The organism is Paenibacillus daejeonensis DSM 15491 (assembly GCF_000378385.1).
GTDB lineage: Bacteria > Bacillota > Bacilli > Paenibacillales > Paenibacillaceae > Paenibacillus_D > Paenibacillus_D daejeonensis.
This window is the reverse complement of record NZ_KB899668.1, coordinates 112,370-170,040: the sequence shown is the minus strand read 5'-3', so window position 1 is coordinate 170,040 and position 57,671 is coordinate 112,370. Positions and strand designations below refer to the sequence as shown.

Below are 57,671 nucleotides of genomic sequence, written 5' to 3'. Positions count from 1 at the left end.
CAGATGACGGACGGATGGCGTAAGATTGGCATAAAAGTACGCTTCCCGCAATCTCCGCGCAGGACCACTGTTCTGCTGATATCCGGCGCTGCCCTGAAAAAGCATCGCGGCCTGCGCAGCCTGCAGCGTTAGATGTACGGTCTGCAGTCTCAGCTTCAGCACCTCGCTCCAAGAAGCCGATAGCGACGGAGAGACGGCGAGCATATACGTCCGCTCCCTCAGTTGTATCAGCGCCTCCTCCAGATGCTCAGGCTGTACAGCCAGATACTGGCTGCAGCCACCTTGAATGGCGGCACTCTTGCGCATCGTCTCGATACACGCATTGACCAGTCCCAGTCCGAGCGGAATCTGGTACAGAATGAATATACTACGCACCTGTCTGATCCAGCTGTCGGCGTCTTGTGACAGCACCCATTGCTCTCCTGCCTCGACCTGATTGAAGACGCAGGCATAGGTGGCGCTGCCGTTCAGCCCCAGATAGCCAACCCTTTCTGTCCGATGCAGTCCTTGGGCCGTACAGGGCAAGAAGAAGACGATCCGCTCATGGTCAGCCGTTTCTGCAACTGCGGCGAACCAATGGTCCTCGCCCAGATTGGATACCATCGGCAATGTCCCTTGCAGCCGATACCCTCCTTCCCCGTCCGGCTCCGCCTTCAAATACAATTGGTCCAGCCCGGCGTAGTACTTCATCGGATTGGACAGTCCAGTGCCGCCGCGCAAACGACCGTCCAGCAGTCCTGGCAGCACCTCTTGCTTCAGCCGCTCATTGTCGCTCGTACCGACATAGGTGACAGCGGCTAGATGGCACCAGATGTTGAAGGCAGATGTCAGGCAAGTCTGTGCCGTCATCTCGATTAACCGGACACGATCCCTGATGCTCCTGCCAGGCTCCGACCCGTCAGCATCGTACAGGCCTGCTTCCCCCAACGCTTGTAGATAACCAAGCGGGTATTGCCCCTCGGCATCAATCTGCCGAACATGCGGCCTCAGCTTCTCCTTGATGATGTCATGCAGCTGCTGCTGACGAGCCGTATTGCTCATTGGCTTGCTCCGCCGTCCAATCCGGTACTGCGGGCGGGCGCTGCGATTTCGGTAATTGCGTCGATCGGCGCGCTGACAGCTTCTCTCGCCCGTTTGACCGCCTCCTCGTCAGGCGCCTCATAGAAACACAGACATTTGGTCATATCCTCGCAGACATAGGTTCTTGAGAAAGTCACCTCCGGCACCTCGGCATAATGAACGGACTTCTCCCGCTTACGCGCCAGGTACTGCTCCATCTTCAGATCAGACGGCAGATTCCATTCGACCAGATAATTCGTATTTACTCGTTCCTCGGCTTCTTCCGCAGTCTGCCCGATCAGGCGCACCTGTTTGATAAGCGCCGCCGGTGTCAAGGCTGCTTCCAGCGCCTCCTGTACCGTGTGCTCATTCTCTCCCTCAAAGATGAAGTAAGCCTTGCTGTAATCCGCAGCCACTTGCACCTCCAACAACCGCGCGCTCCGCGCCTCCGCCTCCCGGCGGATGACGATCAGCCGCTGCTCCAATTGTCCGCGATCCCCCTTGCCACTCTCCAATACCGATTCAGCCAAATAAAGCGCCATATTGAACTCTCCTTTTTACATAGTGTAAAATAGTAACTAAATATCAGAAAGAAACCTAGAAGACATGCGTGTACATCCAGGAGGCCAAAACGATGAAAGACAGATACGATTTACCATGCAATATTGCCCAGTCCCTGAACATTATCGGCGATCGCTGGACCTTACTGATTATTCATGAGGTGCTCATCGGCCGTACCACGTTTAATGAGATCAAGAAGGCGCTCGAAGGGCTCTCCTCGAAGCTGCTCTCCGAGCGGCTCAAATATTTGGAAGCCCAGGGTTTACTGACAGCTACCTTGTACTCGGAGCATCCTCCCCGGTACCGCTACCAGTTAACCGAGAGCGGCCGAGATCTCGAGGATGTCTTCCATGCCCTCGTCTTGTGGGGGCGGCGCAATCTTCAGAAATGTTACAAGAAGCTGGTGCACCGCTCCTGCGGCCATGAAGTCAACATCGCCTACCATTGTGACCACTGCCAGCGGGACGTAGAGGATTTAGCTGTAATCGAACTGGCAACCGAATCCTCTCAGCCGCCTACCCTATAATCTACAATTGGCCGGTAGGTGGTCCCTCAGGGCCATCCCTTGCGCAGCCCACAGCAAAGACGACCCGTTACCTACCGGCACTCCCCCGCCCCCAGTGGCTTCCTACCCAATGCTCGAACAGTCGGACTGCCCGGTCCAGCAGCAGACCGCAGATGCCGATGAATACAATTCCTGCCATCACCAGATCCATGCGCAGCGTATTGCGGCTATCGATGATTAAAAAGCCAAGTCCCGATTGAGCCCCAACCATCTCGCCGGAGACAAGAAAAATCCAAGCCGTGCCGATAGCCAGATGCAGACCGCCTGCAATGGTAGGGAAAGCTGCCGGTAGAATAATCCGGCGTATCAGTTGGACGCGGGTAAGTTCCATATTCTGAGCAACCTTTAGATAGATCGGGGCCACGCTTCTGACCCCGGTCACAGTGGCGATAAGCACCGGGAAAAATGCCGCGATGAAAATGATGACGATTGCCGGTGCGTTGCCAATTCCGAACCACAGCACGATAAAAGGTGCCCAAGCGATCGGCGAGACAGGACGGAGCAGCTGCACTACAGGATCAATGAGTGCCCAGAGCCGCTCGACCCGTCCAAGGACGAGGCCAAGGAGGACAGCGACCAAACAGGCAGAAAAATAGCCTGCGGCAAATCGTCCCAGGCTCACCTGAACATGCGTCAGCAGGACGCCGTTCTCCACGAGCTCTACAATTCCCCTAGCAACACCAAGAGGTGAAGGAAACAGGGCCTCGCCGACACCTCGCACCAGTACCAGTGTTTGCCAAAGCACCAGGAGAAGGAGTATGCCCACCGCTCCATAAATTAGCCTGGCCCTGCGCGTCATCGGCTCTCCAGTACCTTCTCAATAAAGCGGTTATCCACAAATTCCTCGAAGGCAGGCGGGTTTTCTGACAGCCCCATCTCCACCAGGTAATCACTCAAGGTCCGGTAGGACGCTTCATCCAGCTTCAACTCATCATAGTGGATCCACTCCAGCGACAGATCGAGGACATCCTCCTGCACATTCAGGAATGATCCCAGCGCCTCCTTGGCGTGCGCGTCCTTATGCTCAGCAAGCTGGCCTGCTTCCACATACTTCTCTACAACATTCCCGGTCAGTTCCTCATTCTCCCGAATCCAGTCTGAGCGCAGCACCATTACGCAGCAAATGGATTCCGGCCATAGCTCGTCGGATTGGAACAACACCTTGCCATGACCGGCGACAACCGAAGCCGCGCCGAACGGCTCGGCAACAACATAACCGGCGATTCGTCCTTCAGCTAGTGCGACCGGCATCTCCGGCGGTGGCAGCTCTACCACATTCACATCGGTATACGCGAGGCCTTCGCGTTTGAGCATCTCGTAGAGCAGAATATTATGACTCGAGAACCGGCTGGGGATAGCAAAGCTCTGTCCCTGCAAATCGGCTACCGCCTCGACATCTTGAGAAGAGACAACAACATTGCCGTCCTTGTGCCCCAGCGCCACCGTCTTCAGATCGATACCCTGCTCCTTGGCCCGCATCGCCAGCTGTACCAGTACCGAAGCGCCATCTATATGTCCGGTATTGAGCGCATCCATCAGATCGGGCCATGAACCGAATTTCACCAGCTCGATTTCATAGCCCTCTTTGTCGAGCCCCTGCTCCAGATAGAGAGGCGCTGCGTGGGTAATTGGCAGATAACCGATCCGGATTGTCTTACTCTCCTGGCTGCCCGGGGCGGGCGCGGTTGTCTCTGTCCCACAGGCTGCCAAGAGCAGCAGCGATACGGCTGTTAGTCCTGCGGCCATTCGCTTTGACCTTCTAACCTTCATCCTTCCATCCTCCCTTATATCGTGAATTCTTCGGAGGGCAATGCCCCCGTCAACCGGAATGTCTCCAGAATAACCTTGCGATAGTGCTGAAAATGTCCATCCCCACGATCCCGAGGCTTCATCATCTGCAAACGGACTTCTCTGCGAATCGTACCCGGCCTGGCATCCATAATCAGGACGGCATCCGACAGGTAGACCGCCTCGTCGATATCATGTGTTACCAATATGACGGTTGTCCCTTCTTGCCGCTGGATCCGCAGCAGCTCATCCTGAAGATAGTATCTGTTGAATGTGTCCAACGCGGCAAACGGCTCATCCATCAAGAGCAAGGTTGGCTGTACTGCCAATGCCCTCGCTAACGCCACCCGCTGCTTCATTCCTCCCGATAGCTGGTGGGGGAACCATTCCGCTTTGTCCTCCAGTCCGACCAGGGCGAGATAGTGTCCCACGCGATCGCTCCGCTCTTTTTTGTGCAGGTTCAAGTTAAGTAGTCCTAGCTCCACATTGGCCTCTACCGAACGCCAAGGCAGCAAGCCGTAATCCTGGAACAACATCTGGCAGTCGAGCTGAGGACGCACCATATCCCGTCCCGAGATGCGGATCGTTCCGTCGTCCGCCTTGTCGAATCCGCCAATCAGATTCAGTAAAGTACTCTTGCCGCACCCGCTCTGGCCTAGCAGGGACAGAATCTCCCCCTCATGAACAGTCAGAGAGATACTGCTCAACACCAGCTCCTTGTGCCCTTTGTGGGCAAAGCCCTTGCTCACGTTCTTCACTTCCACAATCGGTGCCGCTTGCATAGTTATCGCCCCTCTAGCCTAACTTCTACCGGGTGTCCAGTTTTCCTGTACTCCCTCCTTTGCGCCAGTTGGCTTCAAGTGGTCTTGTCAGCCGCTCATTCATTAACCTCTAATTCCCATGAGATTAATTGGATTAAAGTTATTTTATTATACTTTGTTAAATAATGCAACCTACTTTGAAGTCCTTCATGCTTGAATTACGCACACAAAAAAAGCGGCCCTTCGGCCGCTCCTTGGTTCGGTATCCCCTCTATCCCCGTACGCTACTGCTTCCAGGACCAGGGCCGCCAAGCATCAGCTTCACTCCGCCCACCAGCAGCAGCAACGTAATGAGCCCGATCTGGACATAACGTTGCAGCTGCTGCACCCACATCTGATGACCAAACATCTGAATCAGCCATTCTTGTAGGAACTGGTTGAACAAAATATAGCCCGCGAGCAGGATCATCCCTGCCCCCAGCCAGCGACGGCTAGGCGAGAAGCCAGAGACGATCGGCACATCCTCAATGAAGCCCTCCATCCGTTCGTAACGGGCACCTAGCTGCAGTGCATCAAAGAAAGCGAAGCACCAGATGACCGGGATCAGGAACATGAAGAAGGTCAGGTACAAGACGTCCAGAAGATAAAAGGATAACAGGAAACCGCCCATTAACTGCAATCCGCGCTGCTGTGCTCCCAGATACATATGACCAGCTCCCGGAAATACAGAGAGCAGCGTAGCCAGCAGCCGGCTCCGTCTGCCACCAGCCCGCTGGGCGTCCCAATCCTCCAGGATCGACCGGTCCTGCAGCGGCTCTCCCAACTGCTTACGCTCAAGCTGCCGCAGCGCATCGAACAGCCCGTACAACCAAATAATCGGCAGCACCATCAAGAAGAGAATGAACTGTTCGCTAGCCATGACACTTACAAACAGAATAACAGCCGCCATCCCGAAAAATCCGAGCAGCAAGGTTAGTCCTCGCTGCATGAGCCCGAGTTGAAAGTGAGCCAGCCCCGGAACGGCAGACAACAAGATGGTATAAAACCGTTCGCCGGCGTTGCGCCTATGCGGGTCGTGGCCGGGTCCGTAAGCAGCGTCGCCGGGATAGGGCGGCATTGGATAAGGAACTCCCGGACCGTATCCGCCCTGCATTCCCTGATGCATATCGTGTGACGGGAAGGGTGCTCTCGCTTCCTGTGACGGTCGCACCAGTAGATGAATCATCATGTCGAGGATGTTGATTCCCCAGACCACCATGGCTAGAAAGCCCATGAACAGGAAAGGCTCATCATGCCCCATTAAAAAGCCCATGGTAATTCCTATTCCAAGAAATCCAAACACGAGCAACGGATAGACAAAAGCTCGGACCCGTCGCTGAATCATATAATGCCCCAATCCCGGGATAAGGGACATCAGTAGCAATGTTATCCCACCAAACCGCATAGCTTCACTCTCCATCTTGCGTTGACTGCCTGCTGCAGTCTCGCATTTCTATTGTTTAATACCGATCTGCCTCATCTGCCGAGGGCTTCCATGCTCGCAGCAGGTCTGTCGTCCGCTCCATCAGACGCGACGTAATCGTCTGTTCGTTCTCGACTTGCTCCGTTCCCTGTATCAGATTGGCAGGCTGCACCGTATGATCCAGATAATCCTGCAAGAGCCCACTAGAGAGGAAGACGAGAGTCAGGCTTGCCGCAATCACATAATGAACCAGCGCACGACGACGTTCCCGGCCGGTTGGTCGGCGGCGCCTGCGGTCTCCTGTTTTTTGCACATCCCGATGTCCACGCAGTGCAGCCGTCAAAGCTACCTCGCCTTCTTTGCTCAGCTGCGGCGTGTCTTCGGCTTCCTCCAGTAATCTTATGTATAACGCCAGGCATGTCTCACATTGATACAGATGCTCCTCCGCCGTCGCTCGCTCTGCATGCGTCAACTCATCCGTGAGCGCGTATTGCCGCCAGAATATTTCTGTTGGATGGTTCATCCCTACTCCTCCCCCCGCTTCCAGCGTTCTCTTATCCATTGCCTGGCCCGATACAGGCGGGACTCGATGGTCTTCGGCGCTACCTTCTCGCCTTGCGCAATCTCCTGCTGACTCTTGCCTTGCCAGTAAAAAGCTTCTACGACCCGCCGATATCCTTCCGGCATGCCACCGACCACTTGACTAACTTGAGCCCGACTCTCTTCCTCCAGCAGCCGCTCGGCCACCCGGCCATCGAATTCTTCATAGACTGGAGGCGGATGCTCCCGTTCAGGTACATCCGTCAGAAGCGACCTTTTTCGCAGACGTTCCAGCTTCCGCTTATGATCAATCGCTTTGTTGACTGCGATCCGGGTTATCCAGGTTTTCAGGCCTTGCTGGCGGTAACCCGGGAGGCCGAGATAAATCGCGACGAACGCTTCCTGCAATGCATCCTCTGCATCCTTTGCATGCCGCAGCACTGCATAAATTACCTGATACAACTCACCTCGGTACCGGCTTACCAATCGCTCAAAGGCCGCTTCATCGCCTTCCAGCATTCGTTTGACCCACTCTTCGTCGCTGATCCTCTCGCCTCCCTTCCGACTTATTTTCGCTCCTACTCTATTAGACGAGCCTCAGCCCGCTAACCCCTGCACTTTTTTAATTATTTTTAGGAGGCGAACGAGAACTCGCACTTGCTAAAGACAAAAGTGCAACTACTAACCAAGATGTCTCCGTTTTAGAGGTCCATAACGTCAAAAATACAACTAATCAAGCTTAAATTCCCATAATTAAGAAATAAACAAGAAATTAACTGCGCTTTTGTCTTTAGAGCAGCTTTATTGTCGTTTTCTGCTGTTATTAGTTGTATTTTTGTCTTTACGCAGCGCACTTCCTTACATTTTCGTCGCTACGAAAGCCTCCACAATCATGCTCAATCCGCCGCTTCCCATCAAAAAAAGCTCCACATCAAAAAGCTCCAGAGCATAATCCGCCCTGGAGCTTTCCTGTTCCCTATATTGCCTATGCTTACAACGTCACCCAACCGTTTTTGATCGAGTTGATGACCGCTTGGGTGCGGTCGTCGACCTCCATCTTTTGGAGGATACTGCTGACATGGTTTTTAACTGTTTTTTCACTAATGTACAGGAACTCGCCGATGTTTTTGTTGCTTTTGCCCTCGGCCATCAGTCGCAGGACTTCGGCCTCCCGGCGGGTCAGCGGGTTGTTCTCTCCGGCTACGAATTTGACGCCTGTCTCTTCGGAAGCCGCGGCTCCAGAGTTCGCGCCTATCTCGTCCAGATAGGTCATGCGACGCAGCTGGTTGATCAGCTTGCCCGTCACCTTGGGGTGAATGTAGGCATGGCCATTGACGACCGAGCGAATCGCATTGACGAGCGCCTCCGCCTCCATATCCTTCAGCAGATAGCCGGTTGCGCCTTTGCGCAGCGTTTCAAACACATAACTCTCATCATCGTGGATCGAGAGAATTATAACCTTCACATCCGGGAAAATGTCACGCAGCCGCTCCGTAGCGACTACCCCATTCTCAATCGGCATATTAATATCCATCAATACGACCTCGGGCTTTTGCCGGTTGCAAAACTCCAGGACCTGAATCCCGTTCCCGCATTCGCCGATCACTTCCAGATCGTCTTCCATGTTCAAGATGCGCTTCAGTCCCTCACGAAACAGCTGGTGATCATCGGCTATCAGCACTTTAATCGTCCGGTTCCCCGGTGATTTCACGTCCATCGTCAGTTACTCCTTTCTAGGCTCCGCATTTATGGGAATATGAATCGTTATCTTCGTTCCCTGATTTATCGCTGACTCGATTTCCATCCTCCCCTCGAGCAGCTCGACTCTCTCGCGCATACCGATCAATCCAAAACTTGAATTGTCCTTGGCTCTTGCCTCGGTCAGGTCCACATGAAATCCTGTTCCATTGTCTTGGATGACGATCTTCACAATCTGCGCTTGATAGGTGATGCCGAGAGAGACGATCGATGGGCTGGCATGCTTCAACGCATTCGTATAGGCTTCTTGAACCAAACGATAAATCGCCGCTTCCATCGCTGATGGCAGTCTGACCTCTCGTCCTACCGTTTCAAAAGTCGTCCTGATTCGCGCTTTTTCTTCAAAATCCTGCACGTATTTTCGTAAGGTAGGTACTAAGCCCAGGTCATCGAGAGCCATCGGCCGCAAATTAAAAATAATTTTGCGAATTTCTTCAATACCTAGTCGTACCTGGCCCTTCAAATCTACTAATTCGTCCTGTACTAATCCAAATTCCTTCTTTTGCAGCATTCTTTCTGCAATTTCCGTCCTAAGAACTAGATGCGCCAGGGACTGAGCGGGACCGTCATGGATTTCTCTGGCAATCCGCTTACGCTCTTCCTCCTGGGCGACGATAATTTTCAGACCAATGGCCTGCCTATTCTTGGCTGATTCGAGAATCCGCGTCACTTGGTTCAGGTCCCCTGAGAGGTACTCCAGCACTACATTCACCTGTGAGCTGATCGTTTCTGCCCGTTCGATGGACTGCTCCACGTTTTTCACACGCTTTTGGAGCTCGTCCCTGCGGGACTTCAAATAGGCTTCCTTCTCCCGATAAACCATAAGATCGAGCTGAATCTGGGTCGCCTTCTCGTAAGCAGCCTTGATGTCAGCTTCCTTATACCTCACAAAATCCCGGCTGACCTCGGTCAGCCGGATCCGGGAACGGCGATAGTCCAGCTCGAGACGATCGACTTTGTCGATCGTCTCGGCTGTTTCTTTGAACACCGTCTCAAGCTCCTGGGTAATCAGCAGCAGCTCTTGACGGGCTGATTCACAAATCTCGAAGATTTGATATTTGCTGTCTTCCATTACATGTATCGCATTCTTAATGACGCGGTCAATGTCGTTGATTCGATAGTTCACGTACGCCTCGGCTCGCTTTCTCCATGGAGGATGCTTCTACCATCATACCACAATCCGATGAAACAAGACCTATATTATTGAATGGTAATAATCTTCTGGGCTGCATCATAGTGGACCTTTAGGCCGAGTTGCTCGGAGACCAGACGAACCGGGACCAGCGTCCTGCCATTGCGAATGATCGGCGCTGCTGCCGCAGTCTCGCGCTTGCCGTTGATGACGTATCCCTTCTGATCCAGCCACAGCTCAAGCAGCTTGTCGCCACGCAAGAAGGTCGCCCGTTTGGTTGTATTGTCCCATGCCACATTCCCCTTGATGGCATCCGATACGAACTTCAGCGGCAGATACGTCACCCCGTTCAGTGCAATCGGTGCCGCATCCAGCTTCGTAGCAGTCCCGCCGACCGACGCATTGGTGCTGCCCAGTGTCAGGCGAATGGTCGGTGTATCCGGCTGCACAGCCGACGCAGGGTAGTGGAACGCGATATTGTCGATCGCTACCTGTCCTGTCGCAGCACGCTCACTCTGTCCTTGCTCCGGATTTGCAACATACAGACGTTTCACCTTCACCGGATAAGTCATGCCCAAGGTGCTCAGATCAGCCTTGACACTGCGCCAGCCGGTCCAATCCAATGGACGGGCGAGATCGACATAGTGCAGCTTGCCTGATGCATCTGTGATCTCGGCACGGACCCAGTTGTTGCTGCCATCACCGTAGACATCCGCTGAGATTGCGAGCGGCGATCCCTCGACAGCTCGGCCATCACCATTTAGCGCTGCATAGGCGGCCTTAGTACCCGTGCCAGCCGTAAAGTCATAGTTGATGATCAGCCCTTTGGACTGCATGCCGCTCAAGCTGTTGCCAACGCTAACCGAACCCGTGGTGCCGTTAGGTGTGGATTGGAACGTAATCGGGTAGCCGACATTCTCAAAGTTCTCCCATGTCCGCTCCGCACTGGCACTGCCTGCCGAGAAGTAGACAAGTGCCGAATACCCGTCGTAACGAGCAATGGCCGTACCGGAGGTCGCCCCTTGATTGATGGACTGCACATTCAGCACGCCGTCCTTGACTTCACCCGTGAAGCCACTGAATTCCCAGCGCACCGAGCTCGCAGGCACGTTCATCTCACGTCCGTCCGTCAGCTTGACGCGTACCGGCACGTTGATTGACGAGCCAGCCTGCAGCGAAGCGGATGAGGCGTTGACTGTCATTTGACTGATCTGGCTGGCACCGATGATTTCGACGGCGAGCTTATCCGAGGCGGAGCCCGATTTGGCTGTCAGCGTCGTTTTGCCCGACTTGGTCGGAGTGAACGTGCTGCCATTCATCGTACCGAATCCGTTCTCCACGCTCCATTGCGCTGTCATGCCTGTCGGTTCAATCGGGTTGTAATACGTATCATAGGCTTTCAAGGAGTAGCCCGCCGATTGGCCCATGAAGATTACACTAGGACCACTGGCCTTGATGCCCTGAACCTCGCCTTTGGGGGCCGACGTATAAATACCAATGCCGTTGATCACGCGACGCTCTGTCGTACCGCCGCTATTCTCCGTAGGATGAGCCAGTCCTACTTCAAAATCACCGAGTGGACGAGCCGCCATGGTTGTTGAGCCGCCGCCATCCAGGTTCAGCCCTTTCCAGACACCCAGCCGCGTAAGAACCTCTTGCAATTCCTTCAGCGTCATGCCGGAGCTATTGCCGTAATCCTCGGCAGTGACCAAATAGACCTTCTTATTGTCACGGGAGTAACCTACCGCTGTCCGGGAACGGGCACTGTTGCCGCTAATGCTGCTGACGTCCCGGGAGAAGTTCGCAGCCTTGCCGTCCTCCACCAGAATGGTATGGCCTCCTACCATCATCTGATAAGATCCCGGATCCTTCTTGGCACCCGTTGTCAGCGAAGTCAGGTTGTAATTGGCATTAACCGTCTGGCCCACCGTCAGATGCTGTTTGGCGAACTGGGCCGCTGTGCCATGAGTACGCAGGATATACCCGTTCTCCGGTGGTTTGACGGGTAAGGTGCTGTTCTCAGCTATTTGCGTCACCCTTCCGTTTTCGACCAGAATCTCAGTCGGGGTGGTTGCGCTGTTCTTGGTGTTGGGCCGCTCTGCCGCAGTCCAGGCACTTGTGTAGATATACATGGCGTTCACGTGACTGAATGTTCCAGAGCCCGTAGCCGGCTCTGTCATATAAGACGTCTGATTGATGCCGGCCAGCGGGAAGCTGCCGCCGCTCGCCGTCGTTACATTGCCCTCGAATCCGAACCGGTCAATAACTGGTACACGGTCATTGGACACCGCAAAAGCATACATGCCTTTGAGCACGGATGGACTCGACATCAGGGAGCCGCTAATAATCTGTGCGCCCATCGGTACGCCTTCCGCACCCATATTGAAATAGTCCGCATTGACCCCCGCAACCGCGCCGGTTTCTTTGGTCATATTGGTGGTTGTGTTCGTATTCGTCAGGTTGTTGTTCTTGCCGCTCATGACATTAAGCGACACATGTGGATTGGTGAGATCCACCTCTATCACATGCACGTTGGCCTGCACCGATTTGCCAGACCTTGTGCCGGTCCATATGTAATCGATTCGTTTGGCACCTGCGGTAATCATCGACTCGGAGGTCTGCTTGAAGCTTGAGGTCACGGCGGCCGACGCCACTTGCGTACCACTCAATAACTGTCCGATTCCGAATGTCCCTACACTTGCAAGCGGCTGCAGCAGCAGTGTACCGCTTAGTGCGATGATCAGTACGCGCTTCGTTAATTTCCCCCGCTTCATGCGGCCATTTTCCCTGAGCGCGCGGTCCCGAATCGTCCGACCCAAATCGTCATAGGCCATTGGTTGCGCCGGTCCCGGTTTATCCACTTCCCGTTTACGCATAATCTGGCAACTCTCCCATCTTGAAATCTACTAGTTATAGACTGCTAGAAGGCCGAAAAAGTTACGGTAGATGAGAAGATCCTAATGTCCCTCCCGCAACATTGCGACATGGAATGACGTTTTAGACTCTTAGGCCTTGGGAGCTATCCCTTTGATCACGACAAAGCCGCTGTCCCCGAGAGGGCAGCGGCCAGTCTTTTAATACGGCTTCAGGTTTCGTTAGTAGGTCATCGTTGCTTTCAGTACAGACACCTCATCGGGCGATAATCCCGTCAGCGTCACTACTACCGTACTGTCCATCCGGTGCTTCAGCATCTGCTTCGCCACCAGCTCCAACTCTCTGCGATCTGCCTGCAGCAGCCCCTCTGGCGATCCTTGCCCCCGGGGTTGCCCTGCTTCCCAATTCATGCCCAAGCCCTCCTCCGCATCCATGCGTTACACATCCATAAATTCGATATAACCGAGCATACGCTTGATCATGACAGCGGCTTGAGCGCGCGTCGCGTCCGTGCGCGGGCTAATCGTGTCGACCGTCATGCCGTTGATAATGCCCGCTTCGACGGCTTTTGCCATATCGTCGCGTGCCCACGGTGCAATCGTACCTGCATCTTTGTAACGGGACAGATAAGCCACGCTGCTCTGTGGAATCGAAATACTCGCTCCAGCCATCGCTGTTGCCCGAATCATCATGGCTGCCATTTCCTGACGGGTAATCGACTGATTAGGTCGGAAGGTCCCGTCGGGGTGGCCCTCAACGATGCCAGCCTTGGAAGCAGCACCGATGTATGCAGCCAAGACCGAGTTCGCATTCACGTCACTGTAACGGCTAGCTGCCGACTTGTCACCGGATAACCCGAGTCCGCGGGCGATGAACACAGCGAACTCGCCACGTGTTACTGGCTGATTCGGATCAAAGCTGGTAGCCGTCCGTCCGTCGGCAACAAACTTGTTGACCAGCATCAGGATGTCATTGCGTCCCCAATGGTTAGCCAGGTCTCGATAGTCCTGTAATCCGTTAACGATGGCATACGCGCTGTTGCCTTTGTGTTTGTACGTGATCGTCGATGAACCACCTGTGTTGGTTACCATCGTCGGCACATAGGATAAGGCCCCTGTCTCCGGGTCTAGCCAGACAGCCGCCGTTTTGCGCGGATCCAGCTGTACAGCCGTTCTCACGGTGTGGGTCAAGTAACCCGTGAAATTCGTAATCGGCTTGTCAATACCACCGCTCGAAGCGGACAGTTCAAAGCTCATTGGGCTTACCATAATCTGAGCATTCGCGCGACTAATCGCTGACATCAGCCCGTTTGATTCGCTCGTTGCATTCGGCTCCAATTCAATGAGCAGATAACCAGAGGTACCCACCAATTGTTCAATCTCCCGGAAATCCAGCGCAGATAGTAGAATTTCATAGGTTGTTTCTTTGTAAAGAACGGCAAAGACGGCATTGGTCGTCTGACGGCTCACTTCTTCCAACTGACGAACCGGCACCGCAACGATGGCAGCCATCTCACTGGATGGTACGGTGAACTGGACGCGCGGTCTGTCCCCGCTGCCATTGCGGATAGCCTGATAGGCCGCAGTAACTTTGTCTGCATGGATTGTATACCGCTGGGCAATCCGTCCTGCCGGAGACATGCTCGATTGTGTGATTGCCACTGTCATCTTCATGTTCAAGCCGCCCCGATCGGACACTTCAAAATCCGATGGCAGGCTGCCGCCTCCCGTCCAGGAGCTCTGATTACCTACCTGATAATCTGTAAATGGCGCAATCAACACGCCTCCCGTGCTCTGGAGCTGCGTACCCGTTGACGAGTACGTCACACTCACCGTCTCCCCTGTCGCCACACTGCGATGAAGCTGCAGCACAACCGACGAACCCGAGATGGACACCGAAGTGACCGTGTGCAGAACGCCCTGAATTCTAGCATAGAACTGGGTTGCGCTCGGTGTGTAGGCCGGATTAAGCGTGTAAGGGAACGTCAGCGTTAATGTCTGTCCCTGAACAGTGGCCGCTATAATCTGACCATTGTCCCCGCTAACCGAGCCCGCCATCTGATTGGCAAAAGGCGGAGCTGCATTGCCCGCCAGATCGGCTAGCTGCGGATTACCTCCCAAATAGCTCACCTGGACAACCTGTCCGCTGGCCACAGCGGAGGATAGCGTCAGGATGGCCTGTGTGCCGCTGATCTCGACACTGTTCACCGTCCGGCCTGTTCCTGCCACGACGACGCTAAAGCTACCCGCAGGCGGTACAGCGCCCGGATTCAACGCTTCGTTATAATTTAAGATGACGCGAGTTCCAGCCGCGGCGATACTCTGAAGCACGGGTGGGGTTGTATCCAACAGATTGCGGACACCGAAGCCGCTAAACGCTTGTACTGCATTACCCGACACGTCTCGCAGCGGTGACGAGCCGACACTGTAGTTGACACTCACGGCCTGGCCATCTGTAATCGGCGAACTCAGAGTAATGAGGAGCAATGTACCACTCGTCGTTACCGAAGCCACACTGCGGTAGCTGTTTCCGGAGTAAACCGTGAACTGCCCTGCACCGCTGCTAGCCATTGTTGCCAGACTTTCATTAAACGTAATCGTAATGAGCGCGCCGCTGACGGTTCCGCTCACCGGTCGTGGCAAGGTCGACTGTTGGGTATTCCCCACGACTGTGCCATTCAGGCTTGCCGCCTCATTACGCGACAGATCCTGGATTGGCGAAGCGCCTTTCGAATAAGAAACCTTCACTTCCTGGCCAAAAACGACACCGCTTTGGAGCGTCAGGGTCACGGTTGTCCCTTGTACGGCAACCGAGGTGACCGCACGTGGCGTGTTGCTGACCGTCACATAGAAATTGGCCGGCGCCGGGACGACGTTCGGGTTCAGTTCCTTATTATAGGTGAGCACGATTCGCGTGCCCCCGGTCATATCGGCCTTGGTGAGTTGAGGCAGCGTGGTATCCGAACCCACGGTCCGGAATGCCCAGCGGTACTCATTGAGAATACCGGCAAAATTGTTGCCAGCTATATCCCGCACTGCGCCTTCTTGCATCTCGACATAATAAGCCGTGTTGACGCTAAGCGGCTCATTCGGCAGTACAGTCAGAATGAGACGACGGTTATTGTCTGGATCAATCTCGGCCAGCGGTTCTACCGACGGTGCATTCCCACCGCTTGCTGCGCGAATCAGGATACGGCCCGTTCCGAGCTGAATCGGTTCATTAAATGTAACCATGAACTTGCCTGTACGTGGCACTTCAGTTGCTCCATTATCTGGCTGCAGCGCAGAGATTAGTGGAGGAGCTGTGTCCTGCGTAATCGAGAACCGCCAGGTCGTCCGGTCTGTATCCGGGATGCCAGTGTAGCTGTTACCCGCAGCATCGCGGAACGCCTGACCGCCTACTTGCACATAATAGGACGAGTTATTGACAAACTGGATGCCCGGTGTAATGGTGATCTTGTTGGTCCCACCCCCGGTTACCCGATTCGAGGTCACTGGAATCGAGGTGAGAATCGCATCATTTTGCTGGTTGCGTATGACGATTTGACCATTACCAGGATAGACCGGCTCACTGAAGGTCATCTCCAATGGGAAGGACAGGCTCGTCTGGGTGCCGCTGTTGTGGCTCACAGAAGGCGACAAGGCCGTTACCGTTGGCGGAATGGTATCTGAGCTCGGAAAGGTCGAGAAATTCCACTGGGTGGCGTCTGTGATGCCCTGGAACACAATAGACGGGTTACTGCGGCTCACGAATGCTCCTTGGTCCACAAGCACATAGTAAGCTTGGTTCGTTGTTACATCCGTATTCGTTATGCGAACGATGGTTGGATCAATTGAATCTATCGTAACAAGATTGCTAGTTGCCACATTGTATTCTCTGACTGTGCTGTTATTCGAGACACGCTTGATTACAATCATACCTGTACCCTTCGATACCGGTAGATCAAACGTCATCTGAAGCGAGGTCTGGGCGCTCACACCTGTAGCGTCATCTGGTGGCGACAACAAAGGCATAGACATCGGAGGCCCAAGGGTTTGGAAGGTCCATCCGTTCAGACCCGCATAGCTGTTGCCATAAGCATCCTGAAACGCTCCGCTACTGACAGAGACGTTATAGCGACTGCTTGGCTCTAGTGGTGTCGACGGGGCGATTGTAATGGTGCTCGTGCCGCTCCCACGGACACTGGTAGTCGTTACGCCAATCAACTGCGTATCAATTACTGCTCCGTTGGTGCTAAGACGCTGTAACGTGACATTGCCGCTAGAGGCGTAGACCGTCTCGTCAAACTGAAGCTGCAGGATACCACCCATCTCGATCGTACCGCCCTGAGCGGGTGTGCGGCCAAGCAGAACAGGTGGCGTCCGGTCAGTTGCTGTGACCGTGAAATTCCACGCGGTGGCCTGAGAGATGCCAGCGTAGTTCTGTCCGTTCGTATTACGGAATGCACCTGGATCGATGAGAACATAATACTCTGTATTTAATTGCAGGGTGTTGGATGAAGGGGTGATCCGCACCTGACGATTGTCTGATCCAATAGTTACCGCCGCGCTAGTCGCAACGACAAAGGTCTCAACAATGGCATTGTCCGATACACGACGGATCGTAACTGCTGCTGAACCCGTCCCTTTGACGACGTTCTCGTCAAATTGCAGCTGCAGTGCCGCATTAGGTGATACATTGGTCGCATTATCCGCAGGATTGGTTGAAAAGAGTATCGGACCATTAGGTCCGGCATGTACAATCGAGTCAGTATAGGGCAGGCTCGGAACGATGACCTGAACGATCATCAACGCTGCCAAGAGGATAGATATGATTTTGCAATTCCGCAACACTTCAGCTTCACTCCCCAAAAATGTCAGTCGTACATATATCTTCGGTCGATATCGACTGGAAGTTTAGGGAATTTGGCAAATTGACTATGGTAGCGCGAGGATAAAAAGAAACCGCCCGGGGTCCCGGACGGTCTCATGGTTCTTATATTATGCAAGAGCTTCTTCTTTAAGCTTGTCAGCTTTGTCCACGCGCTCCCACGGCAGATCGATGTCGGTACGACCAAAATGACCGTAAGCGGCAGTCTGGCTGTAAATTGGACGACGCAGATCAAGCATACGGATGATGCCTGCCGGACGAAGATCAAAGTTGTTGCGAATGACTTCAACCAGCTTCTCTTCATCCACTTTGCCAGTGCCATACGTATCCACGTTAATGGAAACAGGGTTCGCTACGCCAATGGCGTAAGCAAGCTGAATCTCACACTTGTCGGCCAGACCAGCAGCGATGATGTTCTTCGCCACATAACGAGCCGCATAAGCTGCCGAGCGGTCAACTTTTGTTGGATCCTTACCGGAAAACGCACCGCCGCCATGACGAGCATAGCCGCCATAGGTATCAACGATGATTTTACGGCCAGTCAGACCAGCATCACCTTGAGGTCCACCAATAACGAAGCGGCCCGTTGGGTTGATGTAGTACTTCGTATCCGCATCCAGCCATTCCTCAGGAACAACAGGCTTGATCACGTGCTCGCGGATGTCTTGCTGGATTTGCTCCAGTGTGACTTCTTCCGCATGTTGAGTCGATACGACAATCGCATCCACACGAACTGGTTTACCATCCTGATACTCAATCGTTACTTGCGTCTTACCGTCCGGACGCAGGTAATCCAGCGTACCATCCTTACGCACCTCTGCAAGGCGGCGGGAGATCCGGTGGGATAGCGCGATTGGCAGTGGCATGAGCTCAGGTGTCTCGTTGGTCGCAAAACCAAACATCAGGCCTTGGTCACCTGCACCAATATCTTCATTTTCCTCGAGGATGTTCTTGCCTTCACGTGTTTCAATCGCTGCGTTTACACCTTGAGCGATGTCAGCAGACTGCTCATTCAGCGAGGTCAGTACAGCACACGTGTTATAATCAAAGCCATATTTCGCACGCGTATAGCCGATATCTTTAATCGTGCGGCGCACGATCGAAGGAATATCCACATAATCCGCACGGGTACTGATCTCACCAATAACGAGAACCAAGCCCGTTGCAACTGATACTTCGCAAGCTACGCGAGCATGCGGGTCTACTTCCAAAAATGCATCCAATACTGCATCGGAGATCTGGTCACAGATCTTGTCCGGATGTCCCTCTGTTACTGACTCCGATGTGAATAAATGCCGTCCTTTAATTGCCATCCGTATCAACCTCCTAAAACCATCGTATAATAAGTCCACAGGCACAAATCGACGTAAAGACTTATATATTCAAAAAATGAACCTTTTCCATATAGGAAAAGGTTGTTATACAACACTTCTAGGACAGTATGATACCGGATATGTCGCTATATGTCAACGGAAGTCCCTTAACACATCTTCCGCCTGCGCGATCAGCCGCCGCGTGATGCCGCCGCCTACCGCACCTGCGTCGCGAGTCGCCAGATGGGACCAGGATTCCTTCACTTGCGAACCACTTTGTCCATGCGACACAGAGCCTAATTCACCTGCAAATTCGCTATCCAGCCCCTCTGTTCCACCAGCATTAGCGCGATATCCACTGCCTACATTTAAACCCAGTTCAGCTGCTACTTCATATTTCATTTGATACAGCGCTTGTTTCGATGCCGGAACGACAATTTTATTGCTGCGATTGGACATGACCTGCACCTCCGTGAGTTGATGGAGATAGTATATGAAGGTACAGGCAGGCCCAAGCGTATAACATGTTGTCAAACCGGGGAAAATTAGACAGAACTTATTGGATCTTATAACCGCCGGTCACCAGTACGACCAATTGATTCTTGTTGACCGTCGGGTCCGGTGCAATTCCGCGCCCATCCCGAGGGAAGAGAATCAGATGATTCTTTGGTACCGCTTGTCCATTCTTGATGTCCCTGCCATCCGTCACATCGGAGATGCCATCGACGTCCTGACTATAAGCCAGCGCAGCACCGGCCCGCACAACGAACTGTGCGCCTTGATCTGCAATCAGTGTCTTACCAATCGGCACATTGACCACTTCAACCTGGGAGGCTGCTCCCGGCGTTGTAGGCGTGGTTGGCGGTGTTGTCGTCGGAGGCGGGGTTGTTGTCCCCCCACCCCCTCCACCTTGACCTAGGGCCGCTGCAATCTGCTGATCCACGTAGCTCTTCGTTACGACAGGGTCCTGCGTGGATCCGGGTTTTAAGGCGTTGCCTTCGGCATTGGTGGACCATACGGATCCCAGCACAATGCCTGTGCCCATGATAGTAACGGCTGCTCCAAGTTTAACGAGCGTAGTTTTGTTCATGTTTCCGCCTTTCTAATGCAAGTGCATTACTGAATTTTCTCAAGATTTTGCCACTTCAACTCTTTGGAGGCAATGAGCAGCTTATGATTGTCCACGACCGTGTAAACATTGAACTGATATTCACGGAAGCGTCTGATCTTGCTCATAATGGCTGGGTCCTCAAACACCAAATCCAAGGAAACCTCTTGGCCCTCTTTCAAGAGTGGGGCATTGCCGTCATCCGATGGCGAAATACGAATCTCTTTATTATAGGTAACTTTACCTTCCCCGGCATCAACGATTTCAAAGACTAGCTTCTGATCCTTATAAGCCGTCTCATAGTTAGCATCACGGGTATAATCGTATTTGATTTTAAAATCAAACCCTGTAAAGTTCGCATTCTCGCCTTCCGTTACTTTCAGATTAGCTTGAAGCTCTCTGAAATTCAATAGGTTTCCAGCAAACGTGATATTTTTTAACGTTTCATTATAAGTAAGCGTTGGGCTAATCTCGTAAGCAACTGGCTTGACCATCAGTGTTTTCGCGGCTGACCCTTCTCCACCTGCTTCCGTAACAATCGATTGACCCAAATAGAGAGCAAACTTGTCTTTGTTAAAGGTAGCCGGGATTTTAGCCACAGCCGCATAGAGCGCTTTTGCTTTTGGCGTGATGCGAGCCGTGTCATGTACAAAGCTGATCGGTACGATCAAGCCGGCGTTATCTTTTAGATAGCCCTGCAATTTAGTAGGATCTGCAAGCCGAATCTCATGATTGGTCACTTCAAACTCACCATAGTAGAACTGCTCATTAGCCTGCGCACCACGATGAATAGCAGATTTCTGCAGCTTCACACTGGCTTGACGACCGACGTTCTTAATCTCGTACACTCGATCTTGTTTTTGAGGCACGAGGGTCCGAATCATTTGTTTGTCAAAACGGAACAACGTCTTGTCTGGCTTGTCTTCTACCTTCTCAGTCAGAACAAATGACAAGTCATTTACTACAGAGGTATAAGGAATCTCTGAATACACGGCCACATTATACGTACCGCCAGGAGCAATCGTAACCGACTGGTCCAGTGGGATGAATGACTGAGTCGGGGTTTTAACGCCGTTAATCAGGAAATGTCCCTGATACACAGGAATCGCCTTCGATTCGCTGGTTGGGTTCGTAATCACCAAGTCCGCAACCAAAAGATCATTGCCTTCGGTGGCGATTCGATTCACGGAATCGATATGAAGCCGATAGTCTTTGTTCTGGTAGATGGTACCCGAATTATTTTCTGGAACAACAACTGTACGAGATATCTTGTAGGTGCCCAAGGTGGCTTTGCGGGTTTCTTCGCTTGGAGCTGAACGAACCACCACGATGGCGTCTTCTATCTTAAGATTGGCAGGAATTTCGCCAGTGAGTGTGAGTTTTTTTTCAATCTTAGGGAGCAGCATAGTCTGCTCTTCCTTTGTAAAAGTCAAAGGATACTGAGCCCCTCCAGTGGTCTCAATGACAAAGTCCAAATTGGCATAGGACGCGGCACGGTTATCAGTGTTCTGCAGATGAAAGGCAAGCTCAACCGTCTGTTTCTGACCGTCCTCTGTCTTTTCAACAGTAGCACCCGCCGTTTTGGTCGAAATCAACTGACCATTCAGATAGATGAGACGATTGCTGCCAGCTGCCGCCGGCGTTGTTGTCTTGATCGCAGGCAGTTGGAAGACACCTAGCGGAAGCTCCACTTTGCTGGCTTCATCCGAAGTAGCTGCGATAAGAGACAAGGGTTTGGTGGCGACACTGTTTGGAATGGTGGCGAGTAGCGTGACAATTTTACGCTCTTTCGGCTCGATAGTTTCCTTCGACGCAGCAAAATTCACCCCATAGACTGACATACCATCGGTTTGTGCATAAAATTTCAACCCGGAAAGATCTGCTGAACGAAAGCCAACGTTTTCAATCAAGTATTGAAGCGTTACATACGTGTTAGTGTTATCGCGTGTGGCTATGTAAGACTTGAGAGCGCCCCGTAACTTGGAGTTCTGATATAGCATGACATTCGCCTGAAAAGCAGGCGTTTTGCCAGTGGTGCCAGATGGCACGCTAATGCGTCCCAATCGTTTCTCATAATTGGGCTGGTCAAAATCCCATTCGATAACGTCGAATAGAAGATCGGAAAGATTGGTTTGCAGATCCACAACCGCGTAATAGGTTAAGTAGAGTGAGGAGTTCGGTGGCACCATCGTCTTGGCCTTGTCCGCTTCGAGCAACGAAGCCTTAAAGGTTTTACCAGATTTACTCTTCACGCGAACCCAATAATCCAACAGACTCAGTGAACGCGAGCTATTATTGGTGATCCCCACCGTAACCGCCAATACTTTACCCTTCTCTTGCATCAAGAACTGCGCATCCCGCACATTCAACACACCAGACGAGCCCAAACGCACCCACTGCTTGGACAACTGCGCCATACTCGCCTCCGCGACTGGCTGTGGCAACACCGACAGCGGCGACGCCAACATTGTCAAGACCGTCAACCCAATGACGGCGGGTTTCACCCAACGTTTTCTCACATACATTCCTCCTGCAATATTCTACCTGATTAGACGTTGCAGGCCTGCACTTTGTTTCGAAGCAAATAAAAAAAGAGCCCCGAAGGGCTCTTTTGTCAAACAGATTACTGAACGTTAACGCGAGTTGTAGATGTTTTACCGTTGATTGTCAGAGTTACTGTGAAGGAATCGCCAGACTCCAGACCAGCAATAGTAGCATTGGTAGTACCATTGCCTGTGATTACTGGAGTAGTAGATCCACCAGCGTTAACCAGATCAGTGATGTTAATCAGAGCACGTACAGTTGCTTGACCAGGGAATGTAATTCCATCAGCATTAACTGTAGCTCTTACACCGTATTGATCAGTTGCTCTTACTTTGTCAGCAATCGAACCGAAGCTGAAGTTACCAGCACCAATTGTTACAGTACCGTCAGCAGCAAGTGTTTCAACAGCTGGAGCTACACGGGAAGCAATCAATTCAGCATCGATAGCTTGACCAGTAGCGTTGATAGTTACACGCACACTTGTTGTAACTTCATTTGTAGAATCGTTAGGGTAGATACCACCAGTTGTTCCAGTTGCTGCACCAGTGATAGTGAGTGCGCCAGAATCACTGATTGTTACATTACTGTTTTGTGCAACCGCATTGTACAGATCAGAAGGCAGAGTTACTTTTTGTTGGTCAGAAGTAAGACCAAACACGTTCAGTGTTTTGTTGTATTGAGTTACTCCAGCAGCTGCTTGAGTAAACACTCTTCCAACTGGATCTACACCGTAGTTACCCAGATCAGCTTGAGTTACGGAACGGAATTGAACAGTTGTTGCGCTACCTGGTACAGCAACCCAAGCAGTTCCGTTGTATCTTTCAACAGCGAAAGTCAACGTTTCAGAACCACGTCCAGATGCCTCAAGAGTTACAGAAGAACCAGAAGCAATTGTATTACCAGTACGTTCGATGTAATCGCCGTTACCGCCAGTTACAACTACTTTGTAGTTTCCAGTAGTATCAGCAGCGTTCAATGCTGGGCTGTTGATCACACGACCATATTGATCTTCAATAACCAGTTTACCAGTGTCCAGAGTTACCGTTTGACCATCGAAGATCACGCGGTTAACGTCTTTAATACCAGTGATTACATTAGGTACAGCTGCGTCTTGAATGTTGATTTGCAGGTTTGTTGCTTTGAACGTGCTGGACAGTGCAGTCAGGTTAAGAACGCCTGTCGTAGTTGGTGCAGTGAAACGGTAGTATGTTTGGTTGTTCTCACGAACGAAAGTACCGTTGAAACCAGTATAGCTAGGTGTAGGAGTTACACGTACGCCGATGTAGTTATCGTTGCTAACGCTGTTCAGAACAGTAGTGTTAGTAATTTCGTTACCAGCAAGGTCAGTTACGACAACTGGTACGCGAACCACTTCACCAGCAGCAACGCTACCTGGAGGCGTGAATGTTACAGTGTCAGAACGCAGACCTTGACCAACTTCAATTGTGAAGCTAGCAGTTTGTGCGCCAGGACCAGTAGCAATCAGAGTAACAACAGAGTTACCAGCAGTCAGACGACCGTTAGTGTTAGGCGTGCTCAGACGCAGAACAGGAGTGTTTACGCCATTGATGTTAGCAGTTGTGAAAGTAGCTTGGTTATTGCTGTAGCCATTTACAGATGCTACTGCAGTGTTAGAAACACTAACCAGAACTTGCTCTTTCAATTTAGTAACATCAGTTACAGCTGCACCGTATTGATCTTTTGCATTGATTACCAGGTAGAAATCGCTAGGGTTAGCAGTATCCGCAGTCAGAGTAGTGTTAGCTGGACCAGCCAGTCTTTCTACGCTGATTTGCGATACTCTAGCTTCTGCAGAAACAGTCAGAGTTGCTGTTTCAACAGTGGAAGTAGGAACGTGAATCAATGTAACAGCCAACGTTTGACCAATTTGGAAAGGAGCATTTGCAGAAGACGCATTGATTGTCAATGTTCTACCGGAAACAGGGTTAGTAGCAATTGTACCGATAGTAGTATTAGCGTTCAATTGAGTAGTAGCAGAAATGTCCTCACCGTATTGGTTAAGTACTTGGTAACCAACCGATACGCTTGCACCAGTGTTGCCGGCAGGACCGGACAGCGATGCAACGTCAGACAGGATGTCTACGGAAGCTACTTTTTCAGCTTCGAGTGTCAGTTCACGCTCGATTGCTTCAGACTCGATTCCAGTTACGGAAACAGTATAAGTACCAGCAACGAATTTGGAGCTAGTTTGCAGAACAACGGATCTGTTGTCCGAAGCCCATACTCTTTCTTGAATGTTAACAGTGTTGTTTGCGCGACGCAGGTTAACTGTAACATCAGAAGGGTTTACAGCACGGTTGAATTTAACTTCGATCTTGTTAGCGCCGATAGCAGCGGCTTCAACAGTACCTTGCTCCAGAGTTACAGAAACTACGAAGTCAACGCCCAGGTATTTAACAGTTACGTTAGTAGCTTGGTTAGGAACCAGTGCAGTTGTCAGCTCAACTTCAACTTTCTCGCCATCGGAGAAAGTAACTTCGACTGTGTTCTCGTCGATTACTTCAGTTGCAGTTACTTGTACGGAAGACAGTACCCATACAGTGTAAGCATTGTCTACAAGCACAGAACGCAGAGCGTTTGCTTTGTAGTTAGGACCTTCGATTGGCAGGCCAGCTTGTTGAGCAGCTACAATGTAGCCTTGTGCCCAAGGGCTGTAAGTACCAGTCAGGTTACCGGAAGCTTCGTCGAGACCCAGTGCACGAACCAGGGTAGCAGCGACTTGCTCTACAGTAACAGTACCGTTAGGGTCGAACTTGTTCAGTCCAACGCCGTTCATCAGGCCAGCAGCTGTAACAGCTCCGATAAACTCGGAAGCCCAGTGAGTTGCAGGCACATCAGTGTAAGTATTAGCAGAAGGGTTAGAAGGTGCGTCAGTCAGCAGTGCAAGAACTTTGGAGAATTCTGCACGAGTCATTTGGCGCTCCAGACCAGCAGATCCATCTGGATAACCTTCAAAGATGCCAGCTTCTTTCAGAACGTCAAAACGTTCTTGTGGGGTTTCAGCTGCAGACGCTACGGCTGCAAACATGGAGAACACCATAGCGATGGCCAAAAGCAAGGATAAACTTTTTTTCATAACCTTTTGTTCATCTCCTCTAAAATGTTTCGGATGTTGAGAGTCTTGTCTTGCAATGTGATGGCTCGTTTCCCTCATCGGCCGATTCACCCCCTTCCCAGAGTTGAGCGCGATATTATAAAGAATGTCTGCGTGGCATGTTCCTAACCATTATGTAAGATCATGTCGCAGAAACTTGTAAACTAGCGTAGAAAAATATGGTAGAATCGCATGCCACTAGAACATTATACAATGGGCACATCCTACCGTAAAGCACATTTTCAGAAACCTTGCGTTATGGGCCGCTCTGTGCGACTCCATGTATATAAACGCAGGGGATTCAGAAAAGTTGCGATTCCGAGAAAAAAACTTTGAATTTTTTTTAATGGCATTCTCACTGTTCAAAACTATGTAACACTTGGTGGGTTTCGCTAGCGTTGGTAATGACTTCACATTATGTATGTTGTCGAAACCTAGTATAGCTTGTTACCCGCGTTTCGTCATTGAGAAACATTTACCAACAAAAAAAATATGTGCCAGTCATCTCCGCAAGGTCGCAGAGAATTCTGAGAACCTCTAAATCTATGAAAAGAACTTCATTTGGAAATTCTCAGATTCAGACACGGTTTTGTGATTATACCGCATTTTGGTAATAGAATGCAACAAGGCGGCTAATCCTATTGGAATAGCCGCCCCATACCTTACTATAGACTACTGAGTATACAACTTCGGCAGCTTTTTCACATCCGCCATAACCTTAGCGATAATAATGGCAGCATCACTGCGCAACAGCCTCGCCTTCGGTTGGAACACATTACCCCGAGCTGGATCATTAATATCTACAGGTGCACCCTGGATGAATGCTTTCTTCTGGATCGCCAGAATAGACGGCGCCGCATAGAAGTCCATCGCACCCTCGTCTCTGAACGCCTTCTGCAAGCCTGAACGAACCTTAGATGCATCCGTCTCTAGTTTCATGTTCAGCGCCTTGGCAAGCATGACCGCTGCGTCCTGACGGACGATAGGGGACTCTGGGTCGAATGCGCGCGGACGCGTCCCTCTTGTAAAACCTGAACGAGCCGCGGTTTCAATATAGCGATAATCCCAAATCGCATTCATATTAATCGCGTTGCCCATATTCGGCACATCATCAAAGTGATTGGCCCCATCATAGTTGAGCGGCATCTCAAGTGCACGTACGATCATGCGGGCAAACTCGGCACGGGTCACATACTGATCGCCACCAAACATGCCGCTAGGATCAATCGCGTTCATCACACCTTTGGTGAAGATGGCCTCCATCGCTTCTCTTGCATAAGGATGATCAGTAATGTCATTGAAGCCATAACTCAATTTGGCGACCGTATAGTATCCAAATCTATCGAATGGCACAGTAATGGTATTCTTACGGTCGTCAACAACGCCACCAATATTCTCCCATTGCTGCGTGAAAGCGTCAAAACGGAATACGGTAACCATCGTGCCTGCACCCTGACGGATCGACGGATCGTAAGCGAGGGTCAACGAACCGCGTTTGGACGGAACCAGCTCCCGGTCGTTCGCACGAGAGAAATAATAACGCTGGGTTACCCCTTGCTCCCTAGAGAACGGATAGGGGTCCACACCTGCATCAATTGGATCATACACACCCGGAGTGGTCGCGTCATCCGCTTGGCCTGGATCGATCCAATAGACAGGACTAGACTTGATATACCGCTGCGGAAAGCTAGCGCCGAACAGTACTTTTCCAAGTGACAAGTCCAGGTCATAATTGGCGGGTACGGATTGAAAATCATGACGGTCTACAACGCCATCTACAGGGTTTGCTATAGCAAACAATAATTTATGACCATTATAAACTTGGCCTTTAAGATTATCCGGCACATTATAATCGGTGCGGATTAAATTCGTATTCCGATCAAAGCTCAACGTCAATTGATTATCAAACAGCTTATGGGAGTTTTTCATCGTCTCCATAATCTGATGACCCGGGATCGACTCCGGCACATATTTCACGTTGAAATAATCCTTAATCTCATCATTGCCCCTACGGATAATCAGGTCAATCCGGGTATCCCTTCCGCCTCTAAGATCTGTAACAAGCGCACTGAAGGCTGGAATGAGTCGTGGCTGTCCATCCTCTAGTCGGCTGTAATCGAGGTAAGTGATCTTGCGGGCTTCCACTTTGTTAATATTAATGCTCTCGGCACCTGGTGAAGCAATCACCACTTCAACAAAGTTCTGATTCATGATTCGTTTCTCCAGGATCGGGGCCAGCACCGTATACGGGATTGTCGTCGGATTAATCTCCAAACGATATGTCGCCCGAGGGCCCGTCTCTCCGCTGTTGAATACCGTGATTGTGTAAACCTTCGGACTACCGTCGATAGGCAGCTGTTGGTTGGGCAGAATGAAAGAGAAGCTCTGTTTGGCCAAGTCATACTGCACTGTCAGGCCCGGTACCGTGACCGAACCGCCGACGACCTGATTATGTTCAGATTCATTGGCAGAAATGGTTACAAATGAATTCTCCAGAGACCAGTTAATGTCCGGTTCACCAGCAGTGGAAATGCGAATCATATAATTTTTGCGATCCGCATTCATCGTGTCCAGCTTGTTGATTACAGCCTGCACACTTGTTCCCAAATCAATAAAATCAAAGGTACCGTAGACGTTCATCTCTGCTTCTTTTGTTGTAAACACATTTCCGGAGAGCGGGAACTTGGGATCGTTCGGTGTTGGCCTTTGCAGCCCAATACTATATGGATATACACCATCCGTGTTCTCCGCCGGAATCTGCGGCAGATTGGTCGGAACAAGCGTCAGCTTCATACTGCGTTCATAGTTGTTTCTTGCCGTGCGGAACACGAATCGAATAGTATTGTCACCGGATTTGAAGAGCGCGTTGAACGCTTTAGACTCTTCAGCAGCATCTTTGATGATGAACTTGGCCCGGTTGGTTGTTTCTTCCTGCCTCAGCAGGATGTGCGTGTTATTAATATACATGAATACCGTTTGCGGTCCGTCTGCAGACGATTCATAGACGATATCATTCGGGTTGGCAATATTCAGCAGTTCTCCACGGAAGCGGTCCAACTGGTTTTGAATCAGGAATTGCTGGCCCGGTCCGGATTGCAGTGTCGTGTCGTAACTTACAGACATGGTATCCAGTAGACGAGTAAAATTCGCATACGGGCCGTAGAGCAGGGTAATTGGTGCTGCATAAACGTCTGTCGAGGCATTGCTATTATTGAGTCGGATGTTAAGGGTCTGCTGTCCAGCAGACGGCAGCTTGCGCACCTCCAGGAACACGCGCAGGAAACGCTGCTCCACCCCATCGATATTTCGTTGCGTTACGTATCCAACCTCACGCTGAATATAACTAAATTTATGAGTCGGATCGTTCAAAACACCGCTGTTACTCCCCACGGTGTGAACCGTACCGGCCGCATCACGAACGCTTTGAATGGTGACCAGATTAGCCGGCGGAGTGGTCCAGTTCTGATAGTTCCCGATCAATACCTCAATACCCATGGGCAGCGAGAAAATATCGGCATTCTCAATATCAGAGCCCTGCATGGTTTCCAGTTGACCGTTAGTTGTCGTGCCAGTGAACCCCGGCAAATAGTTAATATCTTCGATGTAAGCCAATCCACTATTACGCAGTGTAAATGAATATACATCCGACAGGTCGGTTCCAGCCGGCACCTTAACCAGGTTCATCCCCTGGAACTGAATCGTATGCCGGGTATCAAACGTCAAGTTTGCTCCTGATAATGGAATGGCATATGTAAGCGTCATAAACCGGTCATTGGGTCTGAGAACAGTTCCTACTGGGTCCATCTGGATCGTGCCTGGAATTGCCGTAAACGCGCCAGTGTTCCCCAGACGGTACTGCAATCCGGCATTCGGGATCGTTGGCGTGTGTGCATTGGTGGCCTGATCGTAGAGCAGTGGAACTATAACCTTGCCTTCTAGCGTCAGATTAGTATTAGGAACAGAAAAGTTCGGATTATTCTCCAGACTTGCTGAACCGTTATCATGCTTGAGATTCATGTCAAAGAAAGTCACGGTTCCGTTATAGAAAGCAATATCTCTTGTCGTTTCTACAGTCTGATTATTGTTGAAGACGCGAATCGTCACCGTATTCTTCCCTTTGACGATATTCACCGGCGCCGCAACAAAGTTCCAGTCATTGATACTGTTAACTGCGTACGTATAGCTTCGATTATTAACAATAACCGTTACACGCTCTGCGTTTGGCGCTTTACCGCTAATGCTGATATCTGCACTGGCTCTGCCTTGTGATGGTGTAGAATGCACCACTGTTGTACCATGCTCTTGAATTTCGTATTGCAGACCGTCCAGATTTGCCATCAAATTAAAAAGCGTTGGACTGTTGCGGTATTCAATATAGATTGAATCCGTCACCTCAGCGCTGCCTTGTGCTCCCTTGAAGGTAATCTTGTTAAGACCGGGGAACAGTTGGACATTCAGGATGGTAATACTGCTGCCGCTGAGTGAAATATTGGTGGTTTGATTTTCATTGCGGTTCAGTATCGTCTCCTGGCCATTGGTGAGAGAGATCTGGTATACACTGTACGTAATCGTACTGCCAATGACATTGTTGATTGTACCGTTTAGCGTGACGCGTTCATTGGTTGTGATTCTCGGTGTGCCGGAAGTGTATTGTTCATTGTTAAATACAAAATTCCGCGACGTATTCGCTTCTACCTGCGCGGGATAGACCGGCGCGATCGTCAGGAGCAGCGCCACGGCCATTAGAACTGAGAGTGCTTTTTTTAACATGTGGTCCTCCTAAAAGTTTTCGAAGGAAACGCCTTCGAAAGCATAATTTTATCGCATACGTGCAACGTGCTCACGCATATCCATTTCGTCGGTTCATCAGGTACGGGCCGGCAAAAATCGAATCGCGTTCCCCCTCTGCCTGCATAACGGGTAACGCCCGGCGTGCAGGTATTGTACCTATGTTATCGGTTATGGAGGTACGATTTTTTAGAATGGGCTGCAAAAATAAAAAAGCCCTGGTCCGTGTATCGGACCAAGGCAAAAGAATAAGAGCTAAGACTTATTTTGTCGTGCAGGTTCGGGGCTCAGCTTCAGCAGCTTGCGCTGGATGAAGTTGATGACGGGCCGACGCGTCTTGTCGACAATGCCGATGAGCTCGGCCCCGATCTGCAGCAAGATCGTCAGAATGACGATAACCCCGAAGGTAATCCAGTTCGCCGCTGGCGATTGGACAATGGTTGATTGAACGATGGCACAGCATCCGAAGAATGCGGCAATTCCGTAAATGATCAGTACCGTGCGACGATGGCTGAAGCCAAGGTCGCGCAGACGGTGATGCAAATGGCCTTTGTCCGGAGCAAAGATCGGCTTCTTGTTGATCCAACGACGTACGATGGCGAAGAAGGTATCAGACAAAGGCACCCCAATGATCAAGAGCGGCGTCACGAACGATACGATCGTGACCTGCTTGAAGCCGATCATCGACAGGGTCGCGAGACAGAAGCCCAGGAATAGTGATCCTGAGTCCCCCATAAATATCTTGGCCGGATGGAAATTGAAGAACAGAAATCCTACAATCCCGCCCAATAACACACAGCTCAGCAAGATCGTCGGCTCAAAGCCCATAACAAAGGCCATAACGAGGATTGTGCCAATCGCGATACCCGATACACCTGCAGCCAGACCATCCAGACCATCAATTAAATTGATGGCGTTGGTCACCCCAACAATCCAGAAGATAGTCAGCGGAATGCTCAACCAGTCCGCAATCGGCTGCATGTTGGCACCGAATGGAATGTTGACCAGGTCGATCTTGACGCCGAAGCCGAAGACAACGACACAGGCTGCGATAATCTGACCAAGCAGCTTGACCTTAGCCGACAATTCAATCCGGTCATCAAGCGCGCCTAGCAGGACGATAATTGTACCGCCTGCCATAGTGGCAAAAATCAAATTCATATCATAACGGCTAAGCATGCCCTCCGGCACAAATGGCAGTACCGCCAATACAGCTCCGATAAAAGCAGCATAGATGGCGAGCCCGCCCAAGCGAGGCATGATGCGCGTATGCACTTTGCGGTAATTCGGTTTGTCAATCGCTCCAATTTTAAATGCAAAGGTCTTGACGAGCGGCGTCAAGGATAACGCCAATACGAGTGCGATGACAAATCCCATAATATAAATAACGCTCACAGACATCTCCAACTCCCCTTTTGTTTCTACCGGAATGAATTATACTCCGATTAAATAAGAAACTCCAACTCCATTTTTAACCGATTTTCAGCATTTTCACAGAATTTTCACGGGGTTGGATATTCTTTTGTCACGTTTTCGCGGTCGCGCATCACTTTAATCACGAATTTGGGCAAAGCCAGCATTCTTCCGATCCGAGAAGGCTGCAACATGAGGCGATAAAGCCATTCCAACCCAAGACGCTGCATGAATAGCGGGGCCCGCTTCAGCTTGCCGGCAATAACATCCAGACTACCACCGATCCCCATCATAACCGGAACGCCGAGCGCTTGCTTGTGCTTGGCTATCCAAGGCTCCTGATTATGCACCCCGCGTGCCACAAACAGCATGTCCGGATCAGCTTCCCTTATCTTGGCAATAACCTCCGCATCCTCATCATCTCCGAAAAATCCGTGATGGGTGCCAATGAACCGCACCAGCGGATACTGACGCTTCAGCCTGTCGGCTGCTTCGTCAATGACCTCCTGGGTCGTTCCCAGCAGGAAAACTGACCAGCGCTTCTGCTCTCCGACATGCAGCAGCTCATGCAACAGATCAAACCCGGCTACTCGCTCGGCTACCGGCATCCCTACATAATTCGCTGCCCATACGGCACCTGCACCGTCGGGCACCAACAGCTCGGCTTCACGCATCGCCCGGTGAAACACCGGATTCTCCAAGGCCGTCATAATCATGATGGGATTGCCAGTAATGACCTGCGTCGTCCGACGCTGCTCAATTGCCTCGGTCAGATAACGCACGGTATCTTTCATATTCATTCGAGAGAAGGACATTCCGTACATCGGTACCACCGGTACCTCAGGTACTGGGGCCGCTTGCGCCTGTCGCTTCTCATGGACTGTCACAGTCATGCCTTTCATTCACCCTCTTCATCCGATTACAGCTTCTTCGCTTCACTGCCTTACTGAATTTGACGTATTAGCCGCACAATTTGTTGCGCGGGCAGCAACGCTTGGCTCCGTAATGCTTCAATTGCATCCGCGTGCCGTGCGCGCCATACCTCGCCGTTGTCCAGCAGTTCGACAGCAGCAGTGGCCATAGCATCCGGATCCAGGGTATCCGTTGTTCCGATTGCCCGCAGACCCAATCGTCCAAGAAATTGATCGATCTTAGGGTCATAGGATAGGCCCAGCATCGGTACCGATTGGTTGGCCGCGTAGATCAGGGCGTGCAGACGCATACCGATCAAAAGATCGCAGCTGCTCACCGTAAGCAGCATCTGCTGCGGGTCTTCTCCGAGAGAAACCAACTCCGCAGTGGAGTTGCCGATCGCTCCCAGCCGCTCCATCACATAGGTGGATGCTTCCGCATCGTCTGGTGTATGGAAGGGCAGGAAGCGTAATCGCACTTCCCTGCTCCTGGCCAGTATAGCCAGAGCTTCTGCTGCCCGGTCCAAATCCTGTCGGTCTTTGCGCCAGTATCGCAAGGAAACGCCCACCACAGGTACACGTTCCGCTCCTGCTACAGGCTCGCTGGCCCCGACCACCTCTGCCTGGTCAGGCAACGGCATCGCCATCACGGGATCCGGTACAACCTCAATCCGTGAACGGTCAACGCCCATCCGTCCCAACAGGTCGGCCGACTCCGGATCTCGCACACTCACGTAGGCACTCCGTCTCATGACGTGGCGGATCATCGGATCCATCCAACGGCGGTTAACCGGCCCTATGCCTTGGGAGTAGATAAAGGTCGGCTTACCCAGGATCTGAGCCAGCTTGAGCACTCCCGCATAATAGGGGATGGTCTTCGCACCGGTCGCATCCTGCAGCAAGCTGCCCCCGCCGCTAATCAGTCCGTCACTCTCGCGCAGCGCAGCCATCACCTCTGCCGGACGCATACGGTGCCTGGCATCCACGCCATACATCTCCCGGGTCGAGACCGGATCAATGGACAGGACGATGGGCTCAATGCGAATGTCCGATTCCTCAGCAGCTGTTTCCAAGGCCAGCAGAATGGATTTCAGCACCGCTTCGTCGCCGCTGTTGCGGAATCCGTAATAGCCCGACAGGACTAGACGGAACGTCTTTTTGTGATTAGCGGGTATACCCATCTGCGCCATACTCCTTCCGCGATCTGCCACACGCCGATCATCACGAGCCCGATCAGAGCGCCAAGGCCCAGGCCCAGGATGACGCGGATGAACGAGATATAGAGCGGAGTATGAATATGTGCAAACGTATCTACAATAGAAAGTTGCCCAATCGAAGCTACAATTATTAGTACCCAGGCCGCACGGTATCGAAGCGCCAGAAACAGCCCCAGCAAAAATAAAGGATGGGCAAACATAAATTCCTTGAACCGCGGCCGCACGCCGAATGTGCCTTCAAGCACGCTGCGGATCGTTAATTCCAGACTGGTAACCGAACCGGCATTGCCGGTACGTGAGAGATAGTACATCCCGACGACACCCAGAATGCCTGCCACAACCACCCATAGCACTGTGATCTGCAACCGCAGCAAGCGACGCAGATTATCGAGCGGTGACAGTCCGGAATACAGGAAGACATACAGTCCCACTAAAGCAATTGGAGCCAGATGCAGCAGACTGACGCCACGGTATTGTTGGAGCACCAGACTGTAGGTAACATTGTTCAGCAAGCCAAATACCAACGGGACGCCAATGAACGAAATGACAGCCGTCAGAACATACAGGCCGGCAGCCATCGTCAATCGGCGGCCCTTGCCAAGCTCAGGGAACACCCATTTGCCGCCGAACATGCCACTGCCGTTCTTGGCGTCTTGACTATCCCAGTCGCCGCCAACGATCCGGCGGTCGCCCTCCGTATGCTTGCGGATGCGGCTGAAGGCCCAGATTAGTGCCAGTGTAGGTGCAGCAATACCAGCGCCAAGTGCCAGCCCCTGCTCGAGCACTGCCGGTGAGAGGACATACAATCCTGCACTGCCCAGTAGACCCAGCAGGAAAACAGGCAAGAGCAGAACCGGGATAAACGCACCAATCAATAACGCGATGATCGCAATGGCACCGAGTGCTACGACGCCCTTCAGGATTTTCATCCACGATCCAGGCTCATAGTTGTAATCAAAGGCTTGGGCTGTACCATTCGTGTAGCCTACATCCTCCAATAGCTTGATAGCGCCCGGCGTATCTTCGTTGCCAGCTAAGGACTCGTAGATATTATCAAGGGAATGAACAATTCCTCCCCGTTCCGAGCTGCGCAATGGCTGTCCATTAATGTAGAACATACGAATATTGCGGTCCTTGCCTGCCAGTTGGAAGCGATCGGCGATCGTTTCCGGCGACAAGCGTCCTGCATCCAGCGCAGATAGTGAATAGAGACGAACAACATTGTAATCGATGTTGTAAGCGAGCGTCTGGAAGCCCTTCTGCATGGTGCGAAGGTTCTCGATCGCCACAATGCCAATATCGTACTTTTTCAGAAGCTCCGCCATCGAATTCAAACTGCCATCGGTTGCATGGTCGCCAAACCCTTTGACTGCATCGCCATCAAATAGAATCCGCTTCACACCCAAGTCGTGTAACCAGCCCAAGATACTATCCGTCAGGTCATGGTCATAAGGCTTCATGCGGTCAGACAGTCGCGGCAGCAGCTGAAAGCCACGATCATGAAGATCTTGAATCGTAAGGGGATCGGGCAGCATCGTCTTGGCCGTCGCATCCTCAAGTGGCGTCTCAATCACAAGTCCATCCAGACCCTCGTACGAATAAGGCCGGAATGCAATTTCCCCGCTGCCCATGGTGCTCTCGATCATCGGACCAAGTGCAGACTGTGCCTCTTCATTCGCAAACAAAATATACGTAAAGTTCTCATTAAGCGGAGCCGGCTCGCCTTGCAGCTCAGCCATCTGCGCCGAGCTGTATAGCGACAGACGGTGGTTCCAGCTCAGTTCCTCAAGCGTGGATTCAAAAATCGCCATCGTGCCAATGCCGGCATCCTGCATTCGCTCCAGCTGTTCGTCAATAAAATCCTGCGGTCTCGCCTGGAAGCTCGCAATCTGCACCAGGTCACGGTAATTATACACAAACTCCACTTGCTTGGATGTCTGCTCCATCTGATAACGCATATACCCAAGCGGCATAGCCGCGAGGAGTCCTGCGATCACAAGTCCCCATAATACGATGCGGGCCCTGCGGCTCCACAGTTGGATCGATTGCACAAAAGTCCACTCCTTAAGCTTGGTTGTCCACCCGGGCCATAACCTCAGACGTCAGCTTGGTGATCGCTGCGGCGGCCTCTTGCTGGGATGAGCCGCGAACGGCGAAATACACCTTGATTTTCGGCTCTGTGCCTGACGGCCGCAGGCAGAACCAGGAGCCATCTGCCAGGATGAACTTCAGCACGTTCTCCGGCGGCAGGCCATTCAGACCCGGCAGGTAATCCTGCAGCTCAGCTACTGTCGATCCAGCGATGGTCTGTGGCGCATGATGACGCCAGTCTTCCATAATGGCAGCGATCTGCTGGACGCCATCCACACCTTTAAGCGTGCGTGACTCCAGATGCTCCTGATAATAACCGAATTGTTCGTATAGCTCCAACAGCACATCATACAGCGTCTTGCCTTGCGCTTTATAATAAGCGGCAGCTTCACTGATTAGCAGCGAAGCAACGACAGCGTCCTTATCCCGCGCATACGTACCAGTCAGATAGCCGTAGCTCTCTTCATAACCGAACAGGAAGCTGTGCTCCCCTGTACGCTCGTACTCGGTCATTTTCTCTCCAATATATTTGAAGCCGGTCAGTGTATTGACCACCTCTGCGCCATAGTGACGGGCAATGTCTGCCCCCATCTCGCTTGTCACAATTGTTTTGACCACAACACCGTTGTCCGGCAGTTTGCCTTGTTCCTGAAGCTGGCTTAGCAAGTAGTGAACCATGATAGCGCCAGACTGGTTGCCGCTAAGCACGACAAATTCACCTTGCTTGTTCTTGACGACAGCCCCCATCCGGTCGCAGTCCGGGTCAGTTCCGATAATAAGGTCTGCCTGCTTCTCCTCTGCCAGCTTGATGGCGAGCGTGAATGCCTCGCGTTCCTCTGGATTCGGTGACTTGACGGTACTGAAATAGCCGTCTGGCTGTTCCTGCTCCTCCACAATATGCACTTGGGTGAATCCCGCCTTGCGCAGCACCTCGCGAATCGGCAGATTGCCTGTTCCATGCAGTGGGGTAAACACGATGTTCACCTGGCTGCCGAGACGTTCTTGAAGCAACTGAAGATTCGGACTGGCCGAAACCACCGTATCGGTAAATTGGTCATCCGCCGACTCATCCAGCCAGCGGATTAGACCGGCAGCCTCTGCTTCCTCCTGCGACGTCCGACGGATCTCGCCGAATCCGTCAATTTTCTTGATAGAGGCGATGACTTGCTCGGCATCATACGGGACCAATTGGCAGCCATCGTTGCCATAGACTTTGTAGCCGTTATACTCTGGCGGGTTATGACTGGCCGTAATGACAATGCCGCCTTGAGCACCAAGCGCTCGCACAGCATAGGAGAGTTGAGGTGTCGGACGCAGCGACCGGAATAGATACGTGATGATTCCGTTGCCTGCCAGCACTTGAGCCGCGTGCATCGTAAATTCCGGCGACTGATTGCGGGAGTCATGTGCAATGACAACCGACGGCTTGTCCGACTGGGATAATAGCCAGTTAGCCAGACCTTGTGTAGCCTTGCCCACCGTATAAGCATTCATTCGGTTTGTGCCCGCGCCCATAACGCCACGCAGGCCTCCCGTACCGAATTCCAACTCGCGATAGAAGCGATCCTCAATTTCTTTGGCATTATCTTCGAGGGCGCGCAGCTCCTGTTTCGTGGCATCATCGATAAGTTCATCATGCAGCCAAGCCTTATATTGTGCCGCTGCCAGTACGTTTTCCGTCATCCTCTCAACCTCTTTTCCGAATATGTATTCTTACGTATACAGACGATTTTACCCCTTACTTGAAAGAGCAAACATCAGCTCACCTTCCGCGACCACTTTTTCGCCCACGCGTGCAGTTGCTTGTCCTTTTCCGATTGTGCCTTTGAGCCGGGTAATGACCACCTCAAGTGTTAGTGTATCCCCTGGCACGACCTGACCGCGGAACCGCACCCCATCAATACCTGCAAAAAAGGCCAGCTTGCCCTTATTCGCTTCAACATTCAAAATGGCGACCGCACCTACCTGTGCCAGTGCCTCCACGATGAGCACGCCAGGCATGACGGGATGGCCCGGAAAATGTCCGGTGAAAAAAGGTTCGTTCATGGTGACGTTTTTGAGGCCTACTGCACGCACACCGTCCTCCAGTTCCAATATCCGGTCAACCAGCAAAAATGGCGGGCGGTGCGGAATAATTTCTTGAATTTGATTAATATCCAACATCAATTCATGCTCCTTTCTATATTTCCACATAATACGTGTTCAAAAAGTCTATTGCATATGTAATAAAAGGATGTAAATACGTCAACACTAGTGACATCCCTTCATGAACTGCAGTCATGGAGGTTTAAGATAAAGAGCCCGGCCGGCTGGAGACATGAAGCGCTCTGGCAGCCGGGTTCTTCTTTTAATGGGATCGGTTAAGGGATCGAAAGTGGTTGAAATACATAACCGTCGTTATGTATGAGAAGACAATGACTACCCATAACATGTGTTCCCCGTAAGACCACTCAAAAAACAGCATGGTTATTGCGACGTAGAGCAGTACGGTTGTCAGCTTGCCCATCCAATTGGAGGGTACGGTCAGCTTGCCCTTAAAGTGAACATAGGCCGATACGATAATCATCCCCAAATCTCGCAGCAAAAGGGCAATGGCTGCCCACCATGAGATCATGCCCGCCACGACGAGGGACACAAACACAGTGATTAGCATGAGTTTGTCCGCCAATGGGTCCAGCATTATGCCGAGCCGGGTTACCTGTCCATTGCGTCTTGCCAGATAACCATCCAGTACATCGGTCACCCCTGCCCCCACCATAATAAAAAAGGCGGTGACTACGTAGCCGTTGGCAAATACGGCAATATAGACGGGGATGAGCGCGAACCTCAGCATCGTTAACAGATTCGGCAGATTCACCCGAGCGACCCCCTCACTCTCTATATCTACATTATTATACCTCTCCGCCGCAAAACAATCAAAAGCGACTTTGGTCCCCCAAAGCCGCTTTTTTTCGCGTCTTTCTTTTTCATGCAATCGACATTTACCCAATTTTTATTTGCGCAAATTTCCATCTCCCCTTCATTTTGAGAAGTACATTGCCGTTATAGTAAGAAAGCAAAGCCGTTTTTATTGGATAAAAAATCAAACCCTGCTTGGAGGTAAATCATGATGCACGCGCTTCACAATCGTTGGTCCTTGCGTTCCTGGCTCTCAGCCATGCTCGTAGTTACTTTACTCTGTCTCGGTCTACCCGTCCCTGCCGCCGGGGCTGAAGAAAAAGTTGTAGGAATCTCCTTCGACTCTGTTCCCTCGCCCTTCATATTATATGTAGAGGACGATACCGAACTGCTGAAGTTATGGGCTGAGGTTGAAGGCAGCACTTCGCTACGTGACGTGACGTCCGAAGCATCTTGGACCTCATCCAAGAGCTCCACCGTTAAAGTTGATAAAGGACTGCTCACAGCCGTCTCAGCGGGCAGCGCCCAGATTACAGCGCGTTACAAAGGATTCACCGCCCTAATCTCTGTATCTGCGGAGTATCTCTATGACAAAGTCGTTCTGACCCGTGGAGGCAGCTCGGCTGAGTTGTCCGATAAGCTTGATATTCAACTCGGCGAAGAGCTGCAGTTGGACCTAAGCGCCCTTAAGGGAAGTTCGCGTACAGATGTGACCTCCGACGCAGCTTGGAGTTCTTCCAGTACAGGCGTAGCTACCGTTGACGCTGACGGTACTGTCACCCTGGTCAATCCTGGGACCGTCAAGATTACAGGAAAACACAAAGGCTTATCCGCAACCGTCACATTGACCGTCACCTCACCCTATAAGTCAATCGCCATCAGTCCGGACCGGCTTATGGAATTTAAGGTCGGCGACAGCGATAAGGAACTCACCGCCACGGCCGAGCGCAAGACTGGCGAGAGCATTGACATTACCAATGAAGCAACATGGAAAAGCGGCAATGTAAATGTGGTAACGGTTGAGAAAGGTGTACTCTCTCCGGTGGGCTCTGGTACAACCTCCATCAGCGTGACACATCTAGGGATTACCAAAACCCTGACCGTCGTTGTACGCCCGTCGCATCAGGCGATGACTCTCTCCGGTGACAAAGAGCTGCACCTTCAGCTGCAGGATGCACCCGTGCAGATTCAAGCCAGCGTATCGGATACAGCAGACCATAGTCTGGATATCACCTCTCAGGCGGAGTGGACGTCGTCCAATGTATTCGTAGCCACCGTCAGCAGCTCGGGCCTAATCAGTCCCAAAGCGGCCGGCACTGCCCGAATCACCGCGACGTACAAAGGCTTGAGCCGTGACATCAACGTTACCGTGTATGGACCTATGAAGACGATCTCCGTCGAGAAAACGGTCCTGGACGGCTTTGTGGGAGAAGATCAGCAGCTACCAGCAGTAACCGGCATTACACTCTCCGGGGACAGCCAGAATATCTCCAAGCTCATCACCTGGACCTCCAGCGACGAGAGTATCGCTACTATCGCAGATGGCAAATGGAAGCCGGTCAAGCTGGGCGAGGCGACCCTTACCGCAGCTCTGGGCAGTCGCCAAGTAAAAGTTAAGGTGTCCGTTCACGACAAACCGCTTGCTCTCCAAAGTGACATTGAGACGCTGAGTGTAGTTACCGGCAAGGAAATCAGTCTTCCTGCAGTTACAGTCATCTATGAAAACGGGGAAGATGAAACCGTAACTGATCGGATCGACTGGAGCGTTTCCTCTCCTAACCTGCTGGTCCGCGATGACAAGCTGCGAGGTTTGATCGCTTCTCGCGTTAATCTGACTGGAACCTATCTTGGCAAGAAGATTACCTTCCGGGTAACAATTGAAGAAGAAATCGTCAAGCTCACCGTCGACCCCTCGACCCTTGAGCTCAACCCTGGCCGTTCCAAGAGCATCAAGGTTACAGGCACTTATAAAAATGGCAAGACCGTTTCGCTCGGCAGCAAGATGAACTGGAGTATGGCCAACGAAAAAATTGCTACTATTAAAGGAAGCTCCGTGCGGGCCGTGGATGAGGGCACGACGCTATTAATTGGAACGTACCAGGATAGGAGTGTATCGGTCACTATTACGGTTGTGCCAAAACTCAAAAAACTGGCCATCTCCAGCTCCTCGCTGCGTGTCGCCATTGGAGCCAAAGAATCCGTAACCGTCAAAGCCGAGTATGATACCGGTAAAATCGTAGACGTGACCTCGTCCGCTACTTGGACTACCAGCAACAACAAAGTTGCTGAAGTCTCTGGCGGTACGATCACAACGCTCAGCAAAGGCTCAGCCACCATCCGTGCCCGCTTCGATGGCAAGACAGTCACTGTGCGGGTAACGGTTCGTTAGACTTTTACTTATCTCCCTACCTTCCATCCCTTGGGTGGAAGGTTTTTTAATAAATATTTTCCAACTCTCCTTATTAGGCTATTCATACTTAAAATTTCTGGGTAAGATTAATTGGATCGAGTTTATTACATAATGGGGAGTGGAGTTCAAATGAAAAGAATGAAGAAGTTTGTGATTGGTATGTTGGTGTTGGCTTTCCTAGTTCCGTTTATTAATCAGTCTCAAGAAGCTGCTGCAGCTAACAACTTTACGGATATTAGAGGGCATTGGGCAGAGGCAACCATTGCAAAATGGGCTGAGCTGGGTTTAGTTAGTGGCCAATCTACTAATCGTTTTAATCCGAATGCACCAATTACTCGTGCTGAATTAGCAACGTTGATTAATAAAGTTACTCGCGTACAAGATGAAGCTACAATTGACTATTCGGATGTTCCAAAAAACAAATGGTATTACAGAGAAGTAGCAAAATCCGTGCAAGCAGGTTACATGTTAGGCTATGCGGATGGAACTTTTAAACCTGATGCACCAATCACACGTCAAGAGCTAGCAGTACTTATTACCCGTGTTACAGGCGTTGCCGAGCAACAGCCCCCAGCTGCTTATGCAGATGTAGTAAGAGCTCCAGAGTGGAGCAGAGGATCCATAGGCGCAATGATAGCATCTGGCACGATTACAGGAAAGGAACCAAATCGTTTTAACCCTCGTGCCTTGTCTACACGTGCTGAAGTTGTAATTATCCTGGATCGTATCGGTGCTGACCGTGGCTTTTAATATATTTACCTACTAAAAACAGGATACCCACAGGACTGTTCCTTGCTAGGACAGTCCTTTTTTATTGCAAGTAAAAAAAAAAGACCCCGCCCGAATGAGGTCTAGTCTAATCCTAATTTATTTTAGAAAATCGTATGCATAGCACACTACTTACGAATCCAAAAATATTAAATCATACAGGTGGCGCCACGTCTCCCATTTCCAGACGTCGGAGCTGTCACCTTCGCCTAGCAGCACATACCCCAGAAAAGCCCCGCCGACCAAGGCCAGCACCAGCAATAGCGGTACGATACTCTTGCGAAGAATCCAGAGCAGGATACGCACTACAAGCGGCAGCCGCTTAGGGGTGGCTTCCTCCGTCTTCTTCGCTGAAGACGGCTCTTCGGACACCTCGCTCATACCCCGTCTTACCTTCGGCTGATCAGTGTCCTCTACGCTGTGGCGGAGAGACTCCGTCGTGCGCCGTCCTTCTTGACTTTCCCTGTTCATCTATTATCCTTCCCCATCTCATCAGGCACGCAGACTGTTGGCCAATCCCATCATGGTATCACTAGAAGTCAGCGCCCGCGCACTCATTTGATAGGCCCGTTGAACAATCATTAACTCCGACATCTCGTGGCTCAGGTTAACGTTAGATTGCTCTAGGAATCCTTGCATCAGGGCAATCCGGTTCACAGCATCCGGCACCACGGCGCGCACCACATCTTCTACCTCCAAACCGTCGGCAACGACGAAGAGGTTATCCGCTGTGGGCGACAACACGCCAGGCTTCATGGGCTGCACTAATTTTACCCGTCCAAGCTCAAAGATGTCAAATCCGTCTGCTGACACAGCCTGTATCTGGCCATCCTCTGACACACGAACTTGGTGGCCATTAGGCACGACAATGCGCCCTTCGACCACATTGCCAGCCGCATCCGGCGGCTGCTGCACAACGAGCGGATAGCCTTCTTTGGTCGTTAGGATTGGCGTGCCGTTCTGGTCAAGTGTCAGCTGGAATGCACCATTCCGCGTATAGGCCCGTGTCCCGGCTTCATCGGTAATAACCTCGAACAGCGCATCGCCCTGAATGGCGATATCATACGGGTTGTCCGACTTTTGCACCGCTCCTTGGGTCATATCCGGTTGAATCATCGTCAATCGCGAGCCCCAGCCTTGATTGAAGCCGAGCGGCGTCAATCGGACGGGCTGCTCGAACGCTTCACCCTGTTGCTTCATATTCGTAAGCAAATCCTCAAAGGTTGCATCTTTGCGCTTGTAGCCGACGGTATTGACGTTAGCAATGTTGTCCGCAAGCAGATCAAGCTTCTGCTGGAGACCGTTCATCGATACCATTGCATTAATCATTGAGCTATTCATAAGGTGGTTCCTCCCTGATGACTTATGTCACGTTCCTGCTACACGCGTCCTACTTCCGTTACGGCCTTCTCCAGACTCCGGTCATAGTACTGCACGACCTTCTGGTTAGCCTCGTAGGCCCGCAGCGCACCCATGATATCCACCATGGATTGGCCGGCATCGACATTGGAGCGTTCAATGAAGCCCTGATGAACCTCAAAACGTTCACCTGCCGCAATCGGTGTTGCCAGTGCAGGGTCGCCCTCAAGGCGGAATTTGCTATTGCCTTCGCGAACCAGCTGGTTGGGATTCTCGATTCGCGTAATTAGCAATTGCGCTCCTGTATCATCACCAGTCAGAGAATCAATAAAGCGCTGATCTGGCGTCAGCCTTAACTGATCAATCGCCACGCCTGCTTCGAATTGAATCGGTGCATTGCCCGCGCCCAAGACCAATGAACCATCGCCGGATACGAGGAAGCCCGCATCATTCAGCGTGAATTTGCCATCACGGGAATACCGCGTGTCGCCATTGGCATCCTGCAGGGTGAAGAATGCCTGGGGCTGGAACGTAACCTCTCCGTTCGGAGCGACATATTTGCCTGATGCGTCAAACGCCATGCCTGGCACGGCCAGGTCAGATACGATGGCAAAATCGGACATCCGGTAGGTCTCAGACATATCGCCTTGGAGATGAATGGAGAGACTCTCTTCGGCGAATACGCCCGTATTGATTGTGCCGATCTGCTTCGACTGCTCCCCTTCAATGCCAGTCAGGGAAATCAGCATGTCCGGAAACGAACGGCCGATCGCATTGACCTGCTTGAAGCCCGGTGTATTAATATTGGAAATGTTATTGGTTACGGTATCGTGACGGCGCTGTTGGGTCATCATCCCTGCAGCAGCCGTGTATAGCCCTCTTAACATGGGGTTGCACCTCCGGCTAGCTTGTCCACTCTGTGCCCATGCCTATTGCACACAGACGCTTCTCCCTACTATATCGGCTTGCCCACAGCAAAAGATTAGCCGAGTTTTTTGACTACGCGGTCTAGGTTATCTAGCATGATGCCAGACCCTTTAACCACACAGTGAATCGGATCATCAGCAACCAGTACCGGTACCTTAAGCTCTTCCGCGAGCAGCGTGTCCAAGCCGCGCAGCAAAGCTCCGCCACCTGTCAGGATGACGCCGCGATCAATAATATCGGCCGACAACTCCGGTGGTGTCTGCTCCAGCACCGACTTGGCCGTCTGCACGATAGAGGAAATAGAGTCCCAGAGCGCCTCTCTCACTTCATCCGAATGAATGGTAACCGTGAGTGGCAAGCCGGACACCATGTCGCGTCCGCGGATGTCCATCTCGTCCTTCTGGCCGTCATTGTAAACTTTGCCAATCTTCATCTTGATGTCTTCGCTCGTCCGTTCACCGATCGCCAGCTTGTACTTCGACTTAATGAACTTCATGATAGCTTCGTCGAACTTGTCCCCAGCAATTTTAATAGAGGAGGCGGTGACGACGTCGCCCATCGAAAGGACGGCCACGTCGGTCGTTCCGCCACCGATATCCACTACCATATTGCCACTGGGCTGGAAGATGTCCATTCCAGCCCCGATGGCAGCAGCCTTTGCTTCTTCTTCCAGGTAGACCTCTCTGGCTCCGCTCCGCTCGGCTGCCTGTCGAATTGCCTTTTGCTCCACAGAAGTGATATTGGTTGGCGCGCAGATGAGGATGCGAGGACGACTGTACCAGGACCGTCCACCGATCCGATCAATAAACGATTTCAGCATGATTTCCGTAATTTCAAAATCGGCAATAACGCCGTCTTTCATTGGACGGATGGCAACAATATTGCCCGGTGTCCGGCCAACCATCCGCCTCGCTTCCTCACCTACGGCGCGCACCCGGTTTGTATCGTTATCGATCGCAACGACCGACGGTTCATCCAGGACAACACCTCTCCCTTTGACGTGAATCGATACATTTGCAGTTCCCAGGTCAATTCCAATATCCTTGCTAAACATAAGGCGTAAGTCCCCCACCATCTTAGTATTCGGTCAATTGGGCATTAGAGGTTTGAACCGCTACCTTAAGCTGCCCATCCTGGAAGTACATTCGATACAGAGAGGTGAAAATCCTCTATTTTCACTGAAAATCCGTCAAATTTTTGCAGCAGCGACCACTTCCCTCTTCTTCCCCGTCGTTTTCTTGTATTTGATCTTCGTCGCTTCTCCTCCCCTCAAGTGTCGGATCGATTTGTGGTATTCGAGAATGTGCTTGACCTGATCGGCCAGGTCCGGATTTATCTCTGGCAACCGCTCGGTCAGATCCTTATGCACCGTGCTTTTGGAAACCCCGAACTCCTTGGCGATCGTCCGTACCGTATGCTTGGTTTCCACGATGCAGCGGCCGATTTTTATCGTTCTTTCCTTGATGTAATCGTGCACGTTCCCGCCTCCCCTACTCGAGATAGTTTGGTACAGTATATGAGGGGAGCGGGTAGATATTCTTTATTGCCAAGCCTGACAAGCTATTTCGTACAATTATTTTCATTTTGGCACACAGCAAAGCGGCAGAGACGATGCCTCTGCCGCTTTGCTGGTTGCGGATTTCGCTTACTCCGGAAGGAGCAAGCCCGGGTTGACCGCTTCGCCGTTTTGGCGAATTTCAAAATGCAAATGGTTGCCCAGTTCCTTCTCGAGCTCATTGCGGCCCGATTTGGCAATGATTGTTCCTTGTTTTACTTCGTCGCCGGTCTTCACAGTGACGTCGCTCACGCCTTGATAGATCGTGACGATGCTATCGGGATGCGAGATTTCGACGACAAATCCATTGGTTGGATGCTGATCGACATGGCTGACTTTGCCGCTCATCGCTGCCAGCACATCAAACGGCTGGTCTTCGGCTTGCGTAAAGTCGATTCCCATGTGCGCGGTATACGTGTTACCGACTTGCACCATGGCGGCCTGACGCTCTTCATTAGAGGCATCAGCTTCATAGAAAGGCGTAGCGACGACCAACTCATCACGGTTCAGGACAGGCCATTGAAGCGTTTCGTTTCCTGCGAGCACTTCCAGCGTCTCTTCGTCAATTGCTCCCGGTTGCTCAGCGATTTCACTGCCTTCTGTAGCTTCTTGACCAGGTTGGTTATCCTCTACGATCTCTAGCTGTCCTGACCCCTGATAGAGCCACATTAAGGTTACGATAATTGCTGCCGCCGCCATGAAAGCTGCTGGGGAAAACCATTTTTTCGCGAGCAGCCTTTTCCACGAAGACGCGTTGGCAGTTGAACCTCCTGGATTCGATTTAGGAGATTCCTCAAACTTGGAATTTTTGTTTTCTTCATTCATCTTCCATCACCTCACTAGCCATTGTTGCCAGAAGCTCGTGATTTATACGTGAGGTTAAAATTCAGATGGTAGCTTTGAAGCTTGTTCAATCGTAACGCCCGTATAGTAGTGTTGTAAAATGGCTTCTGCCGCTTTACCGGACTTGGCCATGCCGTTGGCCCCCCACTGGCTCATCCCGACGCCATGCCCGTATCCGTAGGTAGTAAACGTGATTTCTCCGTCAGCCGTAGACCAGCCGAATTGGCTGGATGCCAAGCCCAGCTTCTCCCGTACCTGGCGTCCTGTAAAGGTTTTACCTCCAATCGATACGGATTTAACCCGCTGTCCTTGTGTCCTCTCCAGGATGCGCATCGTGCGCTCTGCTCCCTTTCCGACGCCCAGCTTGCGGCGAAATTCCTCCAGAGAGAGCGTCACCGTCTGCTCATAGCGAGGCGACAGCTCCTGATCCCACGGACTGGGCACACTGCGCAGATAAGGGAGGCTTAACGTCCAATAGTCCTCCGAGTTCTCGGTATAGCCGTTGCTGGTAGAGAAGAAAGAAGCTTCTATCGGCTTGCCATTGTACGTCATAATTAGGCCCCTTGTTTCCTGAACGGCACGGGTTAATCTGGCCAGCGACTGAGTCGATTGCTCCTCCGGCCAACGCGTCCCCAGCTCAGTGAGCGGGACATAGACTTGATGGGAAACCGTATCGCTGATATCACCTGTCTTCTTCCCTGTTCCGCCGCCTGCCGCCAGTTGCTTGACAATATACGTTCGCGCCGCAATGGCCTGCGCCTTCAATGCTTCCATTTCAAAATCGGCCGGCATCTCGCCTGCAAGTACACCTCGCACATATAACTCTAGCGGTACCCGTTCGATCCGCGACTCTTTGCTGACAAAGACGTTCACCCGCAATTGATCCAGTATGCCCTCTTGCTCAGTCAAGGCTTCTTCGGCTGCAGCGAGCGACTCGGCCGCCGTCTCTGTCGGCTGGGGCTCGTCACCTTGAACGGGGGGGACCACTTGTCCGGCGTTCACTTCCGGTGCAGGGGGACCCTCCGGAGCAGCAGGTTGCAGAATCAATCCCGTAACCAGAACCGCCAACGCTGCGCCCGCAGCAGCTACAGCTGACCATCTCCATAATCTAGAACCTAGTAGAATACGCATGCCCTTCTCCTTCCTCCTTCGGAAGACAACGAAGCAGCGCTTCAGCCGGTGAGGCTGGCGCTTCTGCTCAGGTTGTCCATACCTTATTCTATGAATGGCTTTACTAGATTAGAACATGGCCTCCAGGCACAACAAAAAACACGACAGACCTGAAAGAACAGGGTCTGTCGTGCCGCAAATTTCCTATGTAAGGGGTGACTTAAGCCCAGGTTGGCTGAGCTTTAAGTACGGCCACGTCCTTATCACGTTTGCTGGTGTCGGCTGGCTTGGCGGAAGCCGCGATGACTGGCTTCTTGTCAGCATCTGTCGAAATGTCGCTAAGAATACTGGCCACTTTTTCTTCCATAATATCTGCCTCTGGTTCGGCTTCAACGCGACTGATATCCGCTCCCAGTCCGGCAAGCTTCTCGGTCAATTTAACGTAGCCGCGGTCCACATGGTGGATACCGGTTACTTCGGATTCACCTTCAGCTCTCAGCGCCGCACAGATCAGTGCTGCTCCTGCTCGAAGATCCGTAGCACATACCTTCGCTCCGACGAGCTGCGTACCACCGCTCACGATCGCCGTACGGCCCTCGACCTTTATATGAGCCTGCAGCTTGGTGAATTCCTCTACATGCATGAAACGGTTCTCGAAGACCGTCTCTGTTACCACGCTGGTTCCTTCGGATACCATCAGCAGCGCCATCATCTGAGACTGCATATCGGTAGGGAAGCCAGGATAAGGTAAGGTCTTGACGTCTACCGACTTGAGCGCTTGCTCGGCTCGCACGCGCACGCCATTCTCGTCTTCAATCACCGTTACGCCCATCTCCTGCATCTTGGAGATCACGGGTGCCAAGTGATCGGCGATGGCGCCTTCCACATAGACATCGCCACCAGTGATGGCTGCTGCAATCATGTACGTTCCTGCTTCGACCCGGTCTGGAATGACGGTATGGTCTGCACCATGCAGCTCCTCTACCCCTTCAATCCGAATCATACCGGTACCTGCTCCGCGTACGGTAGCGCCCATGCTATTCAAGTAGTTGGCCAGATCCACAATTTCGGGTTCTTTAGCCGCATTTTCAATCGTGGTGGTGCCTTCAGCCAGTGCAGCAGCCATCATAATATTCTGGGTTGCACCCACGCTGGCAACATCCAGATAGATCTTGGCGCCGCGCAGCCGGCCTTCAGTCTTCGCTTCAATGTAACCATGACCAAGGTTAATATCTGCCCCCATGGCTTCGAAGCCCTTCAAATGCTGGTCAATCGGGCGCGTACCAATCGCACATCCGCCTGGCAGCGAGATGCGGGCACAGCCCATGCGAGCCAACAAAGGTCCCATGACGAGGAAAGATGCCCGCATTTTGCGAACCAGCTCGTACGGTGCTTCATGGGATGTCAGATCCCTGGCGTCGATATGCATGATTTCCGATTCATTATGATAAGACAGATCGGCGCCCAGACATGCAAGCACCTTGTGTATATTCATTACATCATCAAGCAGCGGTACGTCACGAATGACACTTTCACCCTTTGCCGCAAGCAAAGAGGCTGCAAGAATTGGGAGCACAGAATTTTTCGCGCCGCTTACCCGAACGGTTCCTGATAGTCTCTGCCCACCGCGGACGACTATTTTACTCATTAATTATTCCCCCCGCGCGCTGTCAAAGCAAAATTCACACAACAAACTCAATCATACCATTTCTTAACTCTCATCGACAAGCGCTTTTTATTTTCCTGTCCGCATCATTCGACACGATGTGCAGGAACGGCGTGAATTCCAAGGCTTCTGGAAAGCCGATTCATCTCGTTCCGTCATGTATTACCCATTGTTGACCTTTTTAACGCATGTTATTCGACAATCCACCGCAGCATTCTTGTCCATTCCATGTAGTCTACAATAAAACGGGCAAGCCCATGCCCGAGGACAACAGCCAAGAGCACTTGGAGCATCCTGGCTTGCGGCCCGCGGGGCTGTTTCACCCACTTGTCTATATTAATGCCTTGGACGACATACCACGCAAACGTAATGCTGAGCAGTGCGATCGTGAGTGACAATAATCCGTCGATGCCCACTGATGATGTAAGAGTGCTACGGTTCACTGTGATGCTCCTTCCTCAAGGGGTTAGCGCCCGATGCAGAAGCGCTGCAAATTCGGCACGACTGGCCTGCTGCCCAGGATAAAAGACATTACCCGGAAATCCGGTAATCCACCCAGCCTGCTTGAGCGCCGTCAATGTCGGTGCCGACCAATGTCCCGCCTCCACATCAGAAAATGGCGCAACCGTCGATGACACTGCAGGGATGCCCATGGCCCCTCTCAGCATGGCCGCCATTTCGGAGCGGCTGATGGGCTGCTCCGGCCGATATGAGCCTCCGGGATACCCGGACACCCATCCTTGGCCGGCGGCTGTCATAATGGAACCGTAAGCCCAGTGAACGCTCTGAACATCCTTGAAGTCAGAGGCTTGCCCCCCAACCGGCCGATAGGCCCTTACCAGCATGGTGGCCGCTTCAGCACGCGTAACTGGATTAGCTGGCTTGAAGCGGTCATCCCCGTAGCCACCGATAATGTTCCGATCATGCAAAGAAACAATAGCAGCCGCTGCCCAATGCTCCTGTATATCGCGGAAGCCACCAAGCAATTCGTCTTGCTCTACTTTGAATCGGTAAAATTGATGATTAAATGCAGCATCTGCAGAGATTTTAATGAAATACTGACCTGCTTGCAACTTCTGCTCCATGTTCAGCGATTGCTGTTGATCCTTGGATCGCATGGAACGAATAGGAGTTTGCGTACGGTCAAACAGTTCCAGAGTTAACGATCTGCTGGCTGGTATATCCTCTACCTGCAATTTTAGAATACTGTCTTCGTTTACCCGGATCTGGAACCAATCGACGTCATCCGCTTGATGAATAACGCCAACATATTCCGTACCGGAGCGAATGGTGGTTGCCTCATAAACCCTGTTATTGGGCTCGTTGGGATCATCGTATTCAGTCAAATAGTCAAAGGTTAGGGTATAGGTGCCAACGACTGGACTGGCTTCAGCTGCTGCCGCATTATTGATTCGGATATAATATTTGCCCGGAGTAATCGTCAAGGATGGCGACTCCTCGTCGTGTCCATCTCCATGCTCATCAATCTCCAATAACGGATCACCCGCTCGCTGAATGGCGATGCGCGGATCAATGCGCACGGTATCCGTGCTCACTTTCAGCTTCAGCTTGCCTCCCTGCGTAAATGTCACAGCAAACCAGTCATAATCACCCGTTTGATGAAAGTTGCCGGTAATTTCCTGGCTTTGCGGTACCAAGGTATAGGCTTGGTAGCTCTTGTCATTTACTTCGTAGGGATCCGGATTCATCCGGAATTCCGATGTGATCAGATAGGGAAGTACGCCCTCTGAACCACCTTCCTCAAGCTTGAGCTCAATATAGTTTTTCCCCTTTTGAACAAGAAATTCGGCGGTTTTAGTACCGATCTTTACCCGCTCGTCATCCACTATAGCTTCGCCATCATGATGACTGATGACGACCGGAGGCATAGGTTCCCCAGGGGAGGTCAGACCTTGAAACAGAATGGTCAGCTTACCATCGTACGGAGCATCGATGACAAACCAATCCCTGTCTGAGCCCTGATCCAGCACCCCGCTCAGCTGCGTCTGCAAGGGAAATGGATAAGCTTGCGCGCGACTGTTATTCGGCTCTGCCGGATCAGGATTGTAGCGAATACTCATCGCTTTGTCCGCCTGCAGCAAACCGTAGCCCGTGGCTGAATCCCAACCAGCGGGCCCGATATCCTTGGCAGACTGGCGCAACAGCTGGCGCACCTGATATGGCTTCAGCTCCGGATATTTCGCCCACAGCAATGCAGCGACTCCTGCAGCCTGGGGCGCAGCCAGCGACGTCCCTTCGTCATGCTTGTAGCCACCGCCTAGCTTGGTTGTATACACCCGCCAAGGTGCGACGATATCCATTTCCGGACCGGGATTGGAACGAGGCTCCACCTGATTGTCATGGGTTGCCCCTCCTACTGCCAGCACGGTAGGATAACCGGCCGGATATTTCACCGCAGCCTTATCTCCATAGATGAGTCCATCATTGCCAGCAGCGCCTACGAGCAGGACGCCTTGTCTCTCGGCTAATGCCACGATGTCGCTCATATAGGGGGAATAGCGATACAATCCCACTGACAACACAACAATTTTGGCTCCGTTGCGCACGGCATGCAGAATGCCTTCGCCCAGTCGGTCTTCTTCGCTATACCCTTCGTAATCCAATGCCTTGATGGGCATAATTCTTGCCTGATGCAGGATGCCGGAAACTCCCTGTCCGTTATTGCCTACAGCTGCCAACACGCCAGCGACACCGGTTCCGTGCCCATTGTCATCCTGGGGCGGTGAGCCGGGTTTAATCAGGTTGATGCCTTCGACCAGATTGCCAGCCAGATCAGGATGCTGCAGATCAATGCCCGTATCAACGATAGCAATCGTGAGATCAGAACGGGTATATCCGCTTTCCCATACGGGCTTTACGCGGATTTGGTCCAGATAATGCTGCTTCGTCAGCTCAGGATCGACTGTCACAGGCATAGCCAGCGTGCGAACCTTGCCATTTGGGTGGACATACTCAATCTCCGGCAGTGCTCGAAGCTTTTGCAGCCATTTCTCGCGGTCGACTCCGGCTTTGGGACGGACCACATCGACTGCAGCCTCATGCTGCCTGCGAATCAGCTCGGTTCCCCGAAGCTGACTCATCTGCAAGGGGTCGTGCCACTTGACCAGCCAGCTGTCAGGCTCCTCGGCAGCCAACCCGTCCGCCAGCGTCCGGACTGCAGCTTCCGAGCCTGGTGCTCCAGCAGGCAGATGAAGGGTCAGGGCCAGCAGCAGCGCAGCGAACGCGCACAGCATCATGCGGCGCCAGAGACGCAGCTTGGCCGTTCGGCGGTCCGATACCCGGACATCCGCTATGCGAGCCGCATGATGCGACTGCTTTTTATGATCCTTCGTATGTATGGTCATATTTTTGCCTTAACCCTTTATGTGGTTTCGTTATATTCCTGCTTAAAGGTACATTGTGTAGTGGAATGGCAGGGCAACTTGGCACAAGTAAGCTTCAACGACTACTGTAGCGGTTGTCCAATGAAATGGGGAGTGATTCGGTGAAGAACACCTAATTTGGACTATAATATAGAGTTCGTCAAGATATAAATATTTCTATACCAAATAGTCTATTTCCTTTTTATCGACATAGAAAGGGACTTTTTACCTATACAAAACAAACAAAAATCGAACTCTTGAATCTGGTAACGCTTACAGATAAGAACAGCCAGACCTGTGTAATTTGGGGTCTATACTCCACAAGAGAGTTTGCGACTCCTGAACGACAAAGAGGACCGCCTCAGCGGTCCTCCTGTCCTGCTTGTATGATTTAGCCCTGTGCGGCTTTGAGCATCCAAATGTTTTTCTCAATCGACTCTGTACGGCCAATCAGCATGTCGGCTGTCGGCTCGTCACCGGCCTCTTCCGCCAATTCAGCGCCTGCTTTGCATTCCTCGGCCAGAACTGTAAAGTCATCAATGATGGCCTGGAGCATTGCATTGGCATCCTTTTCACGACCTGATGCTTCCTTGATGGAAGACAGGGACAACTGTTCCTTCAATGTTGATACCGGGCTGCCCCCAATGGTGAGCACTCTCTCCGCCAGCTCGTCCATAATTAGAGTAGCCTCTTCATACAGTTCCTCGAACTTGGCATGCAGTGCGAAGAAGTTAGGGCCTTTGACATACCAGTGGAAATGATGGAGCTTCATGTACATGACACTCCAGTTAGCTACCTGCTTATTCAGATGATCAATCACTTCAGTGGCTTGTGATTTTTTTGTCGGTGCTTTCGTTGCCATTCCAATCGCGCTCCTTTTGTAAGTCTGTATTGACAAGTACAGGTACTGTTCCTTATCTAAGCGAATATTACCCCTGCACACAACTGCTCAAACAGTCAGAACTAGGATGCGGAGACGGCCTGGTGTTTATACATTCAATGGTTTTGAACCACCATTATTTGCGGGTTTGATAGATTTTCTGACTCCCATCCAGCTCTCGATAATTCTGACGATGTTGCGAGAGCATCAGCGATTCTTTGCTGCCTAATGCAAGAATGCCAGACGGAGCAAGCGATTCATAGAACAGGTCGTGGACCCTGGATTGCAGCTCTAAATCAAAATAGATCATGACATTGCGGCACACAATCACATGGAATTCATTGAAGGAACGGTCTGTCACTAGATTATGGTGAACAAACAACGCATGCTGGATCAGCTCTGGATTAAAATGAGCATGCACCTGATCGCTATCGTAGTAGGATGAGAATTCTCGCATTCCACCGGAACGGATATAGTTGGTCGTATACGCCTGCATACGATTAAGCGGAAAAGCGCCCGTACGGGCGCGTTCCAGCATCGTTTCGTTAATATCTGTTGCGTAGATTTTGGTTTTGGACAGCAGACCTTCTTCCTCCAGGAGGATGGCCATGGAATAAACCTCTTCCCCGCTGGAACAACCGGCATGCCAGATCCGTACTTCAGGCAATCGGCGCAGCTGGGGAATGACCTTGGTACGGAACGCGTAGAAGAACAGTGGATCGCGAAACATCTCCGTTACAGGAATCGAGAAGTCCTGCATCAGCCGTTGGGCAGTGGCAGGATCGTGCAGCACCCGATCCAGCAGAGCCGTAATCGTCGGCAAACGCTCCGCGCCCAGCCGCAATTTCACTCTCCTCGCTACCGAATTACGAACATAATTACGGTAGTCGTAACCATACATTCGATACAGACCTTCAAGCAGCAGCTCCAGCTCCAACTGTTCCAGCCGGGAGCTTCCCTGCTCCTCCATGGGCTGCTGAGAGGGTGGCTTGTTCTCGTTCATCGTCCGGCCTGCTTGGAAAGCCATACCCGAATCATAGACAGTAATCTGCGCAAATCCACCGGTTTGCTAATATAATCAGAAGCTCCCGCTTCCAGGCAGCGATCGCGGTCTTCCTTCATCGCCTTGGCAGTCAGGGCAATAATCGGTAGATTCACGTGCTCCGGCTGTTCGCGGATTTTGCGAATTGCCGTATATCCATCCATGACAGGCATCATAATGTCCATCAGCACCAGCGCGATCCCCTGCTCTGTCGCGAGCGCATCCAGTGCTTCCTGACCGTTGCGTGCAGCATGAATCCGTAATCCCTCGCGTTCCAAGGAATTCGTCAAGGCAAATATATTGCGCTCGTCGTCATCAACCACAAGCACCTGCAAGCCCTCGATAGTAGACAATTCTTCCTCTTGTGGTTCTTCCATCGGCTCATTCGCTTGTTTGCGGGACAGATTCCTCTCTTCGCTTTCCTGTGAGACCGCCGCATTCGATTGCGCGGTGGCTAACTGTTCGCCTGCTGCCACTTGGCGCTGACCCTCGTAATTGGGCTCCATGCTAGGTATATACACCGTAAAGGTGCTACCCTCATCCGGTTCGCTCTTAATTGTCATTGTACCGCCGAGCAATGTTGTCAGCTCCCGACAGATCGACAATCCTAGACCCGTGCCCCCATACTTGCGGCTGGTCGTGCCATCCGCTTGCTGGAAGGCTTCGAAGATCAAGGCTTGCTTATCCTTGGCAATGCCGATTCCTGTATCTGTCACGCGGAGGGCAAGCACCGTCCGACCGGCCTGAGTTGGCAGGTGAGTCTGGATCTCTTCCTCTTTTGCCTTCCGCACAGCAAATGTCACGGAGCCTTGCTCGGTGAATTTAAATGCGTTAGACAACAGATTTTTCATAATCTGATGGAGCCGCTGACTGTCGGTATAGAAAATTTCATCGGAGTCCGGCGCCACTTCAACATGAAAATCCAGCGCCTTCTGTTCGGAGGTCTTCTCAAACTGATGCATCAACAAAGAAGTAAGCTCTGTTACGCTCATTTCCTCCATAACAATATCCAATTTGCCAGCCTCTACTTTTGACAGGTCCAAAATATCATTAATTAGATTTAATAAGTCCTCGCCTGCTGAATGAATAACCGTTGCGTATTTTTGCTCATCCTTGTCGAGATGGTTACTCTGATTCTCCGAAAGAATCTGAGAGAGAATCAACATACTGTTGAGCGGCGTACGCAGCTCATGCGAGATATTGGCCAGGAATTCGGATTTGTAGCGAGAGCTCTGTTTGAGCTGCTCGGCATTGGCCTCCAGCGCCTTGCTGATCTTCTCCAGCTCCTGCGACTTCAGCTCGGCCAGGCGATTCTGCTCTTCCAATTGCTCGTTTGTAACGCGCATTTCTTCCTGCTGAGCTTGCAGTTCTTCTGACTGCGATTGCAGCTCTTCGGTTAAGGTCTGCGATTCCTGCAGCAATTCCTCGATCTCCTGACGGCTCGCCGCGCTGTTGATAATCGCTCCAAAGGACTCCATCGTCTTCGACAGCAGCTCGCGCTCCTGTTCGTTGAACGGCATGAACGAAGCCAGCTCGACAATAGCTACCACTTCATTCTCAAAGCAGGAAGGCGCTACAATCAGATGCTGCGGCTGAGATTCGCCCAAACCCGACGTAATTCGATAATAATGGGAAGGCACATCAGAGATCTGGAAGATTCGTTTATCCTTGGCCGCTTGGCCGACCAGTCCTTCACCGAACGCAAAAGCTTCAGGTGCCTGGGATCCCGCAGGAATGGCGTAAGCAGCCTGGCGGACCATCATCTCGTCACCGTTCTTGTTGCGTTTACGCAAGTACAACACGCCATAAGACGCATCCAGCAATTCCGAAATCCGGTTTACAAAGGACTGCGACAGCCCTGTTATATCGGTCTCGCTTTGATGCTCACTGATTAACTCGGTTACTTTAACCTGCAACCATTGAGACTGCTCGACATTATCCAGCAAACCATTCGTGGAGTTCACCAGCTCATAGATTTCATCGCGGGTGTTTACTGTAATGCGACTGCTCATATCGCCTTCGGGTGAAGCCATGAGCCGCACCGCGTTATTGATTTCACGAATAGCGCGTACGATACTGCCGGATACTGTAAAGGCAATGGCCAGTGCCAATGCGGATACAATAACCAGTGCAGTGTATAGTGTAATCTGCAGCCACATATTTTGCTGACCGAGACTTTCTGTACGTGCATTGGTCAACGCGCGCTCCTCAGAACGGAAGCTACTGAATTTCTCCCTCGACTGATCCACGATCCGCTTGCCGGGATCAGTGATGAAGAAGCTCGCGACCCCCTCATCATTCTGCTGCTCCTTCATTGCAATGCTGGGATCGCCGACGGTGCTGATCCATTCAACAAACCCCGCCTTAATGGCTTCAAGCGTGATCTGCTGCTTCTCATTGTCTCCAATCAACGAATGCAACAGGTTGTAGTCCTGCTCCCAGTTGGATTTGGATCTGTTGTAAGGTTCAAGATAACTGTTCCTGCCGGTTATCATGTACCCGCGCTGACCCGTCTCCAGGTTGAGCATGTGGCGCTCCAGCCGATTGGTCAGGTCATGAACTTCAATATCATGGTCCGCAATATAGTCAATTTCCTTCTGTAGCGCGGTCAGTTGGCTGCCTACCAATAATATGGCTATAGTCAAGAATAGGATGACAACGGTGTAGCCAAAAATAATTTTGGCGCGTATACCCCATTTTAATTTCTTAAACATTCTCCCGGTTACCGTCCTTTATGGTTAATTTACTCATTCACCTCTTCTAGCTTAGCTGTTATCCCCCTGTTAGGCAAGGCTTTGGATGAGAATTCTGTGAAGCTATTTCAACCGGATAAATAGAGAATCTAAAGTTTCGCTGGCGCACCGGCCGGAGCGGTTGAGGTAGCTGTAAGGCAAGAAACTTTCGTTGGAGCGTCAGGTGGAGCGGTTGAGGCGGCTGTAAGGCAAGAAACTTTCGTTGGAG

The 57,671-nt window shown here is 51.6% G+C and carries 42 protein-coding genes (1 of these 42 cut by a window edge); 3 read left to right on the top strand and 39 right to left on the bottom strand.

The window, feature by feature from the left end:
• Both F556_RS0123885 and F556_RS0123880 read right to left on the bottom strand, forming a co-directional pair.
• Nucleotides 1–1,041, bottom strand: the 5' portion of a protein-coding gene (locus F556_RS0123885; RefSeq protein WP_020619525.1) for an acyl-CoA dehydrogenase family protein. It extends 60 nt beyond the left edge of the window; 1,041 of the gene's 1,101 nt are visible here — the first part of the coding sequence; its start codon is at nt 1,039–1,041; the stop codon falls past the left edge of the window.
• Nucleotides 1,038–1,601, bottom strand: coding sequence for a DUF4242 domain-containing protein (locus F556_RS0123880; protein WP_020619524.1), 564 nt, complete (start codon nt 1,599–1,601; stop codon nt 1,038–1,040). Before F556_RS0123880 ends, F556_RS0123885 begins: the two co-directional genes overlap by 4 nt.
• 92 nt (nt 1,602–1,693) lie before the next feature.
• Here F556_RS0123880 and F556_RS0123875 point away from each other — a divergent pair, with 92 nt between their 5' ends.
• On the top strand, nt 1,694–2,146 hold the full coding sequence (locus F556_RS0123875; protein ID WP_020619523.1) for a winged helix-turn-helix transcriptional regulator: 453 nt from the start codon (nt 1,694–1,696) through the stop codon (nt 2,144–2,146).
• Between the two features lie 67 nt (nt 2,147–2,213).
• On the opposite strand, the gene F556_RS0123870 is transcribed toward F556_RS0123875, so the two are convergent.
• From F556_RS0123870 to F556_RS0123755, 24 genes are all read right to left on the bottom strand, one after another.
• Nucleotides 2,214–2,984, bottom strand: coding sequence for an ABC transporter permease (locus F556_RS0123870; protein WP_020619522.1), 771 nt, complete (start codon nt 2,982–2,984; stop codon nt 2,214–2,216).
• Nucleotides 2,981–3,955 carry an ABC transporter substrate-binding protein gene (locus tag F556_RS0123865; protein WP_026297469.1) on the bottom strand — a complete coding sequence of 325 codons (975 nt, stop codon included), beginning with the start codon at nt 3,953–3,955 and terminating at the stop codon, nt 2,981–2,983. Before F556_RS0123865 ends, F556_RS0123870 begins: the two co-directional genes overlap by 4 nt.
• A 14-nt stretch (nt 3,956–3,969) precedes the next feature.
• The gene (locus F556_RS0123860) at nt 3,970–4,755 is read right to left on the bottom strand and encodes an ABC transporter ATP-binding protein (protein ID WP_020619520.1); all 786 of its coding nucleotides are present in this window, start codon (nt 4,753–4,755) and stop codon (nt 3,970–3,972) included.
• Between the two features lie 250 nt (nt 4,756–5,005).
• Entirely contained in the window at nt 5,006–6,193 is a 1,188-nt protein-coding gene (locus F556_RS35035) for a hypothetical protein (RefSeq protein WP_211222633.1), read from the bottom strand.
• 40 nt (nt 6,194–6,233) lie between these two features.
• A complete protein-coding gene (locus F556_RS0123850; RefSeq protein WP_020619518.1) occupies nt 6,234–6,719 on the bottom strand; it encodes a hypothetical protein in 486 nt (161 codons plus the stop codon).
• A 2-nt stretch (nt 6,720–6,721) separates the two neighbouring features.
• Nucleotides 6,722–7,282, bottom strand: coding sequence for an RNA polymerase sigma factor (locus F556_RS0123845; protein WP_026297468.1), 561 nt, complete (start codon nt 7,280–7,282; stop codon nt 6,722–6,724).
• Nucleotides 7,283–7,727: 445 nt separating this feature from the next.
• Nucleotides 7,728–8,453: a response regulator gene (locus tag F556_RS0123840; RefSeq protein WP_020619516.1), complete on the bottom strand. Its 726-nt coding sequence runs from the start codon at nt 8,451–8,453 to the stop codon at nt 7,728–7,730.
• Nucleotides 8,454–8,459: 6 nt separating this feature from the next.
• Nucleotides 8,460–9,620: a sensor histidine kinase gene (locus F556_RS0123835; protein ID WP_020619515.1), complete on the bottom strand. Its 1,161-nt coding sequence runs from the start codon at nt 9,618–9,620 to the stop codon at nt 8,460–8,462.
• A gap of 74 nt (nt 9,621–9,694) precedes the next feature.
• Nucleotides 9,695–12,502, bottom strand: a complete 2,808-nt coding sequence (locus tag F556_RS0123830) for a stalk domain-containing protein (protein ID WP_020619514.1) — start codon at nt 12,500–12,502, stop codon at nt 9,695–9,697.
• 219 nt (nt 12,503–12,721) lie between these two features.
• On the bottom strand, nt 12,722–12,910 hold the full coding sequence (locus F556_RS0123825; RefSeq protein WP_157272918.1) for a hypothetical protein: 189 nt from the start codon (nt 12,908–12,910) through the stop codon (nt 12,722–12,724).
• Between the two features lie 27 nt (nt 12,911–12,937).
• Nucleotides 12,938–17,299: an Ig-like domain-containing protein gene (locus tag F556_RS0123820; protein ID WP_157272917.1), complete on the bottom strand. Its 4,362-nt coding sequence runs from the start codon at nt 17,297–17,299 to the stop codon at nt 12,938–12,940.
• A 180-nt stretch (nt 17,300–17,479) separates the two neighbouring features.
• Nucleotides 17,480–18,682, bottom strand: coding sequence for a methionine adenosyltransferase (metK, locus tag F556_RS0123815; protein ID WP_020619511.1), 1,203 nt, complete (start codon nt 18,680–18,682; stop codon nt 17,480–17,482).
• A 153-nt stretch (nt 18,683–18,835) separates the two neighbouring features.
• On the bottom strand, nt 18,836–19,141 hold the full coding sequence (locus F556_RS0123810) for an alpha/beta-type small acid-soluble spore protein (RefSeq protein WP_020619510.1): 306 nt from the start codon (nt 19,139–19,141) through the stop codon (nt 18,836–18,838).
• Nucleotides 19,142–19,238: 97 nt separating this feature from the next.
• Nucleotides 19,239–19,772 carry a hypothetical protein gene (locus F556_RS0123805; RefSeq protein WP_020619509.1) on the bottom strand — a complete coding sequence of 178 codons (534 nt, stop codon included), beginning with the start codon at nt 19,770–19,772 and terminating at the stop codon, nt 19,239–19,241.
• 26 nt (nt 19,773–19,798) lie between these two features.
• The gene (locus tag F556_RS0123800; RefSeq protein WP_020619508.1) at nt 19,799–22,309 is read right to left on the bottom strand and encodes a hypothetical protein; all 2,511 of its coding nucleotides are present in this window, start codon (nt 22,307–22,309) and stop codon (nt 19,799–19,801) included.
• 104 nt (nt 22,310–22,413) lie between these two features.
• On the bottom strand, nt 22,414–25,509 hold the full coding sequence (locus tag F556_RS0123795; RefSeq protein ID WP_020619507.1) for an S-layer homology domain-containing protein: 3,096 nt from the start codon (nt 25,507–25,509) through the stop codon (nt 22,414–22,416).
• Between the two features lie 612 nt (nt 25,510–26,121).
• On the bottom strand, nt 26,122–30,219 hold the full coding sequence (locus F556_RS0123790) for an S-layer homology domain-containing protein (protein WP_083938116.1): 4,098 nt from the start codon (nt 30,217–30,219) through the stop codon (nt 26,122–26,124).
• A 273-nt stretch (nt 30,220–30,492) separates the two neighbouring features.
• Entirely contained in the window at nt 30,493–31,638 is a 1,146-nt protein-coding gene (locus F556_RS0123785; RefSeq protein WP_020619505.1) for a glycosyltransferase family 4 protein, read from the bottom strand.
• Nucleotides 31,639–31,739: 101 nt separating this feature from the next.
• Complete coding sequence (locus F556_RS0123780) at nt 31,740–32,543, bottom strand: WecB/TagA/CpsF family glycosyltransferase (protein ID WP_051108790.1); 804 nt, start codon at nt 32,541–32,543, stop codon at nt 31,740–31,742.
• Nucleotides 32,544–32,593: 50 nt separating this feature from the next.
• Entirely contained in the window at nt 32,594–33,742 is a 1,149-nt protein-coding gene (csaB, locus tag F556_RS0123775) for a polysaccharide pyruvyl transferase CsaB (protein WP_020619503.1), read from the bottom strand.
• Entirely contained in the window at nt 33,703–35,829 is a 2,127-nt protein-coding gene (locus tag F556_RS0123770) for a DUF5693 family protein (RefSeq protein WP_020619502.1), read from the bottom strand. The genes csaB and F556_RS0123770 overlap by 40 nt, the downstream gene beginning before the upstream one ends.
• 13 nt (nt 35,830–35,842) lie before the next feature.
• A complete protein-coding gene (locus F556_RS0123765) occupies nt 35,843–37,552 on the bottom strand; it encodes a phospho-sugar mutase (RefSeq protein ID WP_020619501.1) in 1,710 nt (569 codons plus the stop codon).
• A 48-nt stretch (nt 37,553–37,600) separates the two neighbouring features.
• Nucleotides 37,601–38,032, bottom strand: coding sequence for a 3-hydroxyacyl-ACP dehydratase FabZ (gene fabZ, locus F556_RS0123760; protein ID WP_020619500.1), 432 nt, complete (start codon nt 38,030–38,032; stop codon nt 37,601–37,603).
• A 184-nt stretch (nt 38,033–38,216) separates the two neighbouring features.
• On the bottom strand, nt 38,217–38,726 hold the full coding sequence (locus F556_RS0123755; protein ID WP_020619499.1) for a CDP-alcohol phosphatidyltransferase family protein: 510 nt from the start codon (nt 38,724–38,726) through the stop codon (nt 38,217–38,219).
• Between the two features lie 249 nt (nt 38,727–38,975).
• On the opposite strand from F556_RS0123755, the gene F556_RS0123750 reads away from it, so the two are divergent.
• Both F556_RS0123750 and F556_RS0123745 read left to right on the top strand, forming a co-directional pair.
• Nucleotides 38,976–41,156, top strand: a complete 2,181-nt coding sequence (locus F556_RS0123750; protein WP_051108786.1) for an Ig-like domain-containing protein — start codon at nt 38,976–38,978, stop codon at nt 41,154–41,156.
• A 150-nt stretch (nt 41,157–41,306) separates the two neighbouring features.
• On the top strand, nt 41,307–41,927 hold the full coding sequence (locus F556_RS0123745) for an S-layer homology domain-containing protein (RefSeq protein ID WP_020619498.1): 621 nt from the start codon (nt 41,307–41,309) through the stop codon (nt 41,925–41,927).
• A 150-nt stretch (nt 41,928–42,077) separates the two neighbouring features.
• Here the strand turns inward: F556_RS0123745 and F556_RS0123740 are convergent, their stop codons facing one another.
• The 13 genes from F556_RS0123740 to F556_RS0123680 form a co-directional block, all read right to left on the bottom strand.
• Entirely contained in the window at nt 42,078–42,416 is a 339-nt protein-coding gene (locus F556_RS0123740) for a DNA-directed RNA polymerase subunit beta (protein WP_020619497.1), read from the bottom strand.
• Between the two features lie 21 nt (nt 42,417–42,437).
• The gene (locus F556_RS0123735; protein WP_020619496.1) at nt 42,438–43,286 is read right to left on the bottom strand and encodes a flagellar hook-basal body protein; all 849 of its coding nucleotides are present in this window, start codon (nt 43,284–43,286) and stop codon (nt 42,438–42,440) included.
• Between the two features lie 38 nt (nt 43,287–43,324).
• A complete protein-coding gene (locus F556_RS0123730) occupies nt 43,325–44,191 on the bottom strand; it encodes a flagellar hook-basal body protein (RefSeq protein WP_020619495.1) in 867 nt (288 codons plus the stop codon).
• Nucleotides 44,192–44,286: 95 nt separating this feature from the next.
• Complete coding sequence (mreB, locus tag F556_RS0123725; protein WP_020619494.1) at nt 44,287–45,285, bottom strand: rod shape-determining protein; 999 nt, start codon at nt 45,283–45,285, stop codon at nt 44,287–44,289.
• Between the two features lie 135 nt (nt 45,286–45,420).
• Nucleotides 45,421–45,708 carry a sporulation transcriptional regulator SpoIIID gene (gene spoIIID, locus F556_RS0123720; protein ID WP_020619493.1) on the bottom strand — a complete coding sequence of 96 codons (288 nt, stop codon included), beginning with the start codon at nt 45,706–45,708 and terminating at the stop codon, nt 45,421–45,423.
• Nucleotides 45,709–45,876: 168 nt separating this feature from the next.
• Nucleotides 45,877–46,485, bottom strand: a complete 609-nt coding sequence (locus tag F556_RS0123715) for a M23 family metallopeptidase (protein ID WP_245583127.1) — start codon at nt 46,483–46,485, stop codon at nt 45,877–45,879.
• Between the two features lie 180 nt (nt 46,486–46,665).
• Nucleotides 46,666–47,760: a stage II sporulation protein D gene (spoIID, locus tag F556_RS0123710; protein ID WP_020619491.1), complete on the bottom strand. Its 1,095-nt coding sequence runs from the start codon at nt 47,758–47,760 to the stop codon at nt 46,666–46,668.
• A 199-nt stretch (nt 47,761–47,959) separates the two neighbouring features.
• Nucleotides 47,960–49,387: a UDP-N-acetylglucosamine 1-carboxyvinyltransferase gene (gene murA / locus F556_RS0123705; RefSeq protein ID WP_020619490.1), complete on the bottom strand. Its 1,428-nt coding sequence runs from the start codon at nt 49,385–49,387 to the stop codon at nt 47,960–47,962.
• 209 nt (nt 49,388–49,596) lie between these two features.
• Entirely contained in the window at nt 49,597–49,848 is a 252-nt protein-coding gene (locus F556_RS0123700; RefSeq protein WP_020619489.1) for a DUF1146 family protein, read from the bottom strand.
• Nucleotides 49,849–49,863: 15 nt separating this feature from the next.
• Complete coding sequence (locus F556_RS0123695) at nt 49,864–52,770, bottom strand: S8 family peptidase (RefSeq protein WP_020619488.1); 2,907 nt, start codon at nt 52,768–52,770, stop codon at nt 49,864–49,866.
• A 409-nt stretch (nt 52,771–53,179) separates the two neighbouring features.
• On the bottom strand, nt 53,180–53,650 hold the full coding sequence (locus F556_RS0123690; RefSeq protein WP_020619487.1) for a Dps family protein: 471 nt from the start codon (nt 53,648–53,650) through the stop codon (nt 53,180–53,182).
• A gap of 154 nt (nt 53,651–53,804) precedes the next feature.
• Nucleotides 53,805–54,671: a CheR family methyltransferase gene (locus tag F556_RS0123685; RefSeq protein ID WP_020619486.1), complete on the bottom strand. Its 867-nt coding sequence runs from the start codon at nt 54,669–54,671 to the stop codon at nt 53,805–53,807.
• A complete protein-coding gene (locus F556_RS0123680; RefSeq protein ID WP_020619485.1) occupies nt 54,668–57,424 on the bottom strand; it encodes a CHASE3 domain-containing protein in 2,757 nt (918 codons plus the stop codon). Before F556_RS0123680 ends, F556_RS0123685 begins: the two co-directional genes overlap by 4 nt.
• Between the last annotated feature and the right edge of the window lie 247 nt (nt 57,425–57,671).

What these genes read in the sequence shown, in the direction of transcription:
- F556_RS0123785 (WP_020619505.1), bottom strand. Translation starts at nt 31,638, where the DNA reads ATGTCTGTGAGCGTTATTTATATTATGGGATTTGTCATCGCACTCGTA.
- F556_RS0123730 (WP_020619495.1), bottom strand. Translation starts at nt 44,191, where the DNA reads ATGTTAAGAGGGCTATACACGGCTGCTGCAGGGATGATGACCCAACAG.
- F556_RS0123830 (WP_020619514.1), bottom strand. Translation starts at nt 12,502, where the DNA reads ATGCGTAAACGGGAAGTGGATAAACCGGGACCGGCGCAACCAATGGCC.
- F556_RS0123825 (WP_157272918.1), bottom strand. Translation starts at nt 12,910, where the DNA reads ATGAATTGGGAAGCAGGGCAACCCCGGGGGCAAGGATCGCCAGAGGGG.
- F556_RS0123765 (WP_020619501.1), bottom strand. Translation starts at nt 37,552, where the DNA reads ATGACGGAAAACGTACTGGCAGCGGCACAATATAAGGCTTGGCTGCAT.
- F556_RS0123880 (WP_020619524.1), bottom strand. Translation starts at nt 1,601, where the DNA reads ATGGCGCTTTATTTGGCTGAATCGGTATTGGAGAGTGGCAAGGGGGAT.
- F556_RS0123685 (WP_020619486.1), bottom strand. Translation starts at nt 54,671, where the DNA reads ATGAACGAGAACAAGCCACCCTCTCAGCAGCCCATGGAGGAGCAGGGA.
- F556_RS0123860 (WP_020619520.1), bottom strand. Translation starts at nt 4,755, where the DNA reads ATGCAAGCGGCACCGATTGTGGAAGTGAAGAACGTGAGCAAGGGCTTT.
- csaB (WP_020619503.1), bottom strand. Translation starts at nt 33,742, where the DNA reads ATGGGTATACCCGCTAATCACAAAAAGACGTTCCGTCTAGTCCTGTCG.
- F556_RS0123735 (WP_020619496.1), bottom strand. Translation starts at nt 43,286, where the DNA reads ATGAATAGCTCAATGATTAATGCAATGGTATCGATGAACGGTCTCCAG.
- F556_RS0123740 (WP_020619497.1), bottom strand. Translation starts at nt 42,416, where the DNA reads ATGAACAGGGAAAGTCAAGAAGGACGGCGCACGACGGAGTCTCTCCGC.
- F556_RS0123875 (WP_020619523.1), top strand. Translation starts at nt 1,694, where the DNA reads ATGAAAGACAGATACGATTTACCATGCAATATTGCCCAGTCCCTGAAC.
- F556_RS0123690 (WP_020619487.1), bottom strand. Translation starts at nt 53,650, where the DNA reads ATGGCAACGAAAGCACCGACAAAAAAATCACAAGCCACTGAAGTGATT.
- F556_RS0123780 (WP_051108790.1), bottom strand. Translation starts at nt 32,543, where the DNA reads ATGACTGTGACAGTCCATGAGAAGCGACAGGCGCAAGCGGCCCCAGTA.
- spoIID (WP_020619491.1), bottom strand. Translation starts at nt 47,760, where the DNA reads ATGCGTATTCTACTAGGTTCTAGATTATGGAGATGGTCAGCTGTAGCT.
- F556_RS0123695 (WP_020619488.1), bottom strand. Translation starts at nt 52,770, where the DNA reads ATGACCATACATACGAAGGATCATAAAAAGCAGTCGCATCATGCGGCT.
- F556_RS0123795 (WP_020619507.1), bottom strand. Translation starts at nt 25,509, where the DNA reads ATGAGGGAAACGAGCCATCACATTGCAAGACAAGACTCTCAACATCCG.
- F556_RS0123810 (WP_020619510.1), bottom strand. Translation starts at nt 19,141, where the DNA reads ATGTCCAATCGCAGCAATAAAATTGTCGTTCCGGCATCGAAACAAGCG.
- F556_RS0123865 (WP_026297469.1), bottom strand. Translation starts at nt 3,955, where the DNA reads ATGAAGGTTAGAAGGTCAAAGCGAATGGCCGCAGGACTAACAGCCGTA.
- metK (WP_020619511.1), bottom strand. Translation starts at nt 18,682, where the DNA reads ATGGCAATTAAAGGACGGCATTTATTCACATCGGAGTCAGTAACAGAG.
- F556_RS35035 (WP_211222633.1), bottom strand. Translation starts at nt 6,193, where the DNA reads ATGGAGAGTGAAGCTATGCGGTTTGGTGGGATAACATTGCTACTGATG.
- F556_RS0123750 (WP_051108786.1), top strand. Translation starts at nt 38,976, where the DNA reads ATGATGCACGCGCTTCACAATCGTTGGTCCTTGCGTTCCTGGCTCTCA.
- fabZ (WP_020619500.1), bottom strand. Translation starts at nt 38,032, where the DNA reads ATGTTGGATATTAATCAAATTCAAGAAATTATTCCGCACCGCCCGCCA.
- murA (WP_020619490.1), bottom strand. Translation starts at nt 49,387, where the DNA reads ATGAGTAAAATAGTCGTCCGCGGTGGGCAGAGACTATCAGGAACCGTT.
- F556_RS0123840 (WP_020619516.1), bottom strand. Translation starts at nt 8,453, where the DNA reads ATGGACGTGAAATCACCGGGGAACCGGACGATTAAAGTGCTGATAGCC.
- F556_RS0123680 (WP_020619485.1), bottom strand. Translation starts at nt 57,424, where the DNA reads ATGTTTAAGAAATTAAAATGGGGTATACGCGCCAAAATTATTTTTGGC.
- F556_RS0123715 (WP_245583127.1), bottom strand. Translation starts at nt 46,485, where the DNA reads ATGGCGGCGGCAGCAATTATCGTAACCTTAATGTGGCTCTATCAGGGG.
- F556_RS0123805 (WP_020619509.1), bottom strand. Translation starts at nt 19,772, where the DNA reads ATGAACAAAACTACGCTCGTTAAACTTGGAGCAGCCGTTACTATCATG.
- mreB (WP_020619494.1), bottom strand. Translation starts at nt 45,285, where the DNA reads ATGTTTAGCAAGGATATTGGAATTGACCTGGGAACTGCAAATGTATCG.
- F556_RS0123870 (WP_020619522.1), bottom strand. Translation starts at nt 2,984, where the DNA reads ATGACGCGCAGGGCCAGGCTAATTTATGGAGCGGTGGGCATACTCCTT.
- F556_RS0123850 (WP_020619518.1), bottom strand. Translation starts at nt 6,719, where the DNA reads ATGAACCATCCAACAGAAATATTCTGGCGGCAATACGCGCTCACGGAT.
- F556_RS0123745 (WP_020619498.1), top strand. Translation starts at nt 41,307, where the DNA reads ATGAAAAGAATGAAGAAGTTTGTGATTGGTATGTTGGTGTTGGCTTTC.
- F556_RS0123790 (WP_083938116.1), bottom strand. Translation starts at nt 30,219, where the DNA reads ATGTTAAAAAAAGCACTCTCAGTTCTAATGGCCGTGGCGCTGCTCCTG.